We start from the raw sequence: 54,469 nt of genomic DNA on the forward strand, positions 1-54,469 counted from the left end.
TCCTGGTTCTCGTGGCTGTGGAGGCCGTACGCGAAGCTGTCGCCCGCGTCGAGTTCGTAGTAGTTGAACGCGGCGTTGGCGGCGCCGAGCGCGTCCGTCAGCGGGACGTTCCGGTCGGCGGGCCCCATCCGGGAGTCGAGGTCGTCGAGGCGGACTTTTCGCATGTACGCAGCGACGCCGCGAATTCGGATAAGCCTGACTCGTCGCGCGCGAACGTGATACCCGCGGGGTTGATACTGCCGGGCGCCCGACTCGTGGGTATGGCAATCGACCCGCAGTTCCACGAGAACCGCGAGCAGGTGGACACGCACAAGGGCCACGACGTCTGGGGGCCGGTCGACGAACCGGAGAAACTCGGGATTCACGGCACGCACGTCGCCGTCGACTTCGACATCTGTCTGGCGGACGGCGCCTGTCTGGAGGACTGCCCGGTGGACGTCTTCGAGTGGGTGGACACGCCCGGCCACCCCGAGTCCGAGCGGAAAGCCGACCCCGCCAACGAATCCCAGTGCATCGACTGCATGCTCTGCGTGGACGTCTGTCCGGTGGACGCAATCGACGTCGACCCGAGCCGTTAAGGAGGGCGTCAGTTAGCGGGCGGAACCGCTGCGGGGGTCACTACGACCGTTCGATTTCGAGCTGCTCTCGGAGCTGCTGGAGGGCGTCGCTGTCGGAAAGCTCGTCGAGCCGCTCCTGGAAGTGCTCCTCGCAGACGCCGACCTTCAGGCCGCCCTTCTCGACGGTGAGGTCCGCGTCCCGGTCGCAGTAGTGACACTGCATACGCCTCCGTTCGGCCCACAGCTACCTGAACCTCACGGCACCGGCACGCTTCTGTCAGTCCTCAGAGCCGCGCGCGGAAGTCGGCGTACGCGGCCTCGTCGAGTCCCGTCCTCCCGAGTTCGCGGCCGTGGGCGTCGCTGCCGCCCGCGGGGAGGAGGTCGTACTCGTCGATGGCGGCCTCGACGAGTGCGCGGCCGTCCTCGTCGGGAGCCTCGCCGACGGGGCGGTCGTAGGGGTAGTGGAGTTCGACGGCGTCGAGCGCGTCGCAGCGCGCGAGCGCGGCCTCGGGGTCGGGATACCGGAGCGGGTGTGCGAGGCCGACGACGCTACAGGCTTCGGTGAGGAGTTCGACGCCCGTCTCGAAGTCCGGGACGTCGCGGGCGACGAAGCACGGGCCGTCGTTGCCGATGAGGTCCGCGAAGACCGCGTCGGGCGTGTCGTAAGCGGTGTCGGGGTGGGCGACGACGCTGCGGGCGATGTGCGGGCGGCCCAGTCCCTCGCGGGGTTCGACGTCCAGTGAGACGCCGAGTTCGGCCTCGACGCTCTCGATGATGGCGCGGCCGCGAGCGACGCGGTCGCGCTGGATGCGGTCGGTCTCGGCGACGAGCGCGTCCGTGGGGGTGACACCGTAGCCGAGGAGGTCGAGGCGCTGGTCGCCAGTCGCGACGCGGAGTTCGATGCCGGCGACGACTTCGACGCCGGCGCGCTCGTCGACGGGCGCGTCGAAGCCGGGGTGGATGCGGTCGTGGTCGGTGACCGCGACGGCGCTGACGCCGGCCTCGCTGGCGGCCGCGGGCACCTCGTCGAGCGTGAGCGTGCCGTCGGAGTGCTGCGTGTGGACGTGGAGGTCCGCGTAGACCATACTAGGACGCCGGGACGCCGGCACCTAAACGAACTGGTGTGACTCTCCCTGCCATACAATCGTCCTTAGACAAATTAAATTCTTCATTATCGTTCATGGGTAACGTACTTGTGTATCGTGAAAGTTCGTGATGTTAATGACGCTCCGAGAGACCGCCGACGTCCTCGCATCGCAGAGCTACCCGCTGACCGCCGACGAGCTGGCCGACGCCATCGGGGACCACGAGCTCGCCCACCCCGACGGCAGCGAGAGCCTCGAATCCGTCATCGAGCGCACCGGCGAGACGCGCTTCGAGGACGCCCAGGACGCGACGTTCGCGGTGTACAGCGCGCTCGACGCCGACGCGGTCGGCCGCATCGGCTACAGCGACCGCGACCCGACGCCGATGGGGACCGACGGCCCCGGCCAGGTTTCGTTCTAGGCCGACGGTCGTGAACGTCCGTTACATTCATACTACCAAACCACAAAGGATGGGTGTAGTTACCATGTCTATGGGTGCCTATGACGAAGCCGAACACGAACGCCGCGAAGCGAAGACCAACAACGTCGAGGTCGCCGACGACGACACCCGGACGACCTACGAGGGCTCCGTGGAGTTCGAGGACGGCGACTCAGCCGAGGACCTCATCGACCAGTTCCAGCAGCTGCAGTCGAACTAGCCGCCCTGTTTTATCGCGAGCAGCGACCCGGTAGCGACGAGCACGACCGCGGCGACGTGGCCCGCGACGGCGACCACCAGCGGCGGGTGCGTCCAGACGAACGGCAGCATCACGGTCTGGAGCGCGCCGAACGCCAGCGTCCGCCGGTCGACCGCGCGCACCACGGCGGCGGTGTCGGCGTCGAAGTCGTAGGAGAGCGACCGCCAGAGTGCGACGACCGCCGCCCACCAGCCCGTGCCGATGCGGTAGCAGACGTCCCAGAGCACGAGCAGCGCGAACGCCGCGGGGAGCACGGGCGGCCGCTCGCCGAGCAGCGCCGCGAACAGCGTCGCGCCGTCCCGCGGGTCGTAGACGAACAAGTAGGTCAGGAGGGCGACGTACGCGACGACGCCGAGGACGACTTCGATGCTGGACGCGAACAGCAGTCGCCGGTAGCGGACCGGCACGCCGGGGTTCCGAGCGCGACGGCCGATGTCGAGCATGAACGCGCTCCCCGCCGCGGCGACGACGACGGCGGCGGTCCCCGGGATGATAGTACCGGGGAGGTCGTAGGCGAACGCGAGCGCGAGCAACACCGCCTCGAAGCCCGCGAACTGGACGATGACGGCGGTACGGTCCGAGACATCGACGCCGGGAATCGCGCCGACGATGCTCTCGTACACCCACGCCTCACCGTAGACCGCCTGCATCCGCTCGCGGTCGGTGTCACCCATCGACGTCCTCCCCGTACTCTCGGAGCGCGCGCTTGGCGGCGTCCTCGAACGGCGTCAACTCGACGGGAATCACGTCCCTGATGCCGTGGTCGGTGACGACGACGGGGTTCTTCAGGCCGTGAATCAGCGGGTGGGCGACAGACCGAGGCACGTCGGTCACGAGGTCCACCCAGTACGTCGACAGCCGCGGCGAGAGCACGGGGACCGGGAGGACGAGGAGGCGTTTGCCCGCGAGTTCGGCGGTGCGTTCGAGCATCGTCTCGTAGGAGAGCACCTGCGGCCCGCCGACTTCGTACGTCTCGCCCGCCGTCCCGGGGTGGTCGAGGACGCCCACGAGGTAGGCGACGACGTCGCGGACGGCGATGGGCTGGCAGGGCGTACGCACCCACTTCGGCGTCACCATCACGGGGAGTTTGTCGACGAGCTGGTAGACGACGTCGAAGCCCGCGCTCCCCGCGCCGACGATGACCGCGGCGCGCAGCGTCGTGAGGTCGAAGGCGGCGTCCGCGAGCACGGCCTCGACTTCGCGCCGCGAGGCGAGGTGCGGGGAGAGGTCGTCGCCGGTCTCCCCGAGGCCGCCGAGGTAGACCACCCGGGAGACGGCGGCGGCGTCGGCGGCCGCCGCGAAGTTCCGGGCGGCGCGACGGTCGCGCTCGGCGAAGTCGCCGCCCGACCCCATCGAGTGCACGAGGTAGTACGCGGCGTCGACGCCGTCGAAGACGCCCGACAGTGTTTCGGCGTCGAGCAGGTCGCCGGCGACGACGTCGACGCCCTCCGGGGCGTCGTAGCGCTCGGGGTCGCGGACGAGCGCCCGGACGTCGTGGCCGGCGGCGACGAGTTCGGGGACGAGGTGCCCACCGACGAAGCCGGTGGCACCCGTGACGAGCACGCGCATACCGGAATGTGGGCCCGCGGCCGCTTAACTGTCGAGGACGGTCCAGCCGAAAGGGTTTGCCCGCTTGCCCCCAAGTGAGGGTATGAGCGAGCGCTGCGAGGGCTGTGGCGACAGCGTCCGAGTCGCGGGCGGTATCGGCGACATCTGGACGATGGACCCGACGGGCACTGGCGGGATGACCCTCGAATTTACGGACGTTCAGGAGTCGCAGAGCGACTCCTGCACCCCATCAGAAGCGCGAAGCGCTTCTGAGGACGATTCGGAATTCTTCCTCTGTTTCGACTGCATCGACGCGCTCCCCGACGAACCGGGTGCGGGCGACGTGGCCGCGCTCGGCGAGCAGTGAGGTTATCCGAGCGGCCCGCCTGCTTCCGACAGTGAATCCCGAGCGCATCGTCGGGGAGTTCCCCGCCCCCGAGTTCCGCGGCGCCCAGCAGCAGGCCCTGCGGGACGTCCGCGACGCGTTCGACGCGGGCAACGACGTGGTACTGGTGCGCGCGCCCACCGGCAGCGGGAAGAGCCTCATCGCGCGCGCCATCATGGGCTGCGCGCGCCGCGTCGAGGACGCCGACCCCGTCGACCCGACGGGCGCGTACTACACGACCCCGCAGGTCTCCCAGCTGGACGACGTCGCCGAGGACGACCTGCTCGACGACCTCAAACTCATCCGCGGGAAGTCCAACTACACCTGTATTCTGCCGGGCGAGGAGGACACGCCGGTCGACCGCGCGCCCTGCGCCCGCGAGCGCGGCTACGACTGCGCGGTCAAACACCGCTGCCCGTACTTCTCCGACCGCGCCATCGCCTCCTCCCGGGAGTACGCCGCGATGACGCTGGCGTACTTCATGCGCACCGCGGGCTCGGAGGTGTTCCGCAAGCGCGACGTCTGCGTCATCGACGAGGCGCACGGGCTCGCGGAGTGGGCGGAGATGTACGCGACCATCGACCTGAACGAGCACACCGTCCCCGTCTGGGCGGACGTGCGCGTGCCGGACGTGGACGGCGACCCGGACGCCGCGGTGAACTTCGCCGAACACCTCGTGCGGACCTGCGAGAGCGCGAAGGACGAACTGCTCGGACAGGACGAACTCACGCCCGAGGAGGCCGGGAAACGCGACCGCCTCCAGGAACTCATCTCGGAGCTGAACTGGTTCGTGGAGGACTACAAGGACCCCGAGTCCGCGACGACGTGGGTCGTGGATAGCGAGGCGCGAAGCGCCTCGGAACAGTCGAGCGGGCAGCGCCCGCGAGACGCCGACGAGCAGTCGGTGACGGTGAAGCCGATGGACCCCGAGCGCTACCTCAAGCACACGGTGTGGGACCGCGCGAACAAGTTCGCGCTCCTCTCCGCGACGATTCTGAACAAGGAGGCGTTCTGCCGGAGCGTCGGCCTCGACCCGTCGAACGTCGCGCTCGTCGACGTCGAACACACGTTTCCGCTGGAGAACCGCCCGCTGTACGACGTGACGCAGGGGAAGATGACCTACGAGGACCGCGAGCAGACGCTCCCGAAGGTCGCCGAGACGGTGGTGCGCGTGATGGCCCACCACCCCGACGAGAAGGGCATCGTGCACGCCCACTCCTACGACATCGCCGAGAAACTCGCCGGTCACCTGCAGGAGTTCGGGGTCGGCGACCGCGTGCGCACGCACGACTCGGACACCCGGGACGCCGAATTGGAGCGCTGGAAGGAAAGCGACGACCCCGAGGTGTTCGTCGCGGTGAAGATGGAGGAAGCCCTCGACCTGAAGTACGACCTCGGGCGCTGGCAGGTGCTCTGCAAGGCGCCGTTCCTGAACACGAACGACTCGCGGGTGGCCGCGCGGCTCGCGGACGGCCAGTGGGCGTGGTACTACCGGACGGCGCTCCAGACCGTGATTCAGGGCTGCGGGCGGGTCGTCCGCGCGCCCGACGACCACGGCGCGACCTACGTCGTGGATTCGAGCATCCTCGACCTCTTCGACCGCGCGCGCACCGACATGCCGCCGTGGTTCCGCGACCAGGTGGACGCGAGGACGACGCCCGACCTCCCCGAACCCGACGCGGCCGCTGCGCTGGCCGCTATCTCGGGCGGCGTCGACCAGGTGGAACTGACGTACACGTCCAGCCGCGGGTCGAGCACGTCGTCGAGCGCGAGTACGAGCACGAGCGAGCAAAGCAGCGCGAGCGACGACCGTGATAGCAGCGGCGACCGCAGTTCGCGCTCCGGGAGCCCACTTGCGGACGTCTGGGACGCCGAGTAGCTAGAAGAACGAGAGGCCGTAGACGAGCGAGGAGCCCAACATCAGCGCCGTGAGGAAGAGAGCGAGTATCTGGTCTCGCGTCATACCCGAACCGTGGGGTTCGCCCGCCAAAGCCGTACTGGTTACGCGATTCGCGCGTCCAGCACGACGTGCTCGACGCCCGCGCTGTGTGACTTCACGCGCCGTCGTGCCTCGATGTCGACCGAGCGGCCCGCCCGCTCGCAGCCCGCACGGAGCCGCGACTCGGGCCGTTCCCACAGCTCGGCCTCCGGAACGGCGCTGTGGACGTGGAGAACACCGCCAGAGACGAGGTTGTCGAGCGCGGCGTCGAGGTAGCCCGGGCCGCCCTCACTCGTTTCGACCTCGTCGACGGGGCCGCCGCCGAGCGCGTCGTAGTAGCCCATGACGACGCGGTCGGCTTCACTGTCGACTTCGCGGCAGTCCCCGAGCACGCAGTCCAGGTTCTCGCTGACGTCGTTGAGCTGGGCGTTCTCCGCGAGGTAGCGGAACGACTCGGGGTTCTTCTCGACGGCGGTGACAGTAGCGCCGGCGCGCGCCATCGGGAGCGCGAAGTAGCCGATGCCAGCGAACATGTCGAGAACGCGCTCGCCGTCGCCGCTCGCGGGTCCTCCGTTCCCGTCTTCTCGCGGGCTTCGCCCGCTCGAATGGTCCGAGGAACTCCGTCCCTCGCTACTCGCGCATTCCGACGGCTCACTTTGTTCGCCGTCGCGCACGACCTCGCCCATGCGGGCGCGCTCGGCCTTGTTCCCCGGTGCGAACATCACCCGCGAGAGGTCGAGCGCGTACTTCGTGCCGTGCTCGGTGTGGACGGTTTCGGTGTCGCCCGCGCCCGCGACGACGGAGACGTCGGGTTCGCGGTGTTCGCCGTCGATGCCGCCGCGCGCGAGCACGGTGTCGGCCTCGCTGTGGAGGTCCAGCAGCGCATCCCCAACCTCCGTGGGACGCGGGCAGTCGGTGAAGTCAGCGAGAATCACGGTGCCGACGACCGCCCACGACGACGGCGCGCGGTCGCGCTCGGCCTCGCTCCAGCCGCGCTCGCGGAGCAAGTCGTCGAGGCCGGGCGCGCGCAACTCGGGGTCGGACTGCTCGACGACACGCTCGATGGGCGTGTCGCTCGGGCGCGCGGTGACTGGGAGTTCGACGCGCTCGGCGTCGTGTTCGCGGACTTTCCGCGCGTCGTCGTAGACGCCCTCGGCTTCCAGGGCGGCGATGCGGGCTTCAGAATCCGGTTTCGGGACGACGACGGCGAGGTCCATCAGGCCTCGGGGAGGACGTGGAGGCCGGCGCGGGACTTGAACGCCGGGACGGTGCTGGCGTCGGCGTCCACGTAGTCCGGGCGCGGGACGGTCTTGGACTCGTAGGTTTCGGGGTCGAGAATCTGGACGGCGTTGTCGTCCTCGACGGTGACGACGGTGGCGTCCGTGGTGTCGTCTATCGAGCCGAGCTTCCGCGCGTCGGGCGCGTCGCCGTCCTCGTAGCTCGCCTCGTAGGGCTCGCCCGTGGTGACGCGGACGCCCTTGAGGTTGCCGTGGACCGAGCGCACGAGCACTGGGCCGCCGTCGTCGTCCGCGAGGCCGATGACGTCGCCGGGCGTGAACTCGGGGAGGCGGACGGCGTACGTCACGCGGTAGACCTCGTTGCCGTCCTCGTCCTCGGTGACGAGCTTCTCGTGGTCCTCGAAGCTCCCGCCGAACTCCTCGATGAGCTTGCGCGCGAGTTTCAGCCCGATTTTGTTCGTCGAGAGTTTGAGGTCGATGCCGGACTCGGCCTCCGAGACCTCCGTGACGAAGGCGTTCCGGTCGCCCGTGGCCTCCATGTCGGCGACGATTTGGTCGGCGAGTTCGCTCGCGCGCTCGGTCTCCTCGGTGGTCGGGTCGCGGCCGACGGCCCGCACCTGCACGATGGACGCGAACGAGTCGCCCGCGATGCGCCCACACCGCTTGCACGTCTGGCGGCTGACCTTCACCGGGACGACGACCTCCTCGGTCTGGACTTCGTCCCGGACGACGCCCGTGAACAGGCAGTGCATGCGAATCGTGTTCTGGTCGACCTGCTCGGGGCGGACCTCCCAGTCGACGTCCTCGGCTTCGACGTGGACCGCCAGCGCCTCGCTGGTCTCCTCGATGGCGACGTCGGTGTAATCGTCGGCGTCGACGTCCACCCAGCGGTTCCCGCGGTGGACCGCGCCACAGCGCGCGCACACCATCACTTCGATGCGTTCGGGCGCGTCCACGAACTCGAAGTCCTCGAAGTAGCAGGCGTCACACAGCGAGCGCTCGCGGCGGGTGACGCCGTCGCCGTCGGCGTCGATGGCGTCGCCGCAGCGGGGGCAGAACGTGCCTGCGTCAGTCATACACCGCGGTAGGCCGCGCTGCCTGTTAAGTTGCCCGTCGCAGACTCACCGGGCGGTCGGCGGACAGTCCCGCGCGCCAGTTTCACTTTCAATCCGGTGTATACGAGGCTTTATGATGCGGTGGGGACAACCCCTGTGTACATGCCCGAAGCAGACCTCGAGGAACTCCCCGGCGTCGGCCCCGCGACCGCGGAGAAACTCCGAGAGAGCGGATTCGAGTCGTTCCAGAGCATCGCCGTCGCGTCCGCCGGCGAGCTCTCCAACACCGCAGACATCGGCGACAGCACCGCCGCAGACGTCATCCAGGGCGCGCGTGAGGCCGCCGACGTCGGCGGCTTCGAGACCGGCGCGACCGTGCTCGAACGCCGCGAACAGATCGGCAAGCTCACCTGGAATGTCCCCGAAATCGACGAGATGCTCGGCGGCGGCATCGAGACCCAGTCCATCTCGGAAGTGTACGGCGAGTTCGGTGCCGGCAAGTCCCAGGTCACTCACCAGCTCTCGGTGAACGTTCAGCTCCCCCAGGAGCAGGGCGGGCTGCGCGGTCGCGCCATCTTCATCGACTCCGAGGACACGTTCCGCCCCGAACGCGTCGACGACATGGTGCGCGGACTCAGCGACGAGAAGATTCAGGCCGCGATGGACGACCGCGACATCGACGGCACCCCCGACGACGAGGAAGCGATGGAGGCGCTCGTCGCGGAGTTCCTCGACAAGATCCACGTCGCGAAAGGGTTCAACTCCAACCACCAGATGCTCCTCGCGGAGAAGGCCCAGGAGATCGCCTCCGAGTACGAGGACGACGAGTACCCCGTCCGCCTGCTCTGCGTGGACTCCCTGACCGCGCACTTCCGCGCGGAGTACGTCGGCCGCGGCGAACTCGCCGACCGCCAGCAGAAGCTCAACAAACACCTCCACGACCTCGACAAGGTCGGCAACCTCTACAACGCTGCCGTCGTCGTCACCAACCAAGTGCAGTCCAACCCGGACTCCTTCTTCGGTGACCCCACCAAGCCCATCGGCGGCAACATCCTCGGCCACAAGTCCACGTTCCGGATGTACCTCCGCAAGTCGAAGAACGACAAGCGCATCGTCAAGCTCGTCGACGCGCCCAACCTCGCCGACGGCGAAGCCGTCATGCGCGTCCAGGACGGCGGGATTAAGCCGGAATAGCAGTAGCTTTTGCTCTGCGGCGCGGCTTCGCCGCGCCTCGGCAAAAGCTACGCTAAAAGCACTCCTCGCTCCCTACGGTCGCTCGTCGGCCTCCGTTCACTCGCTGCGCTCGTTCACGGAGTGAATCGCGGTGCTCGGGCTTTCCAAGCCGCTCGCACCGCGAATGCTTGGAGTGTTGGTCAAGTAGTAGGACTACAACAGTCGCCGTTTTGTCGCGGAAGAACGGAGAAACGAGCGTATCGGCGAGCAGCGAGCGTTACTCGTCGTCTTCGGTGGTCGTCTCGTCGACGTCGGCTTCGCCCTCGTAGATTTTCGCGCCGTCCTGCACGACCTTCTCGGAGAGCACCGCGCACTTCACGCGCATCGGCGTCACTTCGACGCCGAGCATGTCGAGGACGTCGTCGGTGTCGAGCTCTTTCACTTCCTCGAGGGTCATCCCCGGGAGCTTCTGCGTGAGCATGCTCGCGGAGGCCTGGCTGATGGCGCAGCCGTCGCCGCGGAACGCCACGCGCTCGATCGTCTCGCCGTCGTCTTCGAGCTTCACGTCGAACTCCAGTTCGTCGCCACACGATGGGTTGTAGCCGTCGTGGGAGAACGTCGCGTCGCCGAGCTCGCCGTGGTTCCGGGGGTTGCGGTAGTGGTCGAGAATCTGCTGCCGGTACATGTCCGAGCCCATACTCATATTGAGCGTTCGTAGGGCAGAACGCCGTAAAAACGTTCCGCGGAACGTCACACCAGAGAGAGTCAGCATCCGCGAGTGAGTGGCTCGAAGAGCCCGAACGACGCGGTTCACTGCGCGTGGCGAACGAAGTGAGCGAGCGCAGGCCGACGACCGACCGTAGGGAGGGAGGAGTGCTTTTTCCGCAAGTTTCGCCAGCCGAGCGGGACCGGAGGTCCCGCTGGCCGTGCGAACGGGCGCTCCGCGCCCGTGAGCAGAGAGCGGCGCGTAGCGCCGCCGAGCGCAGCAAAAAGTGCGTGCGCTAGTTGAAAATGTCCCGCGCGGCGTCCAGCGAGTCGACGAGCGCGTCGACTTCCTCCTTCGTGTTGTAGAAGTAGAACGACGCGCGTACGGACGCGGCGATGTCGAGTTTCTGGTGGAGCGGCTGCGTACAGTGGTCGCCGGCGCGGATGGCGATGCCGTGGTCGTTCAGAATCGAGGCGAGGTCGTGGGCGTGGATGTCGTCGACGTTGAACGCGACGACGGCACCGCGGTCGTCGGCGGGCGGGCCGTAGATTTCCACGTCGTCGAACTCGTCGAGGCGCTCGTAGGCGTATTCCGTGACGGCTTCCTCGTGCGCCTGGATGGCCTCCATGCCGACGTCGTCGAGGTAGTCGGCGGCTTCCGCGAGCGCGATGCCCTGCGCGATGAGCGGCGTGCCGGCTTCGAACTTCCACGGGAGGTCGTTCCACGTCGTCTCTTCGAAGGAGACGCGCCGAATCATGTCGCCGCCGTAGAGGAACGGCTCCATGTCCTCGAGAATCTCGCGCTTGCCGTAGAGGCCGCCGATACCGGTCGGACCGGCCATCTTGTGGCCGGAGAAGACGTAGAAGTCGACGTCGAGTTCCTTCACGTCGACCGGGCGGTTCGGAACGGACTGCGCGCCGTCACCGAGAATGAGCGCGTCCTGCTCGTGGGCGAGGTCCGCGAGTTCGCGCATCGGGTTGACGGTGCCGAGGACGTTCGAGGCGTGCACCACGGAGACCATCTCGACGTCCTCGTCGATGAGTTCCGCGGCGTGGTCCATGTCGAGGTAGCCGTTCTCGTCGACGCGGATGTAGCGGACCTCCGCGCCGACCTTCTTCGCGATTTCGCGCCACGTCACGAACGACGAGTGGTGCTCCATCTCCGAGAGCACGACCGCGTCGCCCTCCGAGAGCTCGTTGAGCCCCCACGCGTACGCCACGAGGTTGATGGACTCGGTGGTGTTCTTCGTGAAGATCATCTCCTCGCGGCCGTCCGCGCCGACGAAGTCGGCGAGGCGGTCGTGGGCCTCCTCGTACGCGATGGAGGCTTCCTGGCTGAGCTGGTGGATGCCGCGGTGGACGTTCGCGTTGTACCCGCGGTAGTAGTCCGAGAAGACGTCGACGACCTGCTCGGGCGTCTGCGTCGTCGCCGCGTTGTCGAGGTAGACGAGCCGCTGGCCGTCGCTGACCTCCCGGTCGAGGATGGGGAAGTCGGCCCGGATGGCGTCGACGTCGAGGGGGTCCTGCTCGGTGGCTTCCATTACGGTCGGATAGGGGGCGCGGACACTATTGTTCTTCGGTGCCGGGAGACCTGCCGGTATCGCTGACGCCAGAAAACGGGAATTAGAGACGCATGAACTGCGCGTGCACGGTGCCGTCGAGGTCGAGGACGTTCGCTTCCTCGACGTGGCCCTCCTCGATGGCGAGGTCGACGACCTCGACGCCGACGAGGTTCGCGACGTTCGCGCGGGCCAGTGACTCGCGGACGGCGTCCGGGTCGACGGTCTCGCCGCCGTAGAACTCCTCGTTCACGGTGAACTCCGTGTCGCCGTTGGCGAACGTCTCCCCGAGGACGTCCGGGTCGCAGGCGGTGACGAGGAGGCCGCGGTCTGTCTGTCGTTCGCTGAGTATCATCACTCGCGCTCGACGAGGTCCCGCTCCTGGGCCTCCCGGATGTCTTCGGCTTGCTCGGCGACGGCCTGCGCCTCCTCGTCACGACCGAGCGCTTCGAGGGCGCGCTGCTTCTCCTCGTAGACGTCGGCCTGCTGGAAGCCCAGCCGGACGGCGTTGTTCAGCGCGTCGAGGGCCTGCTCGTGGCGGCTGCGCTCGTTCTCGATGAAGCCGAGGTTGTACCACGCCTGCGGGAGGCGGTCGTTCTTCCGGACGGCCTCCTCGGCGTGCTCGTAGGCTTGCTCGTCCTCGCTGAACTCCCAGAGTGCGTACGCGAGGTTCGTGTGCGCTTCCGCCTCGAAGTCGCCGTCCTCGGCGACGAAGATTGCTTCGCGGTGCGCGCCGACGGCCTCGTCCCACTCCTCCATCTGGCCGTGCGCGATGCCCTTGTTCACCCACGCCTCCTGTTCGACGTCCTCGTCGTCGGTGAAGCGCGCGGCGCGCTCGAAGGCGTCGGCGGCCTGCTCGTGGCGGTTGATGCCGAGGTAGCTGAGGCCGACGTCGATGAGTTCGTCGGCGTCGACGTCGTCGTTCTGGACGACGCGCTCGTCCAGGGAGTCGCTGACGACGCGGCTGTCGACGGGGTCGACGCTGGACGGGTCGTCGACGGAGAGCTCCGGCGGGTCGAGGTCGAACCCCTCGTAGGGCTCGTCGAAGCCCTGCCCCTCGGAGAACTCGTGGTCGTCGGGTGCCTCGGGCGGCTCGGGCTCCTCTCGGTCAGTCATACACGCGTCTAGCGCGGCCGGGAGGTTAAGGGCAACGCACCGAGAACGGCCGGTATGCGGCTGTTCGTCAGTGTCGACCTCCCCGACCGGCTCGCCGACGACGTCGCGGCCCTGCAAGCCGAGTTCGCCGACGCCGAGGGATTGGACTTCGTGGACTCGACGCAGACGCACGTCACGATGAAGTTCCTCGGCGAGGTCGAGGACGCCCGCGAGGACGAACTCGCGGCCGCCCTGGAGCACGCGGTCGATGAGAGCGGCGTCGAGCCCTTCGACGCGGAACTCGGCGGGCTCGGCGTGTTCCCGAGCCTCGACTACATCTCCGTGGTGTGGCTCGGCGTCGGCGACGGCAGCGCCGAACTCGCCCAGTTGCACGAGGCCATCGAGACGGAGTTCGTCGAGGAGCACGGCTTCGAGGCCGAGGAACACGACTTCACGCCCCACGTCACGCTCGCGCGGATGAAACACGCCGGCGGGAAGGAACTCGTTCAGGACCTCGTGCGCGACCGCCACCCCGAGGTCGGGACGATGCGCGTCGCCGAGGTCCGGCTCACGGAGAGCGTGCTCACCCACGAGGGGCCCGAATACGAGACCGTCCACGCCGTCGACCTCTCGCGGCGGCGCTGACGCGGCTTCAGAAGAACAAGGTTTTAACGACGGCGGTGGTAGCGACGACCACTATGGGCAAGAAATCGAAGGCGCAGAAGAAGCGACTGGCGAAACTCGAACGCCAGAACAGCCGCGTGCCCGCGTGGGTCATGATGAAGACGAACCGGGACGTCCAGCGTAACCCGAAGCGCCGCAACTGGCGGCGTAACGACACCGACGAATAATGTCCGCCAGCGACTTCGAGGAGCGCATCGTCACCGTCCCACTGCGCGACGTGACGAAGGTGCCCCAACACGAGCAGGCCGGACAGGCGATGACCATCATCCGCGAACACCTCGCGAAGCACTTCACGGTCGACGAGGACGAGGTCCGTCTGGACCCCTCCATCAACGAGGCCGTCTGGTCGGAAGGCCAGAAGAACCCGCCGCGGAAGGTCCGCGTGCACGCCGCGCGCTTCGTCGAGGACGGCGAGACCGTCGTCGAAGCCGAATACGAAGAGTAAGAACTTGTTACGCGCTGCCTTCCTCGGGTCCCCGTACGTCGGCGTCTTCGCCCGCGCGACCGACGACTGCGTCGTCGTCCGGCCGGACATCTCCGAGGAACTGACCGACGAACTCGCCGAGGAACTCGGCGTCCCCGCCGTCCCGACGAACGTCGGCGGCTCGTCGACGGTCGGCTCGCTAGTCGCGGGCAACTCCAACGGCCTGCTCGCGAGCAGCCGCATCCGGCAGCGCGAACGCGACCGCATCGAGGACGCTGCCGACGTCTCTGTCGGCGAACTCCCCGGCCGCGTGAACGCCGCTGGCAACGTCGTCGTGGCGAACGACACGGGCGCGTACGTCCACTCGGAGCTCTCCCGTGAGGCCGTCGAAGCCGTCGAGGACGCCCTCGACGTGCCCGTGACCCGCGGCCGACTCGCAGGCGTGAACACGGTCGGCACCGCCGCCGTCGCGACGAACGACGGCGTGCTCTGCCACCCGAAGTCCACGGACGAGGAACTCGACGCAATCGAGGACGCTCTCGGCGTCCCCGCGGACATCGGAACCGTGAATTACGGCGCGCCGCTGGTCGGCTCCGGGCTCGTCGCCAACGACGACGGCTACGTCGTCGGCGAGGACACCACCGGCCCCGAACTCGGCCGCATCGACGACGCGCTCGGCTTCATCGACTGACGACCCCATCGACTTCGTTTTCCCCGTTTCTCTATCTCCGTCACGAGCGCTGTCGCCTGCGAGGGCGGGCGTTTCACCGCCGTCGCCGAGTTCCCGAGTAGGAAGATACTTCCCGCTCGCTCCCCGAATTTCGGACATGAGTCTTGGAGGCGGCGGCGGTCAACAGCAGCTTCAGCAGCTTTCACAGGAAATTCAGGCCCTCGAAGAGGAGAAAGAGGAACTCGAAGCGGAAGTCGAGGCCCTCGAAACGGAGAAGGTCGAGGTCGACGAGGCGCAGGAAGCCCTCGACGTCCTCGAAACCGGCTCGACCGTGCAGGTCCCGCTCGGCGGCGACGCGTACGTTCGCGCCGAAGTGCAGGACATGGACGAGGTCGTCGTCAGCCTCGGCGGCGGCTACGCGGCCGAGCAGGACGCCGACGACGCGGCCGACGTGCTCGACGAGAAGCGCGAAGTGCTCGACGAGCGCATCGAGGACGTTCGCTCCGAGATCGCCGAGGTCGAGGAGGAGCAGTCCGCCCTCGAACAGCAGGCACAGCAGGCCCAGCAACAGATGATGCAGCAGCAGATGCAGGCCCAGCAGCAGGACGGCGAATAAGGGCATGTTCGACGGGCTGAAGAACAAACTCTCGAACTTCCGCGAGGACGCCGAGGCGGTCGCGGAGGAGAACGCAGAAGAACTCGACAGCGACGAGGCTGCCGAAGCGGACGCCGAGGCGGACGTCGCGGAGGCCGACGCAGAAGCGGCCGACGTCGAGGGCGAAGCAGCGGAACCCGAGGCGGAAGCCGAGGAGTCCGAGAGTTCCAGCGGCGGGTTCGTGAGCAAGGCGTCGTCGCTGGCGCGCGGTCGCGTCGTCATCGACGAGGAGGACCTCGACGGCCCGCTGCGCGAGCTCGAACTCGCGTTGCTGGAGAGCGACGTGGAGATGAGCGTCGCCGAGGAGATTCTCGACCAGATTCGCGCGGACCTCGTCGGCGAGGAGCGCAAGTTCACGGAGAGCACCGGCGCGCTCGTGGAGGACGCGCTCCGCGACGCGCTGCTGTCGGTCATCGACGTGAACGGCTTCGACTTCGAGGAAGCCATCGCTGAGACCGACAAACCCGTGACGGTCGTGTTCACGGGCGTCAACGGCGTCGGGAAGACGACGACCATCGCGAAGCTCGCGCGACGACTCGAAGACCAGGGCTACTCGGTCGTGCTGGCGAACGGCGACACGTACCGCGCCGGCGCGAACGAACAGTTGCAGGAGCACGCCGACAACCTCGGCGTGAAGCTCATCAGCCACGAGCAGGGCGGCGACCCGACCGCGGTGGTGTACGACGCCGTCGAGTACGCCGAAGCCAACGACGTCGACGTCGTGCTCGGCGACACGGCCGGCCGACTGCACACGTCCAGCGGGCTGATGGACCAGCTCGCGAAACTCGACCGCGTCGTCGACCCCGACTACACGGTGTTCGTCGACGAGGCGGTCGCGGGCCAGGACGCCGTCAACCGCGCCCGCGAGTTCGACGACGCCGCGAGCATCGACGGCACGATTCTGACGATGGCCGACGCGGACAGCCAGGGCGGCGCCGCCATCTCGGTGTCGCACGTGACGGAGAAGCCGATTCTGTTCCTCGGCACCGGGCAGGGGTACGACGACCTCCGGAAGTTCGACCCGGAGGCGCTCGTCGACGACCTGCTCGCGGACTGACCCGCCAGCAGCCATTTCCGGCCGCCACCCGCAGCCGCGGGTATGCGACAGCTCCCCGGACCGCTGCTGGTCGTCGACCTCGACGACAGGGAGGCGTGGACTGAAGACGTCAGCGACGTGGCCGAGCAGTACGTCGGCGGCCGCGGCGTCGCGACGCGGCTCGCGCACGAGCGCATCCCGTTCGACGCGGACCCACTCGGCCCCGAGAATCGACTCTTCTTCGCGGTGGGGCCGCTCCAGACGACGACCACGAGCTTCGCCGGCCGCACGAACCTCACGGGCGTCAGCCCGCTCACTGGTGGTCTGCTCTCCTCGAACGCGGGCGGCTACCTCTCCCGAAATCTCGCAAGCACGGGGTACGCGGCGGTCGAACTCCGCGGTGCGAGCGACGACCTCGTCGCCGTCCACGTCACCGACGACGGCGTGGCGTTCGAGGACGTTCCAGAACTCGCTGACGCGCTCGTGCCCGCGGTCTCGCGTCGCATGGCCGCGGAACGCGACCTCGGCGCGGCACACCTCGCAACCGTCGGCCCGGCGGGCGAGCGCGGCGTGCTGTTCGCGTCCGTGATGACCTACGACCACCGCGCGTTCGGTCGCGGCGGCCTCGGTGCCGTCCTCGGCGCGAAGGGCGTGAAGTGCGTGTCCTTCGCCGGTGACAGCGAACCCACGCTGGACGTGCCTGAGGCTGCGCTGTCGGCCATCGACGAGGCGGCGGCGACCAGCGACGACCCCAAGCGCACGCAGGGCACGCCGAGCACGGTCGACCTGCTGAACGACGAGTACTCGCTGCCGACGCGGTACTTCAGCGAGCAGTCCTTCGAGGTCGCGGACGAACTGAACGGCGACGCCGTCGAGGCGAAGAAGTACGAGAAGGCGACGTGTTCGGACTGCGCGTTCGCGTGCAAGCTCCCGACCCGAGACGAGGCGAGTGGCGTCGAGACGGAGGGCCCGGAGTACGAGGCGACGTTCTCGCTGGGCGCGAACGTCGGCGTCGGCGACCTCGTCGACGTGATGCAGTCCAACGACCGCTGCGACGCGCTCGGCCTGGACGTCATCTCCTGTGGGGACGCAATCGCGGCGTACCTCGCCAGCGAGGACGCGTTCGGGGACGCCGACCGCGTCCACGACCTCGTCACGAAAATCGCGTACCGCGAGGGCGTCGGCGACGTTCTCGCGGAGGGTGTGAGCGCGGCGGCAGACGAGTTCGGCGTCCGCGACTGGACCGTCAAGAACCTCGGGTTCCCGGGCCACGACGGCCGCGTCCTCCACGGTCAGGGGCTCTCGTACGCCGTCGCGAATCGTGGCGCCGACCACCTCTACGCGTCCGTGCTCTCCGACGAGTACGGCGACGTCCCCGCGGACACGCTCGACGGGAAACCCGCGCTGGTCGTCCAGCGCGAGAACGAGCGCGCGCTCGAAGACGCCGCCATCGCGTGCACGTTCTCCGGCGGCCACGTCGCCGACGAGCACTACGAGGCGCTGCTCGACGCCTCGATGGAGGAGTTGCGGGACGTGGGCGCTCGCATCGTCACCCTGGAGCGCCACTTCAACAACGAGCGCGGCTTCGACCGCGGCGACGACCGCCTCCCGTTCGACCTCCCCGGGCTGGCGGACGCCATCGACGAGTACTACGAGCGCCGCGGCTGGAACGACGACGGCACGGTCCCGGAACGAGTCGTCCCCTAGATCGGCGCTTCGGGGTCCGGCGTCTCCGCGTCCACGAGCACGAGGTCGAGGCGCTCGTTGTCGCGGTCGTACGCGCGGACGTCCTCGACGTTCCACGGCGGCACCGCCACCAGCACGGTCGCGTGGAGGTCGTCGGTGACCGAAACCGTCGGGTCGCCGTCCGGGTGCGAGACGAACCGCCCCGCCGTCTGGCCGGTCGGCGCGGCGAGATCCATTCCGAAGACGCCGGACAGCGAACTGCCCGCGTCCGGGAAGTAGAACTCCGAGAGAACGGGTGTCTCCGAATCCAGCCCGATTTGGCCGTCCGTCGGCCGGAGATCGCCAGTGGGCGTCGCGGCGAGCCGTACCGAGATGCTGTCCGGGTCGGCGTCCGCCGCGAGTTCGCAGAGCACGGAGACGAGCGCTCTCGTAGCGTACGTAGGCACGACCCGACGTAGGGCGGGCGCGCGGTTGAACGTACCGACTGTGTGGAGTGTGGGGCTCGCGCATCGCTTCGTCGGCGGCGCTGGTCGCTGCGGCGGGGAGCACCACGTTGCTCGCGGGTCACTCCGTTCCCCGCTCGCCACAACGTGCCCTCCCTACGGTCGGGCACGCGGCTCGCGCATCGCTGCGCTCCGCGCTCGCCATAACGTGGCGCGCTCTTGGCGCGCCACGCTTTCCAGAAAAAGGCTCTTACGCGCCCACCACCTATCGCACAGTAATAATGGTACTCGACGACCTCGGGAGTTCCCTGCGGGGGACACTCGACAAGCTCCGTGGGAAGTCCCGCATCTCCGAGGAGGACGTCGACGAAATCGTCAAGGAGATTCAGCGCTCGCTGCTCCAAGCCGACGTCGACGTGAGCCTCGTGATGGAGCTGTCCGACTCCATCGAAGAACGCGCCCTAGAGGAGGAGCCGCCGGGCGGCACGTCCGCCCGCGACCACGTCCTCCGCATCGTCTACGAGGAGCTCGTGGACCTCGTCGGCGACTCCACCGAGATTCCGCTCGAAAACCAGACCATCCTGCTGGCCGGCCTGCAGGGCTCGGGGAAGACCACGACCGCGGCGAAGATGGCGTGGTGGTTCTCGAAGAAGGGGCTTCGGCCCGCGGTCATCCAGACGGACACGTTCCGCCCGGGCGCCTACGACCAGGCCGAGCAGATGGCCGAGCGCGCGGAGGTCGCGTTCTACGGCGACCCCGACGAGGACGACCCCGTGAAAATCGCACGGGACGGCCTCGAAGCCACCGAGGACGCCGACGTCCACATCGTGGACACGGCGGGCCGTCACGCGCTCGAAGACGACCTCATCGGCGAAATCGAGGATATCGAGTCGACGGTCGAACCCGACCGCAGCCTGCTCGTGCTCGACGCCGCAATCGGCCAGGGGGCGAAAGACCAGGCCCGGGAGTTCGACGACTCCATCGGCATCGACGGCGTCGCCATCACGAAACTCGACGGGACGGCGAAAGGTGGCGGTGCGCTGACGGCCGTCGACGAGACGGGGTCGACCATCGCGTTCCTCGGGAGTGGGGAGACCGTCCAGGACATCGAGCGCTTCGAGCCGGACAGTTTCATCTCGCGGCTGCTCGGGATGGGCGACCTCAAGCAGCTCACCGAGCGCGTCGAGCGCGCGATGGAGGAGACGGGGCTCGAAGAGGACGACGACTGGGACCCCGAGGACCTGATGAAAGGGGAGTTCACCCTCAAGGACATGCGCAAGCAGATGGAGGCCATGGACAACATGGGCCCCCTCGACCAGGTGATGGACATGATTCCGGGGATGGGCGGCGGCATGATGGACCAGCTCCCGGACGACGCGATGGACGTCACCCAGGAGCGCATGCGCAACTTCAGCGTCATCATGGACTCGATGACCGAGGACGAACTGGAGAACCCGCGCTCCATCGGTGCCTCGCAGGTGCGGCGCATCGCAAAGGGCTCCGGACAGAGCGAGGAGACCATCCGCGAACTGCTCGACCAGCACAAGATGATGGCCCAGACGATGAAGCAGTTCCAGGGGATGGGCGACGGTGACATGCAGCGGATGATGAAGCAGATGCAGCAGGGCGGCGGCGGTGGCGGAGGCGGCGGCTTCGGCGGCATGTTCTGAGGCCGCCGACCAGTACTGTTTTGCCGTGGGGCGCGTACCTCGGCGTGAATGGTGGCACGACAACAGTCCCCACAGCACGCCCGCGTCCGGCGAGTGACGCGCGTGCCGGTCGACGAGGTGCCCGAGGCGTACCCGTTCGACGTGGACGCCAGCCACGCGCTCGAACTCGTCGTCGAGCGCGAGGGCGAGTCGCCGGAGGACGCCCCTGAGACTGTTCGCGTCTTCGAGGCGTGGCCGAGCGGCGGCCACACCGGCAGCCGGCTGGCGCGCGTGCTGGACGCGGTTGGCGAGCAGTCCGGCGATCCGGGCGCGCTCGACGGGGAACGCGTCGCCCTCGAATCCCGGGACGGCGCACACCGCGTGGACGTCGACGGAACACAGGCACTCCGCGAGCGGACGGTACCCGCGAGCGAGAGCGCGCACTCGCTGGCGGAGGTCGCCATCGTCGGCGGCGCGCTCGCTGGCTTGCTCGGCTTCTTCCTCGCGTGGACGACGTACCGGTGGGCAGCGACGCCGCTCGTGGCGAGCGCGCTCGTCGTGCTCGCGCTCTCGCTGGGCTACGATGCGTGGCGAACCCACGACGCGACGTGGTCGCCGCGCCCGCTCCCGTGGGCCGCCGGCGGCGTCGTCCCCGTCCTGAACGCCGCCGTCGCCGCGGCGTACCTCGCGCGGAAGGCGGTCGCACTCAACACGCCCGACGACGCCGCGGAGGTCTGGCGCGACCTCCTCGCAGGAACCATCGTCGCGTTCGCGGTGGGACTCGCTCTCGCGGCGTTCGACCTCACGTTCCCCGTCGGTGCGACTATCTTCGTGCACGCGTGGGCGCTCGCCCCAGTCGGCGTCTACCTCGACGCGCGCTCGGACCGCCACGGCACCGACCGACCCAAGCGGGCGCTGTGGCTCGCCGGCGCGGTCGTGTTCGGCGGTGCGGGCGCGCTCGTCTACCTCCTGCGGACGGACGGCGTCGACCTACAGTAGCTCCAGAATTCGCTCGCGGTCCCGGAAATCCTCGGGAAGCGTCTCGGCGTCGAACCAGCGGACGTCCTCGATTTCCGGCTCACCCGAGGAGACACGCACGAGCGGCGCGGCCCGACTACCGCCGACGCGCCGGCCCGTGAACACGACCAGCGGAACGTGGACGCGCTCGGGGCCGCCGTAGTCGATGGCGAAGTTCCGCGCGTACAGCACGCCCGTCACTTCGGCATCGATGTTGGTCTCCTCACGAGTCTCGCGGACCGCTGTCTCCGCGAGCGACTCGCCGGGGTCCTGCGCGCCGCCCGGGTTCGTCCAGCCGTCCCGGTAGCCCTGCCCGACGCCGAGCACGCGCCCCTCGTCGACGACGACGAGTCCGCCGACGCCCGGCAGCCGGTCGAGTTGTTCCTCGACGGACGACGGGAACGCGTCCTCGGTGGCGTGCGGCGGCGGGTCGATTGGCTGCGGGTCCAGCATCAGCGCGTCGCCGTCGGCGTCGGCGTGTTCGGCGACCGCCTGCTCGCGGAGGCGGCGGGCGCGCTCGCGGAGTCGCGCGGCGACCGTCCCGGGGTCCTCGCTCACAGCTACAATTCGTGCGCGCGACGCAAAAAGCCACGCCTGCCGGCGGGTTTTTTCCCGGGCGGACGCGTGCACTCGGCCATGACCATTCGCGCGGTCGCCGAGGACGCCTACCGCGAGGCGTTCGGCATCCTCGTGCTGTCCGCCGTCGCGAGCGTCTTCTCCGGGGTCGTGCTCGGCGGGATGGAGCGCGAACTCACCGTCGTCCCCGGCCTGCTCACCATCGTCCCCGCGCTGCTGGCGACCCGCGGGAGCGTCTACGGATCGCTGGGCGCGCGACTCGCAACCGGGCTCCACCAGGGGCTCGTCGAACCCGAACTCTCGGTCCCGGACCGCCGCGTGCGCTCGGCGGTCGCCGCCGCGATGCTCAACGGCGTCGTCATCTCCGCGGTCGCCGCCGCCGTCGGCTACGGCATCCGTCACGCCCTCGACCTGCCCGTCGCGCCGCTGTCCGCGCTGCTCGTCGTCGCGCTCGTCGCCGGCGTACTCTCGGGCGCGGGGCTCACGCTCGTCGTCATCGTCACCGTGTTCGTCGGCTTCCGCCGCGGCCTCAACCCGGACGCGCTCGCCGGCCCCGTCGTCACCACGACCGGCGACGTCATCGGCATCGCGACGATGCTCGCGGGCGCACGGCTCGCCATCGCCGTAGGGGTGGTCTGAGTGACCGAGGAGTGGTCCGTCCGTGGCATCGTCGCGGCGACGTTTCCACTCCTAGCGGTGCTCACCGTCGTCGAACTCTGGGGCGGGCTGGTGCTGGACGGCAGCCGCGCCGTCCTCACGCAGTACCCGTCGCTTTTGACGCTCGTCCCCGGCATCATCGCCGTCGCCGGCAACCTCGGGAGCGTGCTCGCCAGCCGGCTGTCGACGGCGTTCCACCTCGGCACGCTCGCGTTCGACCCGACCGACGACGCGCTCGCGGGCAACGCCGCCGCGACGTTCGCGCTCGCCGGCACGCTGTTCCCCGCGGTCGGTGCGGGCGCGTGGCTCGCCCGGTTCGCCCTCGGGGACGTCTCGCTCGCGCTCGGGACGGTCGTCTTCATCGCGGCCGCGTCCGGCCTCCTGCTCGCGGTCGTCGCCGTCGCCATCGCGACCACCGCGACCTACGCCGCCTTCCAGCTCCAGCTCGACCCCGACGACGTCGTCATCCCGGTCGTCACGACGACCTGCGACGTGCTCGGCGTCGTCGTCTTTCTGCTGGTCGTGGGTGCCGTGGTGTAGTGGGAGACCGACACCGGTAATTCGCCCGCGTACGAACTGCCGAGCGTGCAACTCGCGGCGCTCCTCGCGGACGTCCTCCCGCGTGTAGCGGCTGTCTCGGTCGCCATCGCGGTTGGGCTCACGCTCGCGAACCTCGCGGTCGCGTTCGGCGCGGTGCAGTACGTCGCCCGGTTCGCAAAACCACTCACCGGGCCCGCGAACCTCCCCGACGAGGTCGGGACGGCCATCTTGGCGACCACCGCGTCGCCGACCGCCGGCTACGGGATGCTCAAGGAGTACCGGGACGCCGGCGTGCTCGACGACCGCGCCACGCTGATTGCGGTGACGATAAACACGTTCTTCGGGTTCGTCCAGCACATCTTCACGTTCTACGCGCCCGTGCTGATTCCGATTCTCGGGCTGGAGGTCGGGCTCACGTACGTCGGCGCGCGGGCGGGCGTCAGCCTCGCTATCACGCTCATCGGCGTGTTCGCGGGCGCGCTCTTCCTCACGGAGCGCAACGTCGCGCCCGCCACCGACGCTGACGTGGACCTCCCCGGCGACGGCGACCAGACCCGCGGCGAGGCCGTCCGGGGCGCGCTCGCGAAGACCAGAGGGAAGCTGTTCAGTATTGTGCCGCGGCTCGCAATCGTCTACACCGCCGTCGTCTACCTCACGACGGCCTACGACGTTACGGAGTACACGGCCGCTGCTGCACCGCTGACCGACCTCGTCGGATTGCCGTCGGCGAGCGTGCCCGCCATCGCCACGTTCGCCGTCGACACGACGACTGGTGCAATCTTCATCGCGCCACAAGTCCCCGGAACGTTCACCGCGCGGGAGGCCGTCGCGACGATGCTCGTCGGCGGCGTCGTCTCGTTCGCCGTCTCGACGTTCAAGCGCTCGATTCCGTTCCAGTACGGCATCTGGGGGGCGCGCTTCGGGTCGAAAGTCATCGCCGTCAACGTCGCCACAAAAGTCGTCTTCATCGCGGTCGCAATCGCTGTCCTGCTCGCGTAGGCTCTACTCGTCGGCTTCGACGGGTTTGCCGTCCTCGGTCCGCGGCGCGAGGTACGCGATAAAGGACTCCACGTCGGGCTCGTTCACCGTGACCTCGACGTGGAGGTCGCCGAGTTCGTCCGGGCTCCCGACGGAGAAGTTCACCTTCCCGACGTACGCCGCCTGCTTCTTCAGGTCGAAGCTGAAGCCGCTGTCCGTCTGGTTGCGCAGGAACTCCTTGCGCGCGGTGTCGAGGATGCGCTGTTCGAACAGCTGCTCGCGGAACGTCTCGACGTCGTGGCACTCCGCAGTAACTCTATCACCATGGGTCTCGACGTCCGCTGTTGGGAACAGCCCGGTAATCGTCTCGACGACGCGGTCCGCGACTTCCGTCGGTTTGACTGGCGCGGACAGTTCCACGTCCACGCTGTAGAGGACACCCTGGTCGTCGCTCACGTCTCCTCCACCTCCGCTTCTGCCTCCGTCTCAGTCGGCGGGTCGTCGGCTTCCTCTGTGAGGAGTTCGGTGACGCGCTCGTGGAACTCCTCGAGGCTCCCCGTGTTCTCGACACGGACGTCGGCGGCCTCGATGGCTTCGTCCATCCCGAACCCGCGCTCGCGCTCCTCGCGCGCCGCGAGCGTCTCGCCCTCGACGTCACCGGGGCGGCCACGACCCTCGATGCGCTCGCGGCGCAGGTCGTAGGGCGCGTACACTTCCACGAGCGTGAACGCGCCGTCGAACGCGTCCCGGAACTGCTCGACCTCCACACCCGACCGGATACCGTCCACGAGCACCACGTCGTTGTCCTCGAGGTGGTCGCGGATGATGGGCAGCGAGCGCTCGGCGATAGCGCCCGGGCCGCCCTCCTCGCGGAGTTTCTGTGCGATGCGTCCGTGGTGTTCCGCCGGGTCGAGGCCGCGGTCCCGGCACTCCTGCCGGATGACGTCGCCCATGATGACGACGGGCACGCCGAGCTCCTCGGCGACCGCAGCGGCCTCGCTCTTGCCGCTGCCCGGCATCCCCACGGTACCGATAACTCTCATTACACGGACGTAGCAGCCGACCGTACCTGTGTGCTTCGACTCGGTACCCACCGTCGACGCCAACCCGTCGGTTTTTACTCGCGTCGCCTGTACTTCCCGGCAGGGCACGTAGCTCAGTTCGGACAGAGCATTCGGCTTCTAACCGAAATGCCGGGGGTTCGAATCCCTCCGTGCCCGTGTACCTCTTTACTTCGTCGGGTTTCCTCGCTCACTTCGTTCGCTGCGGGAACCCGCTCTGCTCACGGCGCTACACGCCGTCTGTTCGCGGGCCGTCGGCCCGCTCACATGGTATGGGGAACCTCCGGTTCCGCACTATTCGCACGGCCAGCGGGACCTTCGGTCCCGCTCGGCTCGCAAAAATCTACGCTAAAAACTTCCCGCGACTCGCTGCTCACGGCTCGCGTTGCTCGCCGTTCGCACAGTCCGAGGCGCTTCGCGCCTCGCGTCGCTCGTCGCGGTGAAACGCGCGGCTTCGCCGCCGTATGCTCGTTAACTGAGAATGACGAGGGCGACGACTAGCGGTCGCCATCGCGAGAATCGGAGTGGTCGTGCCCGCGGCTCGGCGGCGACACGCGCGCCGGCCCACCAGCCGGCCGCGCGGCTCGCCGAACGCACCGTCGAGGGTTACATCAGCTGCTTGACTTCCTCGAAGTCGGCGCGGCAGAACGGGCAGCGGTAGCTCGTCTCGAATCCCGTGGTCTGGGCGACAGTTCGCGTTTCGAGTTCGTGCATCGCGATGCCGCGACCACAGTCAGGGCAGTCGAGCTTTGGCACGTGCCACGCATACACACGCCACTGTCTTAAAACGAGGGTTGGTAGATGATAACATGCCAGCGCTGAAGGCGGCTGCTTCGCGCCGATAGCGGGCGTTCCGTCGCGCGAGCGGCGACACGAACGCGGCATACGTCTTGTGGCGTACCTTTTTGCGGCGCTCGCTTCGGTCGCGCCGCAAAAATCTACGCTAAAAAGACCGCACCGCTCTGACGAATCACCAGCTCGCTGTTCGTACTGGCCGAAATACTAGGTCGCGCTCTCGCTATCCTTCGAACCCGTCTTCGAATTTGAACGTCCCGTCGCGCTGGACGATTTCGCCGTCGACCTCGATGTACGAGTCCTCGCTCATGTCCACAATCATGTCGACGTGCTTCGCGGAGTCGTTCTGCTCGACGCCTTCGCCGACCGTCGCGGGGTACGCGCGACCGAGCGCCATGTGGACGGTGTCGCCCATCTTCTCGTCGAAGAGCATGTTGTACGTGAACCGGTCGATGTCGCGGTTCATCCCGATGCCGAGTTCGCCGAGGCGGCGCGCGCCGTCGTCCGTTTCGAGGATGGCCTCCAGAACCTCCTCGTTCTGGTCGGCGCTGAAGTCGACGACTTCGCCGTTCTCGAATTCGAGCCACGCGCCCTGAATCTCGCGGGCCTGGTGGTAGACCGGCTTGTCGAAGAGGACTTCGCCCTCCACGGAGTCGGGGACGGGCGCGGTGAACACCTCGCCCGCGGGGAGGTTGTTCGTCCCGCAGTCGTTGAGCGTCGTCATGTTCGCCACGCTCATCGTGACGTCGGTCGTGTCGCCGGAGACGATGTGGACCTCCTCGGCGGGGTCGAGAATCTCGACCATCTGCTCCTGGTGGGCTTCGACCTCGTCCCAGTCCTTGAGCATCGCGTCGTAGACGAAGTCCTCGTAGGCCTCCGTGGACATCTCCGCGAGCTGGGCGTCCGCGGACGCGGGGTAGTGCGTGAGACACCACTTCGTATCGAGGCGGGCGTTCAGCACGTCGCGGTAGGCGGCGGCGAACGCGGAGCCGACCTCCGTGCTGACGTCGCTCTGCTCGCTGACGTTCTCGTGGGGGCGGCCGACGACGGCGGCGTCGGCGTGCTCGAACAACGACAGGAGGTGTTCGGGCTCGGTGAGGTCGTCGGGGTCGACTTCGCGGAGGTACGCGCGGGCGGCGCGGTCCGTGCCGATACCGCGGTCGCCGCGCGCGAGCATCACGGGGTTGGCGCCGACCTTCCCGATTTCCTCGTAGAGGGCGACGGCGAGGTCCTCGGCGTCCGGCGGCAGACTCACCACGACGTTCTCGTCGGGCTGGAGGTCGATGGCGCGGTCGACGATGATTTCGGCGTGCCGGTGGATGCGGTCGTCCATACGGCACGTGTACGCGCGAACGCGCGGAAGGACTTTTCGAATCGAAGCGCACGCCGGCGCGCGACTCTGGGACGCCTCGTTTTTGCCGTTGCGACTCGAATCACCGGGCGTGATAGACCTCCGCAGCGACACCGTCACGAAACCGAGCGAGGAGATGCGGGCGGCCGCGGCCGACGCCGAGGTCGGCGACGACGTCTACGGCGAGGACCCCACGGTCAACGAACTGGAGCGCCGCGCGGCCGATGCAGTCGGGAGGGACGCCGCGATGTACGTGCCGACGGGGACGATGGGCAACCAGATCGCCGCACGCGTCCACACCGACCGCGGGCAGGAGGCGCTCGTCGAGCGCGAGAGCCACGTCTACAAGTACGAGCTCGGCGGGTTCGCTCAGCACTCCCAGCTCCAGGTGCGGACGTACGACGGCGGCGCGAACGGCGCGCCGAACCCCGAGCAGGTCCGCGCGGGCTTCGTCGAAGAAGACCTCCACCGCGCGGGCACGGGGCTACTCTGCTTGGAGAACACGCACAACGTGAAGGGCGGCGTTCCGGTGCCCGCCGACGACGTCGCGGCGGCGGCACGAGCAGCCCACGACCTCGGTGTCCCGGTTCACGTCGACGGCGCGCGCCTGTTCAACGCCGCGACCGCGCTCGACACCGACGCCGCGGAACTGCTAGCACCCGTGGACTCCGTGATGTTCTGTCTCTCGAAGGGGCTCGGCGCGCCCGTCGGGTCGATGCTCGCCGGCAGCGAGGCGTTCGTCGAGGAAGCGCGCCGCGTCCGCAAACTCATGGGCGGCGGGATGCGGCAAGCCGGCATCGTCGCCGCGCCCGGGCTGCAAGCGCTGGAGAACCGCGACCGCCTCCACCGCGACCACGAGCGCGCGAAGGAACTCGCGGCCGGCCTCGACGCCCTCGACGGGCTCTCGGTCGCGGAACCAGCGACGAACATCGTGCTCGTGGATACGACGGACGCGGGACTCACCGCGGCAACGCTGCTGGAGCGCTGCGAACAGGAGGGCGTCCGCGGGTCCACGTTCGGCGAGTACACGATTCGATTCTGCACGCACCTCGACGTTGGAAAGAGCGAAGCTCTTTCCAGCCAGTCAGAATCAGCCGATTCTGACGACGTTGACGGCGAGGCTATCGAGACCGCCGTCGCCGCCGTCGAATGCGCGCTCTAGCCGTCGCCGCGCTTCCCGCTCTGGAAGCCCTCCTTGAAGCCCGCGAGGGTCCGCCGGAGGAACATGAACAGGAAGAACACGAACAACAGAAACGCGGCGGCGAGGACGTAGAACGCGGTACCGAGCTCCACCATACCTCGAAGTTCGCACCGCGGACATTAGTCGTTTCCCCCGCGGGCGCGGGTCGGAGGGAGTAAGCGGAGCGAACGACCGAGCCCCGCGGACACGCCGGGTGGCGGCGGTCGTGTCAGGAAAAACTGATTGCGCTCCAACTCGAAGCGGGGGTATGTCCGGCCTGCTGCCCTCCCGCTCGGAGGCCGACGACCCCGAGGGCGAGCCCCGCGTGGTCGGCGTCGACTCCGACGACGCTGACCGCCTCCTGTCCGCGCTCTCCTCGGGGACCGCCCGGGACCTGTACGGTGCCCTCCACGACACGCCGGCGACCCCCTCCGAACTCGCCGAGGAGTGCGAGACGTCCCTCCAGAACGCCCAGTACCACCTCGGGAAGCTCGAGGACGCCGACCTCGTCGAGGAGTGCGACACGCGCTACTCCGCGAAGGGCCGCGAGATGAGCGTCTACGCGCCCGCCGACGCCCCCGTAGTGTTGTTCGCGGGCGACGAGGAGGAGAGCAAGTCCGTGCGCTCGGCGCTCACGAATCTCCTGGGGGCTGTCGGCGTGTTGGGCGTCGCGAGCCTGCTCGTCCAGCGGTTCGTCGGCTCGGGCCTGCAGGCCCCGGGCGCGGCCGCTGGGAGCGGTGCCGTGGAGACCACCAGCGAGTTCTCGGGGCTCGTCGCGGAGAGCGACCAGCCCGCAGCGGCCGCCGACGCCGCCGCGTCGCTGCCGGCTGGCGCGCTGTTCTTCCTCGGCGGCCTGCTCGTGTTCGCGCTCGTCGGCGTCGCGTGGTACGCGCGATAGCCGGATGGTAAAATCGCGTTTTGAGTCTACGTCGGCTATTTGCTACCGCCGCGTGTACGACGTGGTACAGGCTCCCCGGCCTGCCCCCGTTGACGCTACCGGCCCTCCACACGGAACTCCCGGAGGACGCTCCCGCCGCGGTCCCGAATCTCGCTGCGCACGCCCCCGTCTTCGGGGTACAACTCGGCGTGCGCCGCGGGGTTGCCGCGCGGGTCGGCGTGACTCCCGGGATTCAACAACGTCACGTCTTCTGTCTCGGTCACCGTCGGCTGGTGGGTGTGTCCCGAGACCACGAGGTCTGCGCCGCGCTCGCGCCCGAAGAACGCCAAGCCAGTGGTGCCGCCGCGCTGGCGGTGCGTGACCGCGATGCGGATGCCGCCCGCTTCGAGCGTTCGCGCTCCGGGCAGGCGGTCGCGGACCGCGGGCTCGTCGGCGTTGCCGTGGACCGCGAACAGCTCGTCGCTGACGTCGTAGAAGGCGTCGACGGCAGCCTCGGTGGTGAAGTCGCCGGCGTGCACCACGAGGTCCGCCTCCCGGACCGTGTCCAGCGCGCGGCCCTGCAAGTCGTGCCCGTCCGTGCTGTGTGTGTCGGACAGAACGGCTATCATGCTCGGGCGTAGCAGCTGCGCGGCCGTGACTGTTTGGTTACGAGAGCGGGCCGGCAGCGGCGTAGAGCGCGAGCGCGACGACAGTCGCCGCGGCGAGCGCCTTCAGCGAGAGGACGATGGCGCGCTTGCGGTCGGCGCGCTGGCCGGCTTCCGGCGCGGCCTCTCGATTCCCGCCAGTCACGGTGACGTCGTAGACGCCCGCCATCGCGTACCCGACACAAAACTTCGCCCGCGCCTGGAGGACGCCGAGGAAGCCGACGAACAGCGGTGCGACGGCGGCGAGCAGCCACGCGGGGTCGGCGTGGAGCGTCGCGACGGCGACGACGAGCAGTGCGGCGACTGCGAACCCGGTGACGCCGGACAGGTAGCGTTTGCGTCGCTCCGCGTGGCCGATGTTGCACGAACCCGGTTGGTACTCTGGCACACCCGCGTCTTGGGGCCGGGCCAATACCTATGTGTTGGCGGGCTGAATCACGACGAAATGGCCGGAAGCAGGTCCGTCGTGCTCGCGGCGCTGTTCGCGAACGGCGCGATTGCGGTGTTGAAGTTCCTCGCCTTCCTCGTGACGCAGAGCCCGGCGATGCTCTCGGAGGTGTACCACTCCGTCTCCGACACCGGCAACCAGGTGTTCCTGCTCATCGGGCTGCGGTACGGCGAGCGCGAGCGCACGCGCTCGCACCCGTTCGGGTACGGGAAGGCGCAGTTCTTCTACTCGTTTCTCGTCAGCGTGATGCTGTTCGGCATCGCTGGGTGGGAGTCCGCAACCCACGGCTACGAGGCACTGACCGGGCACGGGCGCGTGCTCGGCCGGCAGGCCGAGCTGCTGGGCTACGAGTTCCCGGGCGTGTGGGCGAACTACGCGGTGTTGCTCGGCGCAATCGGCTTCGAGTCGTACGCGTTCGTGAAGGCCTACCGGGAGATGCAGCGACAGATCGAGCGCCACGGCTGGAGCGGGTTCCGGGAGGCGTTCCGCCGCACCAGCGACACGACGACGCTGACCGCGCTCACGGAGGACACGGTGGCGCTGCTCGGCCTGGGGCTGGCGCTGGTGGGCGTGTTCCTCACCGAGCAGACCGGCAACCACGTCTACGACGCGGGGGCGGCGCTGCTCATCGGACTGCTGTTGATGGCGTTCGCGGCGGCGCTGGCGTGGGAGAACAAGCGCCTGTTACTCGGGGAGAGCCTCCCGAAGGCCGACGAAGACGAACTCCGGCGCATCGTCGAGGAGCGCCCCGAAGTGGACTCCATCGTGGGTTTCCGGACGGTGTACTTCGGGCCGAACGACGTGCTCGTGACGGCGGACGTGGCGTTCGACCCCGCGCTGGACACCGAGGGGATAGACGACGCGATAACGAGCCTCGAAGACGCGCTCCGGGCGGCGAACCCGGCGGTGTCGAAGGTGTACGTCGAGCCCGAGACCGAGCGATAGTCGCACGGGATTCGGGAACTCTGTTTCCACGTCTGCAAAATATATTTCTCCAGTTGGTAAACCTTTAAGTGAGATGCGGACGAACAGCGGAACGTAATGAGCACCCAGAAGCACGTGCTGAAGCACGCTGGCGACGTCGAGGGCTCGGAAGGCCTTCGCATCGACGAGGAGAAAGCCGAACAGGTAATCGACGCGCTCAACGCCGACCTCGCGGCGACGTACGTCCTCTACCACCAGCTCCGGAAGCACCACTGGAACGTCGAGGGCGCGGAATTCCGCGACCTCCACCTCTTCCTCGGCGACGCCGCCGCGCACGCCGAGGCGTTCGCGGACGAGCTCGCCGAGCGCGTGCAGGCGCTGGGCGGCGTCCCGCACGCCAGCCCCTCGACGCTCCAAGCAGAGTCGCCGGTCGAACCCGAGGACGAGGACGTCTACGACATCCGCACGTCCCTCCAGAACGACCTCGAAATGTACGGCGACATCATCGAGACGCTGCGCGAGCACGTCGACCTCGCGCAGAACCTCGGCGACCACACGAGCGCGGAAATCGTCCGCGAGAACCTCGTGCAGGTCGAGGACGACGCCCACCACGTCGAGCACTACCTCGAAGGCGACACGCTCGTCGTCAGCGAGTAACCTCGCACGGTTCGAACTCCAGTTTTCTGCGCGCTACCGGTGACCAGCGACGCGTAGCGCATCAGTAGGCGGAACGCGGAGGAGAGCGGCTACCGTTCGACGGGGATAGTTTCGTCGGTGGAAATCCAGCCGTCGGGGTTGTCCGACTCGGTGAACACCGTTCGGGTGGGCGAGGACTGGAACGCCGCGACGCCCTCGCCGGCGGCCGGCGCGTCGTCCTCGCGGTCCTGCGTGACTGCCATCACTACCCCGTACGGACCCACCCACGAATATACGTTTTGGTGTGCCTAAACCTGTCCGGGGCGGCCGCCCCACGCCCGCTACCCCCGCGACCACTTCCGCTGGGAGCCGGACGTTTATACGCCGTCGCGCCGAATCAGCCCCTAACGTGGCCGCGAGCAACTCCCCCGACTACATGGAGTTCTTCCCGAAGGCGTCGCCGTACGACAACCAGCGGGAGGCGATGGACGGCATCCGCGACGCCCTCGACAGCGGCCGTGACGTGCTGTTCGAGGGGGCCTGCGGGACTGGGAAGACTCTCGCTGCGCTCGCGCCGGCGCTCTCGCACGCCCGCGAGACGAACAAGACGGTGGTCATCACGACGAACGTCCACCAGCAGATGCGCCAGTTCGTGCGTGAAGCCCGCGAGATTCACGACGCCGCGCCGCTGCGCGCGGTCGTCTTCAAGGGGAAGGGGTCGATGTGCCACATCGACGTCGACTACGAGGAGTGCCAGGTGCTCCGCGACAACACCCACGAAGTCGTGGACGCCGAACGCGACAAGCGGCAGTTGGAGGAACGCCAGCAGGCCCTCCTCGAGGAGAGTCAGGACGGCGACAGCGAAGCCGCCGAAGCCCGCGAAGCCGTGCTGGACGAACTCGACTCCGTGGAGGACGACCTCGACGACCTCCGGGAGGGCAACGTCTGCGAGCGCTACTACGACAACCTCGTCGGGGACAACGACAAGTTCTACGAGTGGCTCTACGACGGCGTCCGCACCCCCGAGGACATCTACGACTACGCCGACGAGCGAGGGCTCTGCGGGTACGAACTCCTGAAGGACGGCATCGAGGGCGTGGACCTCGCGGTCTGCAACTACCACCACCTCCTGGACCCGGGGATTCGCGCGCAGTTCTTCCGCTGGTTGGGCCGCGACCCCGAGGACGTGGTGGTGGTGTTCGACGAGGCGCACAACGTCGAGGACGCCGCCCGCGACCACGCCACGCGGACGCTCACGGAGAACACCCTCGACAGCGCGCGCTCCGAATTGGAGGAAGTCGAGGAGAACCGGTCGGCGGCCGCCGAACGCGTGCTGTCGGCGTTCCGCGACGCGCTCGTCGAGACCTACGGGGACGCGTTCGGTCCCGGTGGCGACGGTCCGGCACTCGCCCGCTCGGGAGTGGACGGGAACTGGACGGACGTTCCCGTGGCGAACGAGGACAAGCGCGACGCCCTCACGCTCGAATTCCTCCGGCAGTACACCGGCCCCGGCATCCGGGAGGATATCGACGACGCGCTCGCGCTCGGCGAGTACCTCGACGAGGAGTACGACGAAGCCTACCGGAACGGCGAGACGACCACCCGCCGCGAGTGCTTCGTGCTGGAGGCCGCGGAGTTCGTGGAGTCGTACGTCGAGGACAGCGGCGAACTCGGCCAGTACCCGACCGCCGCAGTGCGCCGCGACGAGGGAACGAACGACGTCTACGGCCGCGCGGAACTGTACACGTGCATCCCGCGGGACGTGACGACGGACCTCTTCGACGCCGTCCACGCGAGCGTCCTGATGAGCGCGACGCTGCGGCCGTTCGACGTCACCGCGGACGTGCTCGGGCTCGACGACCCGGAGACGATGGCGTTCGGCCTCCAATTCCCCGAGGAGCGCCGCCGAACGTTCGCGGTGGACACGGAGCCGCTGTTCTCCTCGAACCGCGACGACCCCGCCACCCAGCGGGAGGTCGCGGGCGCACTCCGGGATGCCGTGAACTTCACGCCCGGGAACTGTCTGTTCTTCTTCCCGAGCTACAGCGAAGCCGAACGCTACCACGACCTGCTCGGCGAGGCGCCACGCGCCTCGGAATCGTCGAGCGGGCGTCGCTCGCAAGACGGCGGCGTGGACGCCGCGCGCTACCTCGACGAACCCGGCACCAGCGCCGAAGACCTCCGGCAGACGTTCACTGACGACCGCAACGGCGTCCTGTTCACGTCGCTGTGGGGGACGCTCGCGGAGGGCGTGAGCTTCGACGGCGACGACGCCCGCACCGTCGCGGTCGTCGGCGTCCCCTACCCGCACCTTGACGCGCGCGCCGAGGCCGTCCAGGACGCCTACGGCCGCGTGTTCGGCGACCGCGACGACCGCCGCAACGAGGACGCCGGCTGGCGCTACGCCGTCGAGATTCCCACCGTCCGCAAGACCCGGCAGGCGATGGGGCGCGTCATTCGCTCTCCCGACGACTTCGGCGTGCGCATGCTCGTCGACCGCCGCTACACCAAGGAGAGCCGGACCGCGATGCGCAAGTACAGCGTCAACCCGACGTTCCCCGCCGAAGAACGCCGCGAATTGGTCGACATCGACCCCGAGAAACTCCGCGTGTCCATGCTGAACTTCTACACGGACCTCGACGCCTACGATGGAACGCCGCCTCGTCCGTGAATTTCGTATCGGGAACTAGTGTCTTCGTCAACTCTGACGACACCTCGAAAGCCCCGAGGCTTCCGAGGAAGTGTCGTCGTTAGAGAGAGCGCATGTATCGACGGAGAGAGCGCACGCGACGAGTCCAGCGAATCACGAACGCGAAACCCACAGACACACAAGCCAGTCGGGCGAACCCCAGCGTATGACCACGCTACGAATCGCGGGCGGGCGGGTGCTCCACCCGGACCTGTCCGTGTCGGAGGGGGACGTGCTGGTGGACCAGCACAGCGGCGAGATTCTGGACGTCGGGAAGACGGAGCCGGGCGACGAGCGATTGGACGCCGAGAACAGCCTCGTGATGCCGGGGTTGGTGAACGCGCACTGTCACGCGGCGATGACGCTGCTGCGGGGGTACGCCGACGACAAGCCGCTGGACGCGTGGCTGCAGGAGGACATTTGGCCGGCGGAGGGCGAACTCACCGAGGGCGACGTCCGAGCAGGGGCCGAGCTCGCGCTCGTGGAGATGATTCGGACGGGGACGACGGCGTTCGCGGACATGTACTTCCACGTCCCCGAAATCGCGGAGGCCGTCGAGGAGGCGGGCGTGCGGGCGCGGCTCGGGCACGGCGTCGTCACCGTCGGGAAGGACGAGGGCGACGCGTACCGGGACAACGACGAGAGCATCGAGGTCGCGCGCGAGTACGACGGCGTCGCCGGCGGGCGCGTGAAGACGGCGTACATGCCCCACAGCCTGACGACCGTCGGCGAGGAGTACCTCCGGGAGTTCGTCGGGAAGGCCCGCGAGTACGACGTGCCCGTGCACTTCCACGCGAACGAGACGCGCGACGAGGTCGATCCAATCGTCTCCGAGCGCGGCGAGCGCCCCATCGAGTACGCCGACGACCTCGAGATGGTCACCGACGAGGACTTCCTCGCGCACGGCGTGCACACGGACGCGACCGAGCACGAGCTGCTCGCGGCGCGCGGCGCGAGCGTCGTCCACTGCCCGGCGTCGAACATGAAACTCGCGTCCGGGATGGCGCCCGTCCAGGACATGCGCGACGCGGGCGTGAACGTCGCGCTCGGGACGGACGGCGCGGCGTCGAACAACGACCTCGACCTCTTCGACGAGCTCCGGGACGCGGCGATGCTCGGGAAGCTCGCGGCGGACGACGCCGCCGCGGTGCCCGCCGAGGCCGCCGTCGAGATGGCGACCGCGGGCGGCGCGAACGCGCTCGGGTTCGACAGCGGGCGCATCGAGGAAGGCGCGAACGCCGACCTCGCGGTCGTCGACTTCTCCGCGCCCCACCTCACACCGGTCCACGGCTACGTCTCCCACCTCGCGTACGCCGCGACCGGTGGCGACGTCCGGCACACGGTCTGCGACGGCGAGGTGCTGATGCGGAACCGCGAACTCCAGACGCTCGACGAAGCCGCGATTCGGGAGCATGCGGCGTCGCGGGCGGCCGCCGTCGCCGAGCGCGCCGAGTAGCGGACCCGTCGAATCGAGGAGCGTTCGGCCCGAGAATATTGTTTCTAGTTGACGTGTGCCACTACGCTTATTCGGCTCGTCGCCGAACGCGGGGAGTGCATGCGGCACCAGAGGCACACACTACTGGTCGCCGCGCTCGTCGTTGCGGTCATCGCTGCGGTTCCGGGTGGAGCGGTGGCTGCCGACGGCTTGAGCGTGAGCGGCGACCAAGCGGACGACGGCACCGTCACGGTGACGGTCGCCGAGAACAACACCACGGTGGCGAACGCGTCCGTCACCGTCGAAGCACTGAACAACTCCTCGTACGTCGGCGAGGGCAACTACACGACCGACGAGAACGGCACGGTGACGCTGTCGGCGCCCGAGCAGAACGTCTCCGTCTCGGTGACGGCGACCGCCGACAACACCACGGCGGAGACGACGCTGGACCTCGTCGCACCGACCGACGACAGTAGCAACATCTCCGTGAACGTCACGCAGGCCGACGACGGCAACGCGACGGTCAGCGTGACGAACGCCAGTGGCGCTGGCGTCGCCAACGCGTCCGTGTCCGTGAGCGAAGCGGGCAACGTGACGTACGACGGCACGGGCAACTACACGACTGGCGAGAACGGCACCGTCAGTCTGCCCGCGCCCGAACAGAACGCCACCGTCGACGTCGTCGCGGAAGCCGACAACGCCACGGCAGAGACGACGGTCGACCTCGTCGCGCCGACCGACGACGCGGCCGAGCTGTCCGTCGGCGTCTCGCAGAGCGAGGACGGCTCCGCGACCGTCTCCGTGACGAACGCCAGCGGCGACGGCGTCGCCAACGCGTCGGTCACCGTCGAAGCGCTGGACAACGTTTCGTACGCCGGCGAAGGCGACTACACGACCGACGAGAGCGGTACCGTCGGCCTGCCGGCGCCCGAGCAGAACGTCACCGTCGACGTGGTCGCGGAAGCGAACAACGTGACAGCGGAGACGACGGCGACGCTCACCGTGAGCGACGACGGCAACGCCACGGAGTCGTTCGGCGAGCGCGTCTCCGCGTTCGTCGCGGCCCTTCAGGCCGAGGGCAACATGAGCGGACAGGAAGTCGCGGCGTTCGTGGTCGACAACAATCCGGGCGCGGACAACCGTCCGGACCACGTCGACCCCGGACCGAAAGACGACGATAGCGAGGAAGACGAGAGCGAAGAGTCCGAGGAAGACGAGAGCGAAGAGTCCGAGGAAGACGAGAGCGACGAGGCCAACGGCAACGGTCACGGTGCCGACGGCAACAACGGCAACGGGAACGACGCCGGCGCGGACGCCACGAACGGTGGTAACGGAAACAACGGGAGCGACAATCCCGGAAACGGCCCGAGTGCGGACGACGATAGCGGCGGTCCCGGAAACGGCAACGGGAACGCCGGCGGCAACGACAACCCCGGCAACGGCAATCCCGGAAACGGAAACTGAGCGCCGGAACGGCTTCGAATCCGAATAAGTCAGTTCCCGGCCAACGAACTTTTTCAGTACCCGTCCGAGGTATCCAACGCAGGCCAGACGGCCTGCGGCACCCACTGTCGACGGCGTCAGCACCCCCTCGCTGGGCGGCCACGAGGTGTGAGTCGAGCACGTGGCGTCCCGGCCGCCCGCGAGGATTCCCGTTCGGGCGACGGACGGCAGCAACCCCGCCACCATCGGACACGCGCCCGCCGTCCCGCCCGTTTTCTCCGCGGCTTCGGTAGGGTTTTGAATCCAGTCGCCGTCCACACCGTATGACAACTGCGTCGTCGATTAGCGAGCAACTCGACGAGATCGGGTCCGCTCGCGACGCCGGCCGGAAGAAGATCGACTGGGCGTTCGAACACATGCCGATTCTCTCCTCGCTGCGCGCGGACTTCCAGGAGAACGAACCGCTCGCGGGCGAGACCGTCGGGATGGCGCTGCACGTCGAAGCGAAGACCGCGGCGCTCGTCGAGACGATGGCGGACGCCGGCGCGGAAGTCGCGATCACGGGCTGCAACCCGCTGTCGACCCACGACGACGTCTCCGCGGCGCTCGACGCCCACCCCTCGATTACGAGCTACGCCAAGCACGGCGTCGGCGACACCGAGTACTACGAGGCCATCGACGCCGTCCTCGACCACGAGCCAACCGTCACGGTCGACGACGGCGGCGACCTCGTCTTCCGCGTGCACGAGCACCACCCCGAGCTCATCGACACCATCGTCGGCGGCACCGAGGAGACCACCACGGGCGTCCACCGCCTCCGCGCGATGGACGACGACGACGCGCTCGAGTACCCCGTCATCGCCGTCAACGACACGCCGATGAAACGCCTCTTCGACAACGTCCACGGCACCGGCGAGTCCTCGCTGGCCTCCATTGCCATGACCACGAACCTCTCGTGGGCCGGCAAGGACGTCGTCGTCGCGGGCTACGGGCAGTGCGGCCGCGGCGTCGCGAAGAAGGCCAGCGGCCAGAACGCGAACGTCATCGTCACCGAAATCGACCCGCGGCGCGCGCTCGAAGCCCACATGGAGGGCTACGACGTCATGTCGATGAGCGAGGCCGCCGAAGTCGGGGACGTCTTCATCACCACCACCGGGAATCGCGACGTCATCGTCGAGGACCACTTCGAGCAGATGCAGGACGGCGTCGTGCTTGCCAACGCCGGCCACTTCGACATCGAAATCGACCTCGAAGCCCTCCGCGACCTCGCCGCCAGCGAGCAGGAAGTCCGGGACGGCGTCCGCGAGTACGAACTCCCCTCCGGCAAGCGCATCAACGTGCTCGCCGAAGGCCGCCTCGTCAACCTCGCGACCCCCGTCAGCCTCGGCCACCCCGTCGAAGTCATGGACCAGTCCTTCGGCGTGCAGGCCGTCTCCATCCGCGAACTCGTCCAGAACGCCGACGACTACGACGCCGGCGTCCACGAAGTCCCCGACCACCTCGACCGCAAACTCGCGGAAATCAAACTCAACGCCGAAGGCGTCGACCTCGACACTCTCAGCGAAGAACAGGAAGAGTACATGACCTCCTGGCAGCACGGGACGTAGCGCACGCACTTTTTCCTGCGCTCGCGGCCTCCGGCCGCTCGTCTGCTCACGGGCGCGGAGCGCCCGTTCGCACGGCCAGCGAGACCTTCGGTCTCGCTCGGCTTGCAAAAACTTGCGGAAAAAGCACTCCTCGCTCCAGCGCGCCTTCGGCGCTTAGTCGCTCGTCGGCCTCCACTCGTTCGCTGCGCTCACTCGTGGAGTGAACCGCGAGCGCCTGCGGCGCTCGCGGATGCTGGCACGTCGGTCGGTCATCGTTCCATCAGCGTCGAGACGCGGGCGTTCTCCTTGAATTCGACGCCGCCCTCGGGGACGGTCAGCGGCATTAGGCCGAGTTCTGTGGTGACGATGGAAGGGTGGTAGGCACCGTTCTCGCGGAGTTCGCGGCGAGTCTGGACGCGCAGCGGCGCGCCCTCGCGCAGCGACTCGTTGAACTCGATTAGGTACGTGCCGGCCTTCAGCGTCCACCACTCGTACTCGTCGTCGGCGTCGCGGAGCGCGGACGCGAGCGGGCGGAGGTCCGCGTCGGCGAACTCGTCGCCGCCCGAAGTCGAGGTGGCCGCGCTCGGCGACCTCGTAGACGTCAGCGACGGTCAAGTCGACGCCGTACTCGTGGACCTGGGTCTCCTCGTGGATGATGCTGTCGACGCGGTCGACGATGTCCTCCCCGAGCATACGAGGGGTGTGAAGCGCGGCCGTGAAACGATTGATGCAGGTGCGTGGCGCAAGCCTCCTATCCCCCGACTGCGTAGCGGCGTGTATGACAGCGGGTACGGGGCACGGCCATGTCTAACTCGAACGCGAAGGGCAACAGGCGCGAGCGCGAGCTCGTGAACGCGTTCGACGAGCGCGGGTTCGCCGTGATGCGAGCGCCCGCCAGCGGTGCCGCGACGGAGCGCGAACTCCCGGACGTGCTCGCGGGCGACGGCAGCGTCTTCTACGCCGTCGAAGCCAAGTCCAGCGCGGGCGACCCCATCTACCTCACGGGCGAGGAGGTCGAGGCGCTGGTCTACTTCAGTCGGAACTTCGGCGCGAAACCCAAAATCGGCGTGCGCTTCGACCGCGAGGACTGGTACTTCTTCCACCCCGCGGACGTCTACCAGACCGACGGCGGGAACTACCGCGTGAAGAAGGAGACCGCCATCGAGGACGGAGAGACGTTCGACGACCTCCAGGGTAGCGACGAGGACGACGCGGAGGGCAACGATATCGAGGACGTGCTGCACGCCGTCGAGCAGGGCGTGCTCACGCCCGAGGAAGCGGCGTCGATGCTCGACTAGTCGCGGCGTTCGAGGCGGCCGCGCGGGAACGAGTACCGGCGGAGATCCTGCGGCGAGATGTCCTCGGGGGAGACGCCGCGCTCCAGCGGGTAGAGCACGTCGACGACGCGGTCGTCGGCGTCGTAGTCGCGGTTCGAGTGGTGGTCGGCGACCGACCAGCCGCGCTCCGGGATGCGGACGTCGCTCGCGCGGTCGTCCGTGGATTCGACGACGACCACGAGCTTGCCGGTCTCGCGGTCGACGACGCTCTCGCCGGGGTCGAGCGTACAGTCCTCGCAGTAGACGGGGTCGGTGGCCTCACGGTCGACGAACAGGTCGTCGCCGCAGGCTGCACACGTCGCGTCGCGCTCGCCGGGTGCGGGGACTTCACCGAGCGTGACGTCGATGGCGACGCGGCGCAGATGCTTGCAGCGGACGCCCCGGAACTGGTGGTCAGGACACGCACACTCCCCGGCGTCGAGGTCGACGTCGTAGACGTTGTCAGACGGCGACCGAACCTCGTAGGTGCCGTCGCCGAGCGCAGTCACGCGCAGGTCCTCGCGGCGGGCGCGGCGGCTCCGGTCGTCGGGCGGCTGTCGGGACTTCGTGGAGGGAGCCATACCACAGTATGGGTGCTGGAGACGCGTGAACCCCGCAAAATCGGGGTGGCTATACGACTCCGGGCCCTACTAGCTCGGACGACGAATCGCCGGCCGTCGGCGGGGCTGTCGGCCGCGAGTCGCGGCTGGCGTGACGGCTTCGAAGCGCTTTTGCCCGGGCCGACGAAATCTCGAAGTATGTCCGAAGGGCCCGACGCCCGCCTCGAAGCGGGTATCGCCATCCTGTCTACTCTCGTCTTCATCGCCATCCTCGTGGCCGCCGGCACGATGAGCGAGGGGTTCGGTGAGACGGGCGCCTACGGCGTCGTCGCTGCCGTCGTCGTCTTCATTCTCGTGATGGCCGGCGTCGGCTACTGGCTCTCCGGGAAGCAGGAGTAGAACAGCGGTCAGGCTTCGGCGTCGTCCGCTTCGGCGTCCTCGTTCTCGCGCTCGCGCCAGTCCTCTAAGTCATCGTCGTCCTCGTCGTCGAGTTTCGCCTCGTAGTACGACAGCGGGTGATTGATGGCGTCGCAGAGGTCGTCGGGGTTCACGCAGTCCCCGTAGGCCTTCATCGTCGCACACGACGGTGCCGTGTACTCCGTGGGGCTGGACTCGCCGCGGATGTGGTCGGTCTGATAGCGGGTCATCTCCTCGCCGAACCCCGGATTCACTTTGTAGATGTCGACGATTTCGTCGGTCGTCAGCCCGATGTTCGCGAGGAACGTCGTGATGGCGAAGCGGCTGTGGTGTGGGAGGTGTTCGCCGCGCTGCACTTGGTCGAGGAGGTGCTGCATGCACGGTGGGAACAGTTCCGGGACGACCGTGTCGATTTCGCGCGTGAGGTCCATCTCCGAGAGCACGTCCCGTACGGCGGCCTCCGGGCCTTCGAGGGCGTCGGCGACCTCGTCGGGGACGTTCAACGGCAGGCCCTCGGCGACCCGGTCCCGGACGGCTTCGCGGAGGAGCGTGTCGAGTTCAGGCTCGCTGACGGGGACGCGGCCGTCGTCGAGGGCGCGGTTGACGAGCCGCCACTTGTCCGGGCGCAGCGACGACGACAGCAGGAGGTACGTCGGCACGTCCACGTCGTAGCCGTCCTGGGTGGCGTGGACGTGGCTCGTCAGGTCGAATTCCCGGAGGAGGTCGTCTCGGGAGAGACTGCCGTCGTCGCCGACGCTCTTGAACTCCGAGTCGTCGGTCTCGTCGGCGGTGAAGCGCTCGTAGGCGGCGTTGGCTTCGGCGTCGGCGTACTTCCGCACGAGTACGTGTTCGTCGACGACGGAGACGAGCACGCGCGCCACGGGGTAGGAGAGCAGTTCCACGCGGTCCGAGCGCGCGCGCTCGCCGACCTCGCCGTTCGTGAGCGAGCCGACGACGCGTTCGCGGGCGCGCTCGACGACCGCGTCGTCCTCGGCGACGACCGCCGCGAGGTCCACCCCGGCCTCCTGGACCGCCTGCCGGGATTCGCCGAGGAACGGGTAGCGAGCGTGGCGCGCGTTCATCGACTCCTTTCTTGCGAGCGGACGCCGATAAACACCCCGGCTCGGACCTGCCCCAGCAGCGACCGAAGGGCTATCGGTGACGGACGGCCAAGGACGGGTATGTTCGCGCGTGGCCCGTGGAAGTGGACGTACGCCCTGCCGGCGGCGGTTGCCGGCGCAGCGCTGTTGTTCGTGTCGTCGCTGTGGGGCGTCGCGGCGCTCGCGCTCTCGGGGTTCGTCGCGTGGTTCCACCGCGACCCCGAACGCACGCCCGACGGTCAGGGCGTCGTCACGCCCGCGGACGGCAAGGTGTCGGTGATTCGGGAGGCCGACGACGGCCGCCTCCGCGTGGGCGTGTTCATGAACGTCCACGACGTGCACGTGAACCGCGCGCCGCTCTCCGGCACGGTCGAAGCCGTCGACCACCGCGCGGGCGGCCACCGCCCCGCCTTCGACAAGGAATCGGAACACAACGAGCGCGTCCGCGTCACGTGCGACGACTACGAAGTCGTCCTCATCGCGGGTGCGTTCGCTCGTCGCATCCACCCCTACGTCGAACCCGGGGACGAACTCGCGCGCGGCGACCGCATCAGTCACATCTCCTTCGGCAGCCGCGCGGACGTGATTCTCCCCCCGGAGTACGACCGCGACGATCTCCGAGTCGAGAAGGGCGAGAAAGTCAGTGCAGGCGAAACGGTGGTGGCGCGCCGGTCGCCCGACCAAGAATAGGACGAAGGCAGAACGAATGCCACCACTATTTTGACAGATACACGACGACTCTGCGGTATGTCCATGAGCAAGTCGTCCATGGGCGGCGGAACGGGCCTCACGACACTCATCGGCTACCTGCTGTTCCTCGCGGCGCTGGGCGTCGCGCTCGTCGCGACCTACCTGACGCTGACGCCGTGACCCGCTGCTGAGCGTGCCGCCGAGCGGGAGAATCGAGCTAGCATCCGCGAGCCGAGTGGTCTGAAAGACCCGAGGCGAGCGGTTCACTCGCGGCGAAGCCGCAAGGCCGACGACCGACTAACGCGCCCTGCGGGCGCGGCTGGAGGGAGAAGTGCTTTTTCCGCAAGTTTTTGCAAGCCGAGCGAGACCGAAGGTCTCGCTGGCCGTGCGAACGGGCGCTCCGCGCCCGTGAGCAGACGAGCGGCCGGAGGCCGCGAGCGCTGGAAAAAGTGCGTCTTAGAGCTGCTCTTTGACGGCTTCGGGGTCGTGCGTGAGCCGGAGCGTCCGCGAGCGCCCGCGGCCGTCGAGTTGCTCGTACTCCGCGTCGATGAGTCCGAGCTTGTCGAGCTTGTTCACGATTTCCGTGTACCGCGTGTACCCCAGGTCGGTGCGGTCGTTGAAGGCGTCGTAGACGTCGCCGGCTTGTTCGCCGTCGCAGTCCGCGACCGTCTCCACGAGCGCGCGCTCGGTGTCGGAGAGCGCGCGCAGGCTCCGCGAGAGGTGGATGTTCTTGGCTTCCTCGGAGACCGCGTCCACGTCTTCCGGTTCGACGGTGGTGCTCGCGCGGGATTCGGCGTGGAGGCCCGCGCGCCGCAGCAAGTCGATGCCGACGCGGAGGTCGCCGGCCTCGTCCGTGAGTTCCGCGACGCGGTCCAGCACCGTCGTCGGCACCGCGTCGTCGCGGAAGCCGACGTCGACGCGATTCCGGAGGATGTCCGTGATTTCGCCCCGGCCGTACGACGGGAAGTACGCCTCCTCGGGCCGGAACACCGACTGTACGCGGCCGTCGAGGTTCTCGATGACGTCCAAGTCGAGGTCCGAGGACACCAGGATGACGCCGACCTTCGCGCCCGAGTGCGTCTCGTGGGCGCGCAGCAGCGAGTACAGCGTGTCGGAGGCCTCGTCCTCGTAGAAGAGGTAGTTCACGTCGTCGAGCGCCACCACCAGCACTTCCTCGTCGTCGGCGATGCGCTCGGCGACCTGGCCGAACAGTTTCTTGAACGAAATCCCGGAGGAGGGCGGCTCGTAGTCGAAAATCTCCTCGAAGATGCGGGAGAACACCGCGTACCGCGTGGAGTCGACCTGGCAGTTCACGCGCACCGTGCGGACGCCGTGCTGGCCGCCGAGTTCGCCGAACAGCTTCTGGACCGCCGTCGTCTTCCCGGTGCCCGGCGGTCCCCGGACCATCACGTTCAGCGGCCGGTTGCCGCGGACGGCCGGGCGCAGCGCGTACTGCAGCGTCTGGAGTTGGGACTCGCGGTGCTGGAAGACCTCCGGGACGTAGTCGATCTCGAAGACGTGCTCGTCCCGGAACACGGACTCGTCCCAGCCCAGCATCCCCTCCTCGGGGTCGTCGCTCATCACTTTCACCACGCTCGCGAACCCACTTAACCCTTCGCCACAGAACCGGCATTCGCCGCCGAGAGCCGGCGACGCTCCGGATTCGCGTCAGAACTTCCCGAGCAATCGGTCGTAGAACGACCCCGCGGACGCGCCGTCGTCGCCTTCCGTCCCGTCGCCCTCGGTGGCCAACTTCTCCACGATGAGCTCCGGCGTCGAGCGCGCGAGGTGGTCCTTGACGGGGGAGCGCTCGACGACCAGTTCGCCGTCCTTCAGCCCCCGGGCGCGGATGCCGTCGACGGTCACGTCGAACCCACACTGGTCGCGTATCTCGCCCGCGAGGTGGGAGACGAACACGCCGGACGCGCCCGCCTCGTGGAGTTCTTCGAGGATGCCCGCCACGATTTTCGCCGAGGCCCCCGGCTCCGTGATGGACTCTAGCTCGTCCACGAGCACGAGTTTGCGCGCCGCTCCCTCCGTCAAGCCCGCGAAGTCCCGGAGCGTCGCCTCGAACGCGCCCGCGTCCAGCGTCCCCTGTGACTTCGCGTAGTAGTGCAGTTCCTCGACCTCGGGCACTCTGGCGGACTCCGCGGGTACCGGGAGGCCCATGTGCGCGAGCACGACCACGACCGCCACCAGGTCGAGCGTGCTCGTCTTCCCGCCGGAGTTCACGCCGGAGAGCAGCGCCACGCCGTCGACGCCGTAGTCCACGGGCTCGACCTCGTCGAAGGCGACGTCGAGAATCGGCGAGCGCCCGCCCTCGATGTCGAACCCGCGGCCGCCGCGCTCGGCGAGCACGCAGTCGAAATCGTCCGCGAACCGCGCGACCGCCAACTCCACGTCCAATTCGAGCGCACGCTCCACGAGCCCACGCGTCGGCTCCCGGAGGTCCGCCAGCGTCGCCGCGAGTTCGCGCTTGCGCTCGGCGCTCCGGCGGTCCCGGGCCGCGGTCAACTCTTCGCGCAGCCGGGAGACGGCTTCCGGGTCGTGGTCGACGGGGAACGTCGGCGAGTCCCCGAACGCCTGTCGGGCGACGCTGGCCTCCCCGTCACGCAACGCCAGCGCGTCCACGAGGTGGGCGCGCGCGGCGTCGACGGCGTCGGCGTACTCGTCGGCGAGCTCCCGCGAGAGCAGGCTGTCCACGCCCGCACCGCGCTCCACGAGGCTCAGGAGGTCCGAGCCCTCGATGGTGACGTCCTGCTCCTGGATGACCTCCCGGAGTTGGTCGTTCGCCACGGACTCCGCGGTCGACACCGCCGCGTCGAGGTCGTCTACCGCGGTCGAGAGTCGGTCGAGTTCGTCGTCGCCCGCGACCGCCCCCTCGGAATCGAGTTGCGCGAGCGCCGCGTCCAGTTCGTCGAGGTCCACGTCCGTTTCGAGGCCGGCGGCTTCGTGGACGGCGACCGCGGCGCGGATGCGGTCGCGGTTCGTCGCGAAGAACGAGAGCACGCGCTCGGGGACGACCTCCTCCGGGCGCTCCAGCGCGTCGGGTTCGACGCGCACGTCGCCGTCGACCTCCACGCCCGCGAACGCCTCGTCGAGCGCCACGACCGTCGAGTAGCCGCGCGCGAGGTCAGCGAGCCCGCGGGCGTCCTCCGCGACTTCCACCGACAACTCGGGAAACGCGTCCCGGGCTTCGCTGTACGTCTCCGCGTCCGTCGTCGCCAGACACCTATCTCGCACTGCGAGCGCGTCGGCCCGCGACAGCGGCTCGACGCCCGCCAGCGCATCCAGCACCTCCGAGTCGGGGTCGAGCGCCATCGCGTCGTCCGCGAACTCGTTGACCTCGGCGATGCGGGACTCGGTAGCGCTCGGGTAGAACGTGCGCAGCCGCTGGCTCGCGTAGTCGGTGACCGCGCGCTCCTGCAGCAGCGCGAGCACGCGCTCGTACACCTCGCTGGCGCGGTCCGTCGCCAGGAAGCCGCCGGAGTCGTCGTGACGCGCGCGAATCGCGCCGCGGACGATGCGCGCGGCCCGCCCGTCGGTGACGCCCGGCGCGCGAGCGACCGCCGCTACGTCCCCACGCCGTAGTGCGTCTTCGGGGTTGTCGAGGGATCGCAGCGACTCCGCGGTCTTCGCGCCCACGCCGGGAATCGCCTCTAACTCCATCGCCGTGGGGTACGTGACTCACACGTAATAAGGTCTTACGCGGAGCGTCGTCGTTCGCAACCGAGAAACCACCACCGACGAGCATCCGCGAGCGCCGACGGCGCTCGCGGTTCACTCGCGGCGAAGCCGCGAGGCCGACGAACCCCCGAAGGGGGTGAGGAGTGCTTTTTCCGCAAGTTTTTGCCCGGGAGGGCGCCGCAGGCGCCCTCCCACAGCAAAAAGTGCGTTTTAGAACCCGAACATCCCCATAACCGACTTGGCGGCGCGGCGCACGACGAGCGCGAGGCCGAGCAGGACGAGGACGAGGCCGGCAGCGACGATGGGGGCGTTCCACGCGACGACGCCGATGCCGGCGAGAATCAGCAGGACGCCGAACAGTCCGGAGAGGCCGAGTTTGTCGAGCATGTGCGGGACGAGCGCCACCACGGGGGTAAGCGTACTGGTCCGGCGTGGGGTCGTGTACACCCCGAATTGTACAGGGTTTAAACCGCTCGCTGTCCTATCTGGGCCCATGAGCGACGACGAAGGTGGACGCACGAACCTTCGGATGCCCGAGGACGACGAGGTGTTCGCGGAAGTCACAGACATGCTCGGCGCGAACCGCGTCCGGGTTCGTTGCGCGGACGGGGAGGAGCGGACCGCCCGCATCCCCGGCCGGATGCAGAAGCGCATCTGGATTCGAGAGGGCGACGTCGTGCTCGTCGAGCCGTGGGATTGGCAGGACGAGAAGGGCGACGTCGTGTGGCGATACGAGAAATCGGAGGCGGACCAACTACGTGACGAAGGACACATCAAATAATGGGTCGGCGGTGACCGACGGGTTCGGTCTCGCCGAGGACACCGAGGGAGCGTCCGGCGACGAGTTCGAGGAAATCGACGTCTCGGACACGGAAGCGGACCGCATCGCACGCAGACAGGACCGGGAGTTCGCGGAGTTCCGGAAGCGTCTGAAGGACAACGAGCGGTTCAAACTCGACGACGGCGCGTTCGACGACGCGACGTACGCCGCGATCTACAAGCTCGTCGAGGACGGCTACGTGGGCGCGTTCGGCGGCCCGATTTCGACCGGGAAGGAGGCCAACGTCTACGAGGCGCTGGACCACGACGGCGGCGACGTCGCGGTCAAAGTCTACCGCATCAACGCGTCGAACTTCAAGCAGATGCGGGGCTACCTCGAAGGCGACCCGCGCTTCGAGGGGATTCGCGGCGACAAGAAGGCGGTCGTGTTGTCGTGGACGCGCAAGGAGTTCGCGAACCTCCAGCGCGCCCGCGAGGCCGGCGTTCGCGTCCCCGAGCCCATCGCGGTCCAGCGGAACGTGCTCGTGATGGAACTCATCGGACGGGAGGGTGACGCCGCGCCGACGCTGAACGACGTCGACGTGGACAACCCCGAGACGGCCTACGAGGTCGTCCGCGAGTACATCCGCCGGCTGTACGACGCGGGGCTCGTGCACGGCGACCTCTCGGAGTACAACCTCGTGGTGTACGACGGCGAACTCGTCGTCATCGACGTCGGGCAGGCGGTCACCATCCACCACAACAAACACGACGAGTTCCTGCAGCGGGACTGCCGGAATATCGCGAACTTCTTCGCGCGACAGGGCGCGGATGTCGACCCCGAGTCGCTGTACGACTACGTCGTCGAGAACGCGTCGCCGCGGTCGGACGAGACGACCGACCGCCCCGATGACGAGTAACCGACCGCAATCGTTTTTACTGGATTCCGACTACTGCCGAGTATGCGGCCCGCTCCCACTGGCTGGCGCTGGCGTGCTCCGGGAGCGGGCAGTCTCGTCGCCGCGGCCTGACGGGCGTCACCCGGTCGGGTCGGGCGCGTGGCTCCCTCGCTTCTCTCGCGCATCGCTCCGCCGAGCACCTGCCACACCCACTACACACATGCCAACCGACTCCGTCACACCGTACAGCGTCGCGGGCGACGTCGACTACGAGAAACTGCTCGCCCAGTTCGGCGCGGACGCACTGACCGACGACCAACGCCGCCGCTTCCCCGACCACCCGCTCGTGCGCCGCGGCTCGTTCTACGCGGGCCGCGACGTGGACGCGTTCCTCGATTCGGACGAGCAGTCCGTGGTCACGGGCATCGGGCCGTCCGGGCCGATGCATCTCGGGCACGCGATGGTGTTCTACTTCGCGAAGCGCCTGCAGGACGCGCTCGGCGCGCGCGTCTACGTTCCCGTCTCGGACGACGAGAAGTACTGGTTCAAGGACCAGACCGCCGCGGAGACCGCCGACTACCTCGAAGACAATCTTCGGGACCTGCTCGCGGTCGGCTTCGACCCCGAGCTGACCAGAATCGTCGTCGACACCGAGGACGCGGACGTGGTCTACCCGCTGGCGACGGCGTTCGGGCGGGACGTCACGAACTCCACGCTCGAAGCCGTCTACGGGACTCCGGCGAACGTCGGGCAGGGGTTCTACCCGGCCGTGCAGACCGCGCACCTGCTCCTCCCTCAGCTCGTCCACGGCGCTCACGAGACGCTCGTCCCCATCGCCGTCGACCAGGACCCGCACGTTCGCGTGAGCCGGGACGTCGCCGCGAAAGCCCGCTACCCCGCGAGCAAGCCCGGCGCGCTGCTGATGCGGTTCCTGCCGTCGCTGGGCGGTCCCGGGAAGATGAGTAGCTCCGAGGGCGTCGCGATTCGGCTCACGGACGACGCCGAGACAGTTCGACAAAAAATCCGCGAGCACGCCTACACGGGCGGCCGCGCGAGCGTCGCGGAGCACCGCGAGCACGGCGGCGACCCCGAGGTCGACGTCCCGTTCCAGTACCTCGCAGCGTTCTTCGAGCGCGACGACCGCGAGCTCGCGCGCGTCGAGCGCGACTACCGGCGCGGCGACCTGCTCTCGGGCGAACTGAAGGAGCTCGCCGCCGACCGCATCGTAGACTTTCTCGACGGGCACCAGCGCCGCCGCGACGCGCTCGGGGACGTCCGCGAGGAGCTCGCAGCCTACCGACTGACGGCGGACGAGCGCGAACGCGCGCGTGCATCGGTCGGCTTCCAGCGTGAGTGACGCGAGCGGGACGGCGACGAGGCGCGGGTGGCCGTCGAACCCACGGCGACGAGTTCGAACTCGTCGTCGACGAGTCGCTGTCCGTCAGCACGCCGGAGCGGGCGTGAACCGGTCACACGGCGGGAGAGAAGGCTTTTACGCGCCCGTCCAGTATTCTGGTGTATCATGAAACACGTGAAGATTCCGCAGGACCGCATCGGCGCGCTCATCGGCGAGGGAGGTGAGACGCTGCGCCGCATCGAGCAGGCCGCCGAGGTTCGCCTCGACGTCGACTCCGAGGACGGGTCGGTCGCCATCGAGCGGACCGGCGACCCCGTTCGCGGGATGCAGGCGCCCGAAATCGTCCGCGCAATCGGCCGCGGGTTCGACCCGGACGCCGCGCTCAGCCTGCTGGACGACGACATGCGGATGTTCGAGACGGTGGACATCGAACGCGCCGCCCGCAACGACAACGACCTCCGTCGCAAGAAGGGCCGGCTCATCGGCGAGAACGGCCGCACGCGCGAACTGATGGAGGAACTCACCGGCGCGAACGTCGTCATCTACGGGTCGACGTTCGGCGTCATCGGCCAGCCCAACGAGGTCGACATCGCCCGGTCGGCCGCAGAGATGCTGCTCGACGGCGCGCCCCACGGCTCCGTCTACTCGTTCCTCGAGCGCAAGCGCGCCGAGGAGCTCAAACAGCAGGGCATGGAGTACCACGAGTTCTCCGGCTGAGGCGGCACGCGCCGAGTTTCTGCAGTTTTGCGCTCCCTGGGGTGGTTCTTTGCTCTGTGTTTGCCGAGCGCGAGCGCCGTCTTTCGGCGGGAAACCGCGATTTAAGCATAAATACCCCATCACGAGTTTTCGAATTTGGCGTTGACTGGCGTATCAGCGCGTCTCCCCGGGTGTGTCACTCCCTTTCGCACAATCTTTAAATAGAATCGCATTCAATCAAACAGTGACTATGGCGCAGCAGATGGGTAATCAGCCGCTTATCGTACTTTCGGAGGACAGCCAGCGCACCTCCGGAGAGGACGCGCAGTCGATGAACATCACCGCCGGGAAAGCCGTCTCCGAGGCCGTACGTACCACACTCGGCCCCAAAGGGATGGACAAGATGCTCGTGGACTCCACGGGTGAAGTCGTCGTCACGAACGACGGCGTCACCATCCTCAAGGAGATGGACATCGAGCACCCGGCGGCCAACATGATCGTCGAGGTCGCCGAAACGCAGGAGACCGAAGTCGGCGACGGCACCACCTCCGCCGTCGTCGTCTCCGGTGAACTCCTCTCCGAGGCCGAGGACCTCCTCGAACAGGACATCCACGCGACCACGCTCGCGCAGGGCTACCGACAGGCCGCCGAGCAGGCTCGCACGTTCCTCGAGGAGAAGGCCGTCGACATCTCCCCGGACGACACCGAGGAGCTGGAGAAGCTCGCCGCCACCTCGATGACCGGGAAGGGCGCGGAGAACGCCAAGGACGTCCTCTCCGGCCTCGTCGTGCGCGCCGTCCAGTCCGTCGCCGACGACGATAGCGTCGACACGGACAACGTCAAGGTGGAGAAAGTCACCGGCGGCGCCATCGAGAACTCCGAACTCATCGAGGGCGTCATCGTGGACAAGGAGCGCGTCAACGAGAACATGCCCTTCGGCGTCGAGGACGCCAATATTGCGCTCGTCGACGACGGCCTCGAAGTCAAGGAGACCGAAATCGACACCGAAGTCAACGTCACCGACCCCGACCAGCTCCAGCAGTTCCTCGACCAGGAAGAGGAGCAGCTCGAGGAGATGGTCGACGCGCTCGCGGCCGCCGGTACGAACGTCGTCTTCGTGGACGGCGGCATCGACGACATGGCCCAGCACTACCTCGCGGAGGAAGGCATCCTCGCCGTCCGTCGCGTGAAATCCGACGACTTCACCCGTCTGTCCCGCGCCACCGGCGCGACGCCCGTCTCGAACGTCACGGACGTCGAAGCCGACGACCTCGGTGAAGCCGGCAGCGTCGCCCAGAAGGACATCGGCGGCGACGAACGCATCTTCGTCGAGGACGTCGAAGAGGCGAAGTCGGTCACGCTCATCCTCCGCGGCGGCACCGCGCACGTCGTCGACGAAGTCGAACGCGCCATCGACGACTCGCTCGGCGTCGTTCGCGTCACGCTCGAAGACGGCAAGGTGCTGCCCGGTGGCGGCGCTCCGGAGACCGAGCTCGCGATGCAGCTCCGCCAGTTCGCGGACTCCGTCGGCGGCCGCGAACAGCTCGCCGTCGAAGCGTTCGCGGACGCCCTCGAAGTCATCCCGCGCACCCTCGCAGAGAACGCGGGCCACGACCCCATCGACTCCCTCGTGGACCTCCGTAGCCAGCACGACGCCGGCAACTCCGCGGCCGGCCTCGACGCCTACACCGGCGAAGTCATCGACATGGACGCCGAAGGCGTCGTCGAGCCGCTCCGCGTGAAGACCCAGGCCATCGAATCCGCCACCGAAGCGGCGACGATGATTCTCCGCATCGACGACGTCATCGCCGCGGGCGACCTCGCTGGCGGCCAGGTCGGCGGCGACGAAGGCGGCGACGAAGGCCCGCCCGCCGGCGGCCCCGGCGGCATGGGCGGCGGTATGGGCGGCGGCATGGGCGGGATGATGTAGTACCTTTTTCCTGCACTCACTCGGGCGCTACCGCGCCCTCGTTCGCTGGGAAAAAGCTACGCTAAAAAGCCCCGTCGGACCCCACTTCGGGGGTCCTCGGGGCCCGCGCCTGACGGCGCGGTGAATCGCGCGGCTCCGCCGCGCGAATGCTCCTCTGCCCGCTCCGCGCTGCACCGTCGGCTGACTACTCGCGATTTTCTTTCGGAACCGCCGGACAGCGGCGGCTATCGACACAAGGGAGGTTCTAAGTGCGGTGCCTGCAATTTTTGCGGCATGGAGACGCTGCTGCTCAACAAGGAAGACGTCAGCGAGAACCTCCAAATGGCGGACCTGATTCCGGCCGTCGAGGACGCGTTCGAGGCCTACCAGACGGGCGACGCCCAAATGCCCTCGAAGTCCTACATCGACCTCCCGGAGTACAACGGCGACTTCCGGTCGATGCCCGCGTACCTCGACGCCGGCGACTGGGACGCCGCCGGCATCAAGTGGGTGAACGTCCACCCCGACAACCCCACGCACTACGACCTCCCGACCGTGATGGGGACGATGGTGTACTCCGACCCCGAGAACGCCTACCCGCTGGCCATCATGGACGGTACCGAACTCACGATGCAGCGCACGGGTGCCGCCGCAGCCGTCGCCACCGACTACCTCGCAATCGAGGACGCCTCCAGTTTCGGCGTCGTCGGCGCGGGCGTCCAGTCGTACACCCAACTGGAAGCCATCGCCACCGTCCGCGACATCGAGGAAGTCGTCGTCAGCGACGTCAACGAGGACGCCGTCCGCGCGTTCGTCGAGCACTTCCAGGACCGCTTCGACGTCCGCGAAGGCTCCATCAGCGACGCCGGCCACTGCGACGTTCTCTCGACGGTCACCCCCGTCGAAGACCCCATCGTCTCTCGCGAGGACGTCGGCGATCACACCCACATCAACGCGATGGGCGCGGACGCCGAAGGCAAACACGAACTCGCCGACGACTTACTCCTCGACAGCAAACTCGTCATCGACGACCACGACCAAACGACGCACTCCGGCGAAATCAACGTCCCCTACCACGCCGGTGTGCTCGGCGACGACGACATCTACGGCGAAGTCGGCGAACTCGCCACCGGCCTCAAGGACGACCGCACCGCCGACGACGGCATCACCGTCTTCGACTCCACGGGACTCGCCATCCAGGACATCGCCGCCGCCCACGTCGCCTACGAACACGCCGACGAACACGACAACGGCTACGGTTTCGACATGCTCGGGGTCTAGAACGCACTTTTTGCTGTGGGAGGGCACCTGCGGCGCTCTCCTCTGCTCACGGGGGCGTCGGGCCGTCTGTTCGCGGGCCGTCGGCCCGCTCACATGGTATGGGGAATCTCCGGTTCCGCACTATTCGCACGGCCAGCGGGACCTCCGGTCTCGCTCGGCTGGCAAAAACTTGCGGAAAAAGCGCTCCTCCGTCGGTCCGCTTCGCGCTCACGGCTACGCCGTTCGCGCATTCCGAGGCGCGTAGCGCCTCGCGTCCCTCAGTCGTCGGCCTCCACTCACTCGCTACGCTCGTTCGTGGAGTGAACCGCTCGTCAACAACCACAGCACTCGGCTAGCCAGTAGACTTTCCGCGGTTCGCGGCGAATCCGGAAGTATGGCACGAGGCAGCCCGTTCGACGAGTTGGAGCGACTGCTGGACAAGATGAACGACGCACGCGAGCGCGCCGGCGGCGGGCTCGCGGTCGACGTCGAGGACGAGGACAACCAGTTCGTCGTGACCGCGGACCTCCCCGGCTTCGACAAGGAGGACATCGACGTAGAGCTCCACGACCGGACGCTGCGCATCGAAGCGCGCCACGAGGAAGGGGTACAGGAGGAAGGCGAGGACAACTACGTCCGCCGGGAGCGCAGCAAGCGCTCGCTCTCGCGGAGCGTCA

62 protein-coding genes and 1 tRNA gene (2 of these 63 running past the window's edge) are annotated in these 54,469 nt (G+C 68.2%); 37 read left to right on the forward strand and 26 right to left on the reverse strand.

Going from position 1 to position 54,469, the window contains the following annotated elements; all coding sequences use genetic code 11:
• Nucleotides 1-164: the 5' end (the start) of a cupin domain-containing protein gene (locus tag LT974_RS00305; RefSeq protein WP_232588561.1), read on the reverse strand. It extends 346 nt beyond the left edge of the window; 164 of the gene's 510 nt are visible here — the first part of the coding sequence; it begins with the start codon at nt 162-164; its stop codon lies beyond the left edge, outside the window.
• A gap of 96 nt (nt 165-260) precedes the next feature.
• Between LT974_RS00305 and LT974_RS00310 the strand changes: the two genes are divergently transcribed.
• On the forward strand, nt 261-578 hold the full coding sequence (locus LT974_RS00310) for a 4Fe-4S dicluster domain-containing protein (RefSeq protein ID WP_230889785.1): 318 nt from the start codon (nt 261-263) through the stop codon (nt 576-578).
• A 40-nt stretch (nt 579-618) separates the two neighbouring features.
• Here the strand turns inward: LT974_RS00310 and LT974_RS00315 are convergent, their stop codons facing one another.
• Complete coding sequence (locus LT974_RS00315) at nt 619-780, reverse strand: DUF6757 family protein (RefSeq protein WP_167244240.1); 162 nt, start codon at nt 778-780, stop codon at nt 619-621.
• Nucleotides 781-841: 61 nt separating this feature from the next.
• Nucleotides 842-1,642, reverse strand: a complete 801-nt coding sequence (locus LT974_RS00320; protein ID WP_232588562.1) for a PHP domain-containing protein — start codon at nt 1,640-1,642, stop codon at nt 842-844.
• A 136-nt stretch (nt 1,643-1,778) separates the two neighbouring features.
• On the opposite strand from LT974_RS00320, the gene LT974_RS00325 reads away from it, so the two are divergent.
• A complete protein-coding gene (locus LT974_RS00325; protein ID WP_232588563.1) occupies nt 1,779-2,063 on the forward strand; it encodes a DUF5789 family protein in 285 nt (94 codons plus the stop codon).
• Between the two features lie 64 nt (nt 2,064-2,127).
• On the forward strand, nt 2,128-2,301 hold the full coding sequence (locus LT974_RS00330; RefSeq protein ID WP_169793419.1) for a DUF5786 family protein: 174 nt from the start codon (nt 2,128-2,130) through the stop codon (nt 2,299-2,301).
• Here LT974_RS00330 and LT974_RS00335 read toward each other — a convergent pair.
• Both LT974_RS00335 and LT974_RS00340 read right to left on the reverse strand, forming a co-directional pair.
• Nucleotides 2,298-3,014 carry a DUF7530 family protein gene (locus LT974_RS00335; RefSeq protein ID WP_232588564.1) on the reverse strand — a complete coding sequence of 239 codons (717 nt, stop codon included), beginning with the start codon at nt 3,012-3,014 and terminating at the stop codon, nt 2,298-2,300. The two genes, LT974_RS00330 and LT974_RS00335, sit on opposite strands and share 4 nt — an antisense overlap.
• Nucleotides 3,007-3,909, reverse strand: coding sequence for an NAD(P)H-binding protein (locus tag LT974_RS00340; RefSeq protein WP_232588565.1), 903 nt, complete (start codon nt 3,907-3,909; stop codon nt 3,007-3,009). Before LT974_RS00340 ends, LT974_RS00335 begins: the two co-directional genes overlap by 8 nt.
• A gap of 82 nt (nt 3,910-3,991) precedes the next feature.
• Between LT974_RS00340 and LT974_RS00345 the strand changes: the two genes are divergently transcribed.
• Nucleotides 3,992-4,255, forward strand: coding sequence for a DUF7561 family protein (locus tag LT974_RS00345; RefSeq protein WP_232588566.1), 264 nt, complete (start codon nt 3,992-3,994; stop codon nt 4,253-4,255).
• Between the two features lie 31 nt (nt 4,256-4,286).
• Complete coding sequence (locus LT974_RS00350; RefSeq protein ID WP_232588567.1) at nt 4,287-6,152, forward strand: helicase C-terminal domain-containing protein; 1,866 nt, start codon at nt 4,287-4,289, stop codon at nt 6,150-6,152.
• Between the two features lie 122 nt (nt 6,153-6,274).
• Here the strand turns inward: LT974_RS00350 and LT974_RS00355 are convergent, their stop codons facing one another.
• Together LT974_RS00355 and LT974_RS00360 are read right to left on the reverse strand one after the other, a co-directional pair.
• Nucleotides 6,275-7,429 (reverse strand): class I SAM-dependent methyltransferase, encoded by a 1,155-nt coding sequence (locus LT974_RS00355; RefSeq protein ID WP_232588568.1) that lies wholly within the window; start codon nt 7,427-7,429, stop codon nt 6,275-6,277.
• Nucleotides 7,429-8,526 carry a 60S ribosomal export protein NMD3 gene (locus LT974_RS00360; RefSeq protein WP_232588569.1) on the reverse strand — a complete coding sequence of 366 codons (1,098 nt, stop codon included), beginning with the start codon at nt 8,524-8,526 and terminating at the stop codon, nt 7,429-7,431. The genes LT974_RS00355 and LT974_RS00360 overlap by 1 nt, the downstream gene beginning before the upstream one ends.
• A gap of 141 nt (nt 8,527-8,667) precedes the next feature.
• Here LT974_RS00360 and radA point away from each other — a divergent pair, with 141 nt between their 5' ends.
• Nucleotides 8,668-9,699 (forward strand): DNA repair and recombination protein RadA, encoded by a 1,032-nt coding sequence (gene radA, locus LT974_RS00365; protein ID WP_232588570.1) that lies wholly within the window; start codon nt 8,668-8,670, stop codon nt 9,697-9,699.
• 256 nt (nt 9,700-9,955) lie between these two features.
• On the opposite strand, the gene sufU is transcribed toward radA, so the two are convergent.
• The 4 genes from sufU to LT974_RS00385 all read right to left on the reverse strand — a co-directional run bounded on the left by sufU (nt 9,956) and on the right by LT974_RS00385 (nt 13,058).
• Nucleotides 9,956-10,381, reverse strand: a complete 426-nt coding sequence (gene sufU, locus LT974_RS00370; protein ID WP_232588571.1) for a Fe-S cluster assembly sulfur transfer protein SufU — start codon at nt 10,379-10,381, stop codon at nt 9,956-9,958.
• A gap of 298 nt (nt 10,382-10,679) precedes the next feature.
• Nucleotides 10,680-11,924: an aminotransferase class V-fold PLP-dependent enzyme gene (locus tag LT974_RS00375; protein WP_232588572.1), complete on the reverse strand. Its 1,245-nt coding sequence runs from the start codon at nt 11,922-11,924 to the stop codon at nt 10,680-10,682.
• An 82-nt stretch (nt 11,925-12,006) separates the two neighbouring features.
• On the reverse strand, nt 12,007-12,297 hold the full coding sequence (locus LT974_RS00380; protein ID WP_232588573.1) for a DUF424 domain-containing protein: 291 nt from the start codon (nt 12,295-12,297) through the stop codon (nt 12,007-12,009).
• A complete protein-coding gene (locus LT974_RS00385; protein WP_232588574.1) occupies nt 12,297-13,058 on the reverse strand; it encodes a tetratricopeptide repeat protein in 762 nt (253 codons plus the stop codon). Before LT974_RS00385 ends, LT974_RS00380 begins: the two co-directional genes overlap by 1 nt.
• A gap of 54 nt (nt 13,059-13,112) precedes the next feature.
• On the opposite strand from LT974_RS00385, the gene thpR reads away from it, so the two are divergent.
• The 7 genes from thpR (at nt 13,113) to LT974_RS00420 (ending at nt 18,213) form a co-directional block, all read left to right on the forward strand.
• Complete coding sequence (gene thpR / locus LT974_RS00390) at nt 13,113-13,682, forward strand: RNA 2',3'-cyclic phosphodiesterase (RefSeq protein WP_232588575.1); 570 nt, start codon at nt 13,113-13,115, stop codon at nt 13,680-13,682.
• A 53-nt stretch (nt 13,683-13,735) separates the two neighbouring features.
• On the forward strand, nt 13,736-13,888 hold the full coding sequence (locus LT974_RS00395) for a 50S ribosomal protein L39e (protein WP_059057931.1): 153 nt from the start codon (nt 13,736-13,738) through the stop codon (nt 13,886-13,888).
• The gene (locus LT974_RS00400) at nt 13,888-14,166 is read left to right on the forward strand and encodes a 50S ribosomal protein L31e (protein WP_232588576.1); all 279 of its coding nucleotides are present in this window, start codon (nt 13,888-13,890) and stop codon (nt 14,164-14,166) included. Before LT974_RS00395 ends, LT974_RS00400 begins: the two co-directional genes overlap by 1 nt.
• A gap of 4 nt (nt 14,167-14,170) precedes the next feature.
• Nucleotides 14,171-14,836, forward strand: coding sequence for a translation initiation factor IF-6 (locus tag LT974_RS00405; RefSeq protein ID WP_232588577.1), 666 nt, complete (start codon nt 14,171-14,173; stop codon nt 14,834-14,836).
• A 136-nt stretch (nt 14,837-14,972) separates the two neighbouring features.
• Nucleotides 14,973-15,431 carry a prefoldin subunit alpha gene (pfdA, locus tag LT974_RS00410; RefSeq protein WP_232588578.1) on the forward strand — a complete coding sequence of 153 codons (459 nt, stop codon included), beginning with the start codon at nt 14,973-14,975 and terminating at the stop codon, nt 15,429-15,431.
• 4 nt (nt 15,432-15,435) lie between these two features.
• Nucleotides 15,436-16,527, forward strand: coding sequence for a signal recognition particle-docking protein FtsY (ftsY, locus tag LT974_RS00415; RefSeq protein ID WP_232588579.1), 1,092 nt, complete (start codon nt 15,436-15,438; stop codon nt 16,525-16,527).
• Between the two features lie 42 nt (nt 16,528-16,569).
• Entirely contained in the window at nt 16,570-18,213 is a 1,644-nt protein-coding gene (locus LT974_RS00420) for an aldehyde ferredoxin oxidoreductase family protein (RefSeq protein WP_232588580.1), read from the forward strand.
• Here LT974_RS00420 and LT974_RS00425 read toward each other — a convergent pair.
• Entirely contained in the window at nt 18,210-18,638 is a 429-nt protein-coding gene (locus tag LT974_RS00425; protein WP_232588581.1) for an MPN domain-containing protein, read from the reverse strand. The genes LT974_RS00420 and LT974_RS00425 overlap by 4 nt on opposite strands.
• Before the next feature lie 278 nt (nt 18,639-18,916).
• On the opposite strand from LT974_RS00425, the gene LT974_RS00430 reads away from it, so the two are divergent.
• Together LT974_RS00430 and LT974_RS00435 are read left to right on the forward strand one after the other, a co-directional pair.
• Complete coding sequence (locus LT974_RS00430) at nt 18,917-20,305, forward strand: signal recognition particle protein Srp54 (protein WP_232588582.1); 1,389 nt, start codon at nt 18,917-18,919, stop codon at nt 20,303-20,305.
• 48 nt (nt 20,306-20,353) lie between these two features.
• Complete coding sequence (locus LT974_RS00435) at nt 20,354-21,283, forward strand: hypothetical protein (protein WP_232588583.1); 930 nt, start codon at nt 20,354-20,356, stop codon at nt 21,281-21,283.
• Here the strand turns inward: LT974_RS00435 and LT974_RS00440 are convergent.
• Nucleotides 21,275-21,859 (reverse strand): NUDIX hydrolase, encoded by a 585-nt coding sequence (locus tag LT974_RS00440; RefSeq protein ID WP_232588584.1) that lies wholly within the window; start codon nt 21,857-21,859, stop codon nt 21,275-21,277. The two genes, LT974_RS00435 and LT974_RS00440, sit on opposite strands and share 9 nt — an antisense overlap.
• Before the next feature lie 78 nt (nt 21,860-21,937).
• On the opposite strand from LT974_RS00440, the gene LT974_RS00445 reads away from it, so the two are divergent.
• Genes LT974_RS00445 through LT974_RS00455 form a run of 3 tightly spaced genes read left to right on the forward strand, consistent with a single transcriptional unit; the run spans nt 21,938 to nt 24,073 of the window.
• A complete protein-coding gene (locus tag LT974_RS00445) occupies nt 21,938-22,516 on the forward strand; it encodes a magnesium transporter (protein WP_232588585.1) in 579 nt (192 codons plus the stop codon).
• Entirely contained in the window at nt 22,517-23,074 is a 558-nt protein-coding gene (locus LT974_RS00450; RefSeq protein WP_232588586.1) for a magnesium transporter, read from the forward strand.
• A 36-nt stretch (nt 23,075-23,110) separates the two neighbouring features.
• Nucleotides 23,111-24,073: a hypothetical protein gene (locus LT974_RS00455; RefSeq protein ID WP_408611727.1), complete on the forward strand. Its 963-nt coding sequence runs from the start codon at nt 23,111-23,113 to the stop codon at nt 24,071-24,073.
• Nucleotides 24,074-24,076: 3 nt separating this feature from the next.
• Here LT974_RS00455 and LT974_RS00460 read toward each other — a convergent pair whose 3' ends face one another.
• Entirely contained in the window at nt 24,077-24,508 is a 432-nt protein-coding gene (locus LT974_RS00460; protein ID WP_232588588.1) for an RNA-binding domain-containing protein, read from the reverse strand.
• A complete protein-coding gene (locus LT974_RS00465) occupies nt 24,505-25,095 on the reverse strand; it encodes an AAA family ATPase (RefSeq protein ID WP_232588589.1) in 591 nt (196 codons plus the stop codon). The genes LT974_RS00460 and LT974_RS00465 overlap by 4 nt, the downstream gene beginning before the upstream one ends.
• 102 nt (nt 25,096-25,197) lie before the next feature.
• On the opposite strand from LT974_RS00465, the gene LT974_RS00470 reads away from it, so the two are divergent.
• Nucleotides 25,198-25,272, forward strand: a tRNA-Arg gene (locus tag LT974_RS00470).
• Nucleotides 25,273-25,719: 447 nt separating this feature from the next.
• Here the strand turns inward: LT974_RS00470 and LT974_RS00475 are convergent.
• Nucleotides 25,720-25,869 carry a hypothetical protein gene (locus LT974_RS00475; protein WP_230889816.1) on the reverse strand — a complete coding sequence of 50 codons (150 nt, stop codon included), beginning with the start codon at nt 25,867-25,869 and terminating at the stop codon, nt 25,720-25,722.
• A 262-nt stretch (nt 25,870-26,131) separates the two neighbouring features.
• Nucleotides 26,132-27,241 carry an aminopeptidase gene (locus LT974_RS00480; RefSeq protein WP_232588590.1) on the reverse strand — a complete coding sequence of 370 codons (1,110 nt, stop codon included), beginning with the start codon at nt 27,239-27,241 and terminating at the stop codon, nt 26,132-26,134.
• A 109-nt stretch (nt 27,242-27,350) separates the two neighbouring features.
• Here LT974_RS00480 and LT974_RS00485 point away from each other — a divergent pair, with 109 nt between their 5' ends.
• The gene (locus LT974_RS00485) at nt 27,351-28,421 is read left to right on the forward strand and encodes a threonine aldolase family protein (RefSeq protein ID WP_232588591.1); all 1,071 of its coding nucleotides are present in this window, start codon (nt 27,351-27,353) and stop codon (nt 28,419-28,421) included.
• On the opposite strand, the gene LT974_RS00490 is transcribed toward LT974_RS00485, so the two are convergent.
• A complete protein-coding gene (locus tag LT974_RS00490) occupies nt 28,418-28,555 on the reverse strand; it encodes a DUF7859 family protein (RefSeq protein WP_230889813.1) in 138 nt (45 codons plus the stop codon). The two genes, LT974_RS00485 and LT974_RS00490, sit on opposite strands and share 4 nt — an antisense overlap.
• A gap of 152 nt (nt 28,556-28,707) precedes the next feature.
• On the opposite strand from LT974_RS00490, the gene LT974_RS00495 reads away from it, so the two are divergent.
• The gene (locus LT974_RS00495) at nt 28,708-29,337 is read left to right on the forward strand and encodes an ArsR/SmtB family transcription factor (protein ID WP_232588592.1); all 630 of its coding nucleotides are present in this window, start codon (nt 28,708-28,710) and stop codon (nt 29,335-29,337) included.
• Nucleotides 29,338-29,432: 95 nt separating this feature from the next.
• On the opposite strand, the gene LT974_RS00500 is transcribed toward LT974_RS00495, so the two are convergent.
• Nucleotides 29,433-29,945, reverse strand: coding sequence for a metallophosphoesterase (locus LT974_RS00500; protein WP_232588593.1), 513 nt, complete (start codon nt 29,943-29,945; stop codon nt 29,433-29,435).
• 37 nt (nt 29,946-29,982) lie between these two features.
• Nucleotides 29,983-30,369 carry a hypothetical protein gene (locus LT974_RS00505; RefSeq protein WP_232588594.1) on the reverse strand — a complete coding sequence of 129 codons (387 nt, stop codon included), beginning with the start codon at nt 30,367-30,369 and terminating at the stop codon, nt 29,983-29,985.
• Between the two features lie 57 nt (nt 30,370-30,426).
• Between LT974_RS00505 and LT974_RS00510 the strand changes: the two genes are divergently transcribed.
• Nucleotides 30,427-31,374 (forward strand): cation diffusion facilitator family transporter, encoded by a 948-nt coding sequence (locus tag LT974_RS00510; RefSeq protein ID WP_232588595.1) that lies wholly within the window; start codon nt 30,427-30,429, stop codon nt 31,372-31,374.
• A gap of 96 nt (nt 31,375-31,470) precedes the next feature.
• Nucleotides 31,471-32,010 (forward strand): DNA starvation/stationary phase protection protein DpsA, encoded by a 540-nt coding sequence (gene dpsA / locus LT974_RS00515; RefSeq protein ID WP_232588596.1) that lies wholly within the window; start codon nt 31,471-31,473, stop codon nt 32,008-32,010.
• A gap of 89 nt (nt 32,011-32,099) precedes the next feature.
• Here dpsA and LT974_RS00520 read toward each other — a convergent pair whose 3' ends face one another.
• Complete coding sequence (locus tag LT974_RS00520) at nt 32,100-32,252, reverse strand: hypothetical protein (protein ID WP_230889807.1); 153 nt, start codon at nt 32,250-32,252, stop codon at nt 32,100-32,102.
• A 173-nt stretch (nt 32,253-32,425) separates the two neighbouring features.
• Between LT974_RS00520 and LT974_RS00525 the strand changes: the two genes are divergently transcribed.
• From LT974_RS00525 to hjc, 5 genes are all read left to right on the forward strand, one after another.
• Nucleotides 32,426-34,660, forward strand: a complete 2,235-nt coding sequence (locus LT974_RS00525) for an ATP-dependent DNA helicase (protein WP_232590288.1) — start codon at nt 32,426-32,428, stop codon at nt 34,658-34,660.
• Between the two features lie 184 nt (nt 34,661-34,844).
• Nucleotides 34,845-36,134 carry an amidohydrolase gene (locus LT974_RS00530; protein ID WP_232588597.1) on the forward strand — a complete coding sequence of 430 codons (1,290 nt, stop codon included), beginning with the start codon at nt 34,845-34,847 and terminating at the stop codon, nt 36,132-36,134.
• 99 nt (nt 36,135-36,233) lie between these two features.
• A complete protein-coding gene (locus LT974_RS00535) occupies nt 36,234-37,577 on the forward strand; it encodes a hypothetical protein (protein WP_232588598.1) in 1,344 nt (447 codons plus the stop codon).
• Between the two features lie 302 nt (nt 37,578-37,879).
• Complete coding sequence (locus LT974_RS00540; RefSeq protein ID WP_232588599.1) at nt 37,880-39,163, forward strand: adenosylhomocysteinase; 1,284 nt, start codon at nt 37,880-37,882, stop codon at nt 39,161-39,163.
• Between the two features lie 782 nt (nt 39,164-39,945).
• Nucleotides 39,946-40,440, forward strand: coding sequence for a Holliday junction resolvase Hjc (gene hjc, locus LT974_RS00545; protein ID WP_232588600.1), 495 nt, complete (start codon nt 39,946-39,948; stop codon nt 40,438-40,440).
• Here the strand turns inward: hjc and LT974_RS00550 are convergent.
• A complete protein-coding gene (locus tag LT974_RS00550; RefSeq protein ID WP_232588601.1) occupies nt 40,437-41,039 on the reverse strand; it encodes an SWIM zinc finger family protein in 603 nt (200 codons plus the stop codon). The genes hjc and LT974_RS00550 overlap by 4 nt on opposite strands.
• Nucleotides 41,040-41,216: 177 nt before the next feature.
• On the opposite strand from LT974_RS00550, the gene LT974_RS00555 reads away from it, so the two are divergent.
• Nucleotides 41,217-41,417, forward strand: a complete 201-nt coding sequence (locus tag LT974_RS00555; protein ID WP_232588602.1) for a DUF7472 family protein — start codon at nt 41,217-41,219, stop codon at nt 41,415-41,417.
• A gap of 8 nt (nt 41,418-41,425) precedes the next feature.
• Here the strand turns inward: LT974_RS00555 and priL are convergent, their stop codons facing one another.
• On the reverse strand, nt 41,426-42,517 hold the full coding sequence (priL, locus tag LT974_RS00560; protein ID WP_232588603.1) for a DNA primase regulatory subunit PriL: 1,092 nt from the start codon (nt 42,515-42,517) through the stop codon (nt 41,426-41,428).
• Between the two features lie 99 nt (nt 42,518-42,616).
• On the opposite strand from priL, the gene LT974_RS00565 reads away from it, so the two are divergent.
• Nucleotides 42,617-43,225, forward strand: a complete 609-nt coding sequence (locus LT974_RS00565; RefSeq protein WP_232588604.1) for a protein sorting system archaetidylserine decarboxylase — start codon at nt 42,617-42,619, stop codon at nt 43,223-43,225.
• Between the two features lie 456 nt (nt 43,226-43,681).
• Here LT974_RS00565 and LT974_RS00570 read toward each other — a convergent pair whose 3' ends face one another.
• From LT974_RS00570 to LT974_RS00580, 3 genes are all read right to left on the reverse strand, one after another.
• Nucleotides 43,682-44,806 carry an ORC1-type DNA replication protein gene (locus LT974_RS00570; RefSeq protein WP_232588605.1) on the reverse strand — a complete coding sequence of 375 codons (1,125 nt, stop codon included), beginning with the start codon at nt 44,804-44,806 and terminating at the stop codon, nt 43,682-43,684.
• Between the two features lie 87 nt (nt 44,807-44,893).
• Complete coding sequence (locus tag LT974_RS00575; protein WP_232588606.1) at nt 44,894-46,894, reverse strand: endonuclease MutS2; 2,001 nt, start codon at nt 46,892-46,894, stop codon at nt 44,894-44,896.
• A 228-nt stretch (nt 46,895-47,122) separates the two neighbouring features.
• A complete protein-coding gene (locus LT974_RS00580) occupies nt 47,123-47,299 on the reverse strand; it encodes a DUF7470 family protein (RefSeq protein ID WP_230888282.1) in 177 nt (58 codons plus the stop codon).
• A gap of 106 nt (nt 47,300-47,405) precedes the next feature.
• Between LT974_RS00580 and eif1A the strand changes: the two genes are divergently transcribed.
• The 7 genes from eif1A to LT974_RS00615 all read left to right on the forward strand — a co-directional run.
• Complete coding sequence (gene eif1A / locus LT974_RS00585; protein WP_232588607.1) at nt 47,406-47,693, forward strand: translation initiation factor eIF-1A; 288 nt, start codon at nt 47,406-47,408, stop codon at nt 47,691-47,693.
• A gap of 10 nt (nt 47,694-47,703) precedes the next feature.
• Complete coding sequence (gene rio1 / locus LT974_RS00590) at nt 47,704-48,591, forward strand: serine/threonine-protein kinase Rio1 (protein ID WP_232590289.1); 888 nt, start codon at nt 47,704-47,706, stop codon at nt 48,589-48,591.
• A gap of 199 nt (nt 48,592-48,790) precedes the next feature.
• The gene (locus LT974_RS00595) at nt 48,791-49,927 is read left to right on the forward strand and encodes a tryptophan--tRNA ligase (RefSeq protein ID WP_232588608.1); all 1,137 of its coding nucleotides are present in this window, start codon (nt 48,791-48,793) and stop codon (nt 49,925-49,927) included.
• Nucleotides 49,928-50,092: 165 nt separating this feature from the next.
• Entirely contained in the window at nt 50,093-50,644 is a 552-nt protein-coding gene (locus LT974_RS00600; RefSeq protein WP_232588609.1) for a KH domain-containing protein, read from the forward strand.
• A 229-nt stretch (nt 50,645-50,873) separates the two neighbouring features.
• The gene (thsA, locus tag LT974_RS00605; protein ID WP_408611690.1) at nt 50,874-52,553 is read left to right on the forward strand and encodes a thermosome subunit alpha; all 1,680 of its coding nucleotides are present in this window, start codon (nt 50,874-50,876) and stop codon (nt 52,551-52,553) included.
• Nucleotides 52,554-52,826: 273 nt separating this feature from the next.
• A complete protein-coding gene (locus LT974_RS00610) occupies nt 52,827-53,813 on the forward strand; it encodes an ornithine cyclodeaminase family protein (protein WP_232588610.1) in 987 nt (328 codons plus the stop codon).
• A 373-nt stretch (nt 53,814-54,186) separates the two neighbouring features.
• A protein-coding gene (locus LT974_RS00615; protein WP_232588611.1) for an Hsp20/alpha crystallin family protein crosses the window boundary here: on the forward strand, nt 54,187-54,469 show its 5' portion. 119 nt of this gene lie beyond the right edge of the window; 283 of the gene's 402 nt are visible here — the first part of the coding sequence; the start codon lies at nt 54,187-54,189; its stop codon lies off the right edge, out of view.

It is taken from the genome of Halobacterium noricense (assembly GCF_021233435.1).
Classification (GTDB): Archaea; Halobacteriota; Halobacteria; order Halobacteriales; family Halobacteriaceae; genus Halobacterium; species Halobacterium noricense.

Bases quoted from the DNA above. Each gene is read 5' to 3' on its own strand.
- LT974_RS00310 (WP_230889785.1), top strand. From the start codon at position 261: ATGGCAATCGACCCGCAGTTCCACGAGAACCGCGAGCAGGTGGACACG.
- LT974_RS00315 (WP_167244240.1), bottom strand. From the start codon at position 780: ATGCAGTGTCACTACTGCGACCGGGACGCGGACCTCACCGTCGAGAAG.
- LT974_RS00320 (WP_232588562.1), bottom strand. From the start codon at position 1,642: ATGGTCTACGCGGACCTCCACGTCCACACGCAGCACTCCGACGGCACG.
- LT974_RS00325 (WP_232588563.1), top strand. From the start codon at position 1,779: ATGACGCTCCGAGAGACCGCCGACGTCCTCGCATCGCAGAGCTACCCG.
- LT974_RS00330 (WP_169793419.1), top strand. From the start codon at position 2,128: ATGTCTATGGGTGCCTATGACGAAGCCGAACACGAACGCCGCGAAGCG.
- LT974_RS00335 (WP_232588564.1), bottom strand. From the start codon at position 3,014: ATGGGTGACACCGACCGCGAGCGGATGCAGGCGGTCTACGGTGAGGCG.
- LT974_RS00340 (WP_232588565.1), bottom strand. From the start codon at position 3,909: ATGCGCGTGCTCGTCACGGGTGCCACCGGCTTCGTCGGTGGGCACCTC.
- LT974_RS00345 (WP_232588566.1), top strand. From the start codon at position 3,992: ATGAGCGAGCGCTGCGAGGGCTGTGGCGACAGCGTCCGAGTCGCGGGC.
- LT974_RS00355 (WP_232588568.1), bottom strand. From the start codon at position 7,429: ATGGACCTCGCCGTCGTCGTCCCGAAACCGGATTCTGAAGCCCGCATC.
- LT974_RS00360 (WP_232588569.1), bottom strand. From the start codon at position 8,526: ATGACTGACGCAGGCACGTTCTGCCCCCGCTGCGGCGACGCCATCGAC.
- radA (WP_232588570.1), top strand. From the start codon at position 8,668: ATGCCCGAAGCAGACCTCGAGGAACTCCCCGGCGTCGGCCCCGCGACC.
- sufU (WP_232588571.1), bottom strand. From the start codon at position 10,381: ATGAGTATGGGCTCGGACATGTACCGGCAGCAGATTCTCGACCACTAC.
- LT974_RS00375 (WP_232588572.1), bottom strand. From the start codon at position 11,924: ATGGAAGCCACCGAGCAGGACCCCCTCGACGTCGACGCCATCCGGGCC.
- LT974_RS00380 (WP_232588573.1), bottom strand. From the start codon at position 12,297: ATGATACTCAGCGAACGACAGACAGACCGCGGCCTCCTCGTCACCGCC.
- LT974_RS00385 (WP_232588574.1), bottom strand. From the start codon at position 13,058: ATGACTGACCGAGAGGAGCCCGAGCCGCCCGAGGCACCCGACGACCAC.
- thpR (WP_232588575.1), top strand. From the start codon at position 13,113: ATGCGGCTGTTCGTCAGTGTCGACCTCCCCGACCGGCTCGCCGACGAC.
- LT974_RS00395 (WP_059057931.1), top strand. From the start codon at position 13,736: ATGGGCAAGAAATCGAAGGCGCAGAAGAAGCGACTGGCGAAACTCGAA.
- LT974_RS00400 (WP_232588576.1), top strand. From the start codon at position 13,888: ATGTCCGCCAGCGACTTCGAGGAGCGCATCGTCACCGTCCCACTGCGC.
- pfdA (WP_232588578.1), top strand. From the start codon at position 14,973: ATGAGTCTTGGAGGCGGCGGCGGTCAACAGCAGCTTCAGCAGCTTTCA.
- ftsY (WP_232588579.1), top strand. From the start codon at position 15,436: ATGTTCGACGGGCTGAAGAACAAACTCTCGAACTTCCGCGAGGACGCC.
- LT974_RS00420 (WP_232588580.1), top strand. From the start codon at position 16,570: ATGCGACAGCTCCCCGGACCGCTGCTGGTCGTCGACCTCGACGACAGG.
- LT974_RS00430 (WP_232588582.1), top strand. From the start codon at position 18,917: ATGGTACTCGACGACCTCGGGAGTTCCCTGCGGGGGACACTCGACAAG.
- LT974_RS00435 (WP_232588583.1), top strand. From the start codon at position 20,354: ATGGTGGCACGACAACAGTCCCCACAGCACGCCCGCGTCCGGCGAGTG.
- LT974_RS00445 (WP_232588585.1), top strand. From the start codon at position 21,938: ATGACCATTCGCGCGGTCGCCGAGGACGCCTACCGCGAGGCGTTCGGC.
- LT974_RS00465 (WP_232588589.1), bottom strand. From the start codon at position 25,095: ATGAGAGTTATCGGTACCGTGGGGATGCCGGGCAGCGGCAAGAGCGAG.
- LT974_RS00480 (WP_232588590.1), bottom strand. From the start codon at position 27,241: ATGGACGACCGCATCCACCGGCACGCCGAAATCATCGTCGACCGCGCC.
- LT974_RS00490 (WP_230889813.1), bottom strand. From the start codon at position 28,555: ATGGTGGAGCTCGGTACCGCGTTCTACGTCCTCGCCGCCGCGTTTCTG.
- LT974_RS00495 (WP_232588592.1), top strand. From the start codon at position 28,708: ATGTCCGGCCTGCTGCCCTCCCGCTCGGAGGCCGACGACCCCGAGGGC.
- LT974_RS00500 (WP_232588593.1), bottom strand. From the start codon at position 29,945: ATGATAGCCGTTCTGTCCGACACACACAGCACGGACGGGCACGACTTG.
- LT974_RS00510 (WP_232588595.1), top strand. From the start codon at position 30,427: ATGGCCGGAAGCAGGTCCGTCGTGCTCGCGGCGCTGTTCGCGAACGGC.
- dpsA (WP_232588596.1), top strand. From the start codon at position 31,471: ATGAGCACCCAGAAGCACGTGCTGAAGCACGCTGGCGACGTCGAGGGC.
- LT974_RS00520 (WP_230889807.1), bottom strand. From the start codon at position 32,252: ATGGCAGTCACGCAGGACCGCGAGGACGACGCGCCGGCCGCCGGCGAG.
- LT974_RS00525 (WP_232590288.1), top strand. From the start codon at position 32,426: ATGGAGTTCTTCCCGAAGGCGTCGCCGTACGACAACCAGCGGGAGGCG.
- LT974_RS00530 (WP_232588597.1), top strand. From the start codon at position 34,845: ATGACCACGCTACGAATCGCGGGCGGGCGGGTGCTCCACCCGGACCTG.
- LT974_RS00535 (WP_232588598.1), top strand. From the start codon at position 36,234: ATGCGGCACCAGAGGCACACACTACTGGTCGCCGCGCTCGTCGTTGCG.
- LT974_RS00540 (WP_232588599.1), top strand. From the start codon at position 37,880: ATGACAACTGCGTCGTCGATTAGCGAGCAACTCGACGAGATCGGGTCC.
- hjc (WP_232588600.1), top strand. From the start codon at position 39,946: ATGTCTAACTCGAACGCGAAGGGCAACAGGCGCGAGCGCGAGCTCGTG.
- LT974_RS00550 (WP_232588601.1), bottom strand. From the start codon at position 41,039: ATGGCTCCCTCCACGAAGTCCCGACAGCCGCCCGACGACCGGAGCCGC.
- LT974_RS00555 (WP_232588602.1), top strand. From the start codon at position 41,217: ATGTCCGAAGGGCCCGACGCCCGCCTCGAAGCGGGTATCGCCATCCTG.
- priL (WP_232588603.1), bottom strand. From the start codon at position 42,517: ATGAACGCGCGCCACGCTCGCTACCCGTTCCTCGGCGAATCCCGGCAG.
- LT974_RS00565 (WP_232588604.1), top strand. From the start codon at position 42,617: ATGTTCGCGCGTGGCCCGTGGAAGTGGACGTACGCCCTGCCGGCGGCG.
- LT974_RS00570 (WP_232588605.1), bottom strand. From the start codon at position 44,806: ATGAGCGACGACCCCGAGGAGGGGATGCTGGGCTGGGACGAGTCCGTG.
- LT974_RS00575 (WP_232588606.1), bottom strand. From the start codon at position 46,894: ATGGAGTTAGAGGCGATTCCCGGCGTGGGCGCGAAGACCGCGGAGTCG.
- LT974_RS00580 (WP_230888282.1), bottom strand. From the start codon at position 47,299: ATGCTCGACAAACTCGGCCTCTCCGGACTGTTCGGCGTCCTGCTGATT.
- eif1A (WP_232588607.1), top strand. From the start codon at position 47,406: ATGAGCGACGACGAAGGTGGACGCACGAACCTTCGGATGCCCGAGGAC.
- LT974_RS00595 (WP_232588608.1), top strand. From the start codon at position 48,791: ATGCCAACCGACTCCGTCACACCGTACAGCGTCGCGGGCGACGTCGAC.
- LT974_RS00600 (WP_232588609.1), top strand. From the start codon at position 50,093: ATGAAACACGTGAAGATTCCGCAGGACCGCATCGGCGCGCTCATCGGC.
- thsA (WP_408611690.1), top strand. From the start codon at position 50,874: ATGGCGCAGCAGATGGGTAATCAGCCGCTTATCGTACTTTCGGAGGAC.
- LT974_RS00610 (WP_232588610.1), top strand. From the start codon at position 52,827: ATGGAGACGCTGCTGCTCAACAAGGAAGACGTCAGCGAGAACCTCCAA.